56 protein-coding genes (2 of these 56 cut by a window edge) are annotated in these 56,821 nt (G+C 66.0%); 28 read left to right on the top strand and 28 right to left on the bottom strand.

Annotated features, from left to right (window positions below):
- Nucleotides 1-266 carry the 5' portion of an RNA polymerase subunit sigma-70 gene (locus NJ1_RS09660; RefSeq protein WP_067690569.1) on the bottom strand. 706 nt of this gene lie to the left of the window's left edge, so the window shows 266 of its 972 coding nt (coding positions 1-266); it begins with the start codon at nt 264-266; its stop codon lies beyond the left edge, outside the window.
- 99 nt (nt 267-365) lie between these two features.
- On the opposite strand from NJ1_RS09660, the gene NJ1_RS09655 reads away from it, so the two are divergent.
- From NJ1_RS09655 to NJ1_RS09635, 5 genes are all read left to right on the top strand, one after another.
- The gene (locus NJ1_RS09655; RefSeq protein WP_067690565.1) at nt 366-737 is read left to right on the top strand and encodes a nuclear transport factor 2 family protein; all 372 of its coding nucleotides are present in this window, start codon (nt 366-368) and stop codon (nt 735-737) included.
- Nucleotides 738-842: 105 nt separating this feature from the next.
- The gene (locus tag NJ1_RS09650; RefSeq protein WP_067690562.1) at nt 843-1,415 is read left to right on the top strand and encodes a TetR/AcrR family transcriptional regulator; all 573 of its coding nucleotides are present in this window, start codon (nt 843-845) and stop codon (nt 1,413-1,415) included.
- 85 nt (nt 1,416-1,500) lie between these two features.
- Nucleotides 1,501-2,709: a Cmx/CmrA family chloramphenicol efflux MFS transporter gene (locus NJ1_RS09645; protein ID WP_067690559.1), complete on the top strand. Its 1,209-nt coding sequence runs from the start codon at nt 1,501-1,503 to the stop codon at nt 2,707-2,709.
- A gap of 106 nt (nt 2,710-2,815) precedes the next feature.
- Complete coding sequence (locus NJ1_RS09640) at nt 2,816-3,937, top strand: Rv3169 family protein (RefSeq protein ID WP_067690556.1); 1,122 nt, start codon at nt 2,816-2,818, stop codon at nt 3,935-3,937.
- Nucleotides 3,934-4,959: a phosphotransferase family protein gene (locus NJ1_RS09635; protein ID WP_067690553.1), complete on the top strand. Its 1,026-nt coding sequence runs from the start codon at nt 3,934-3,936 to the stop codon at nt 4,957-4,959. Before NJ1_RS09640 ends, NJ1_RS09635 begins: the two co-directional genes overlap by 4 nt.
- A gap of 150 nt (nt 4,960-5,109) precedes the next feature.
- On the opposite strand, the gene NJ1_RS09630 is transcribed toward NJ1_RS09635, so the two are convergent.
- Together NJ1_RS09630 and NJ1_RS09625 are read right to left on the bottom strand one after the other, a co-directional pair.
- Nucleotides 5,110-7,494: a glycoside hydrolase family 3 C-terminal domain-containing protein gene (locus NJ1_RS09630; RefSeq protein ID WP_067690550.1), complete on the bottom strand. Its 2,385-nt coding sequence runs from the start codon at nt 7,492-7,494 to the stop codon at nt 5,110-5,112.
- 11 nt (nt 7,495-7,505) lie between these two features.
- Nucleotides 7,506-8,399, bottom strand: a complete 894-nt coding sequence (locus NJ1_RS09625; protein ID WP_157573865.1) for an alpha/beta hydrolase family protein — start codon at nt 8,397-8,399, stop codon at nt 7,506-7,508.
- A 236-nt stretch (nt 8,400-8,635) separates the two neighbouring features.
- Here NJ1_RS09625 and NJ1_RS09620 point away from each other — a divergent pair, with 236 nt between their 5' ends.
- A complete protein-coding gene (locus tag NJ1_RS09620) occupies nt 8,636-9,901 on the top strand; it encodes a helix-turn-helix domain-containing protein (protein WP_067690544.1) in 1,266 nt (421 codons plus the stop codon).
- A 95-nt stretch (nt 9,902-9,996) separates the two neighbouring features.
- On the opposite strand, the gene NJ1_RS09615 is transcribed toward NJ1_RS09620, so the two are convergent.
- Nucleotides 9,997-10,695, bottom strand: a complete 699-nt coding sequence (locus NJ1_RS09615) for a DUF305 domain-containing protein (RefSeq protein WP_067690542.1) — start codon at nt 10,693-10,695, stop codon at nt 9,997-9,999.
- A 113-nt stretch (nt 10,696-10,808) separates the two neighbouring features.
- Between NJ1_RS09615 and NJ1_RS09610 the strand changes: the two genes are divergently transcribed.
- Nucleotides 10,809-11,423, top strand: a complete 615-nt coding sequence (locus NJ1_RS09610) for a TetR/AcrR family transcriptional regulator (protein ID WP_245717301.1) — start codon at nt 10,809-10,811, stop codon at nt 11,421-11,423.
- 38 nt (nt 11,424-11,461) lie between these two features.
- Here the strand turns inward: NJ1_RS09610 and NJ1_RS09605 are convergent, their stop codons facing one another.
- Nucleotides 11,462-13,030, bottom strand: coding sequence for an LVIVD repeat-containing protein (locus NJ1_RS09605; protein WP_067690537.1), 1,569 nt, complete (start codon nt 13,028-13,030; stop codon nt 11,462-11,464).
- Nucleotides 13,031-13,247: 217 nt separating this feature from the next.
- Between NJ1_RS09605 and NJ1_RS09600 the strand changes: the two genes are divergently transcribed.
- Genes NJ1_RS09600 through NJ1_RS09590 form a run of 3 tightly spaced genes read left to right on the top strand, consistent with a single transcriptional unit; the run spans nt 13,248 to nt 16,095 of the window.
- Nucleotides 13,248-14,261: a TIGR03617 family F420-dependent LLM class oxidoreductase gene (locus NJ1_RS09600; RefSeq protein ID WP_067690534.1), complete on the top strand. Its 1,014-nt coding sequence runs from the start codon at nt 13,248-13,250 to the stop codon at nt 14,259-14,261.
- A gap of 5 nt (nt 14,262-14,266) precedes the next feature.
- Nucleotides 14,267-15,070 (top strand): enoyl-CoA hydratase/isomerase family protein, encoded by an 804-nt coding sequence (locus tag NJ1_RS09595; protein WP_422615746.1) that lies wholly within the window; start codon nt 14,267-14,269, stop codon nt 15,068-15,070.
- A complete protein-coding gene (locus tag NJ1_RS09590; RefSeq protein WP_084477926.1) occupies nt 15,067-16,095 on the top strand; it encodes an SDR family NAD(P)-dependent oxidoreductase in 1,029 nt (342 codons plus the stop codon). Before NJ1_RS09595 ends, NJ1_RS09590 begins: the two co-directional genes overlap by 4 nt.
- 64 nt (nt 16,096-16,159) lie before the next feature.
- Here the strand turns inward: NJ1_RS09590 and NJ1_RS09585 are convergent, their stop codons facing one another.
- The 5 genes from NJ1_RS09585 to NJ1_RS09565 form a co-directional block, all read right to left on the bottom strand.
- On the bottom strand, nt 16,160-17,878 hold the full coding sequence (locus NJ1_RS09585; protein WP_067690528.1) for an MFS transporter: 1,719 nt from the start codon (nt 17,876-17,878) through the stop codon (nt 16,160-16,162).
- Between the two features lie 408 nt (nt 17,879-18,286).
- Complete coding sequence (locus NJ1_RS09580; RefSeq protein WP_067690524.1) at nt 18,287-20,101, bottom strand: alkyl/aryl-sulfatase; 1,815 nt, start codon at nt 20,099-20,101, stop codon at nt 18,287-18,289.
- Nucleotides 20,102-20,328: 227 nt separating this feature from the next.
- Nucleotides 20,329-20,772, bottom strand: coding sequence for a DoxX family protein (locus NJ1_RS09575; RefSeq protein ID WP_067690521.1), 444 nt, complete (start codon nt 20,770-20,772; stop codon nt 20,329-20,331).
- A 183-nt stretch (nt 20,773-20,955) separates the two neighbouring features.
- On the bottom strand, nt 20,956-21,303 hold the full coding sequence (locus NJ1_RS09570; RefSeq protein WP_067690909.1) for a DoxX family protein: 348 nt from the start codon (nt 21,301-21,303) through the stop codon (nt 20,956-20,958).
- 131 nt (nt 21,304-21,434) lie between these two features.
- Entirely contained in the window at nt 21,435-21,956 is a 522-nt protein-coding gene (locus tag NJ1_RS09565) for a hypothetical protein (RefSeq protein ID WP_067690518.1), read from the bottom strand.
- 121 nt (nt 21,957-22,077) lie between these two features.
- Between NJ1_RS09565 and NJ1_RS09560 the strand changes: the two genes are divergently transcribed.
- Complete coding sequence (locus tag NJ1_RS09560; protein WP_067690515.1) at nt 22,078-22,626, top strand: TetR/AcrR family transcriptional regulator; 549 nt, start codon at nt 22,078-22,080, stop codon at nt 22,624-22,626.
- 38 nt (nt 22,627-22,664) lie between these two features.
- On the opposite strand, the gene NJ1_RS09555 is transcribed toward NJ1_RS09560, so the two are convergent.
- The 3 genes from NJ1_RS09555 to NJ1_RS09545 all read right to left on the bottom strand — a co-directional run bounded on the left by NJ1_RS09555 (nt 22,665) and on the right by NJ1_RS09545 (nt 25,961).
- Entirely contained in the window at nt 22,665-24,803 is a 2,139-nt protein-coding gene (locus NJ1_RS09555; protein WP_218025159.1) for a CHAT domain-containing protein, read from the bottom strand.
- The gene (locus tag NJ1_RS09550) at nt 24,800-25,201 is read right to left on the bottom strand and encodes a hypothetical protein (RefSeq protein ID WP_157573864.1); all 402 of its coding nucleotides are present in this window, start codon (nt 25,199-25,201) and stop codon (nt 24,800-24,802) included. Before NJ1_RS09550 ends, NJ1_RS09555 begins: the two co-directional genes overlap by 4 nt.
- 190 nt (nt 25,202-25,391) lie before the next feature.
- Nucleotides 25,392-25,961 carry a CGNR zinc finger domain-containing protein gene (locus NJ1_RS09545; protein WP_067690507.1) on the bottom strand — a complete coding sequence of 190 codons (570 nt, stop codon included), beginning with the start codon at nt 25,959-25,961 and terminating at the stop codon, nt 25,392-25,394.
- A 103-nt stretch (nt 25,962-26,064) separates the two neighbouring features.
- On the opposite strand from NJ1_RS09545, the gene NJ1_RS09540 reads away from it, so the two are divergent.
- Together NJ1_RS09540 and NJ1_RS09535 are read left to right on the top strand one after the other, a co-directional pair.
- Nucleotides 26,065-27,282 (top strand): epoxide hydrolase family protein, encoded by a 1,218-nt coding sequence (locus NJ1_RS09540; protein WP_067690504.1) that lies wholly within the window; start codon nt 26,065-26,067, stop codon nt 27,280-27,282.
- 225 nt (nt 27,283-27,507) lie between these two features.
- Nucleotides 27,508-28,269 (top strand): dienelactone hydrolase family protein, encoded by a 762-nt coding sequence (locus NJ1_RS09535; RefSeq protein ID WP_067690906.1) that lies wholly within the window; start codon nt 27,508-27,510, stop codon nt 28,267-28,269.
- A 72-nt stretch (nt 28,270-28,341) separates the two neighbouring features.
- Here the strand turns inward: NJ1_RS09535 and NJ1_RS09530 are convergent, their stop codons facing one another.
- The gene (locus NJ1_RS09530) at nt 28,342-28,602 is read right to left on the bottom strand and encodes a hypothetical protein (protein WP_067690500.1); all 261 of its coding nucleotides are present in this window, start codon (nt 28,600-28,602) and stop codon (nt 28,342-28,344) included.
- A 176-nt stretch (nt 28,603-28,778) separates the two neighbouring features.
- Between NJ1_RS09530 and NJ1_RS09525 the strand changes: the two genes are divergently transcribed.
- Nucleotides 28,779-29,366, top strand: coding sequence for a hypothetical protein (locus NJ1_RS09525; RefSeq protein WP_067690901.1), 588 nt, complete (start codon nt 28,779-28,781; stop codon nt 29,364-29,366).
- Between the two features lie 40 nt (nt 29,367-29,406).
- Here NJ1_RS09525 and NJ1_RS09520 read toward each other — a convergent pair whose 3' ends face one another.
- From NJ1_RS09520 to NJ1_RS38880, 6 genes are all read right to left on the bottom strand, one after another.
- The gene (locus NJ1_RS09520; RefSeq protein ID WP_157573863.1) at nt 29,407-29,646 is read right to left on the bottom strand and encodes a hypothetical protein; all 240 of its coding nucleotides are present in this window, start codon (nt 29,644-29,646) and stop codon (nt 29,407-29,409) included.
- Nucleotides 29,647-29,877: 231 nt separating this feature from the next.
- Complete coding sequence (locus tag NJ1_RS09515; protein WP_067690495.1) at nt 29,878-30,453, bottom strand: GNAT family N-acetyltransferase; 576 nt, start codon at nt 30,451-30,453, stop codon at nt 29,878-29,880.
- A gap of 61 nt (nt 30,454-30,514) precedes the next feature.
- On the bottom strand, nt 30,515-31,306 hold the full coding sequence (locus NJ1_RS09510) for a DUF4333 domain-containing protein (protein ID WP_067690492.1): 792 nt from the start codon (nt 31,304-31,306) through the stop codon (nt 30,515-30,517).
- Nucleotides 31,307-31,596: 290 nt separating this feature from the next.
- Nucleotides 31,597-32,664 carry an acyl-CoA dehydrogenase family protein gene (locus NJ1_RS09505; protein WP_067690490.1) on the bottom strand — a complete coding sequence of 356 codons (1,068 nt, stop codon included), beginning with the start codon at nt 32,662-32,664 and terminating at the stop codon, nt 31,597-31,599.
- 359 nt (nt 32,665-33,023) lie between these two features.
- The gene (locus NJ1_RS09500; RefSeq protein ID WP_245717300.1) at nt 33,024-33,374 is read right to left on the bottom strand and encodes a recombinase family protein; all 351 of its coding nucleotides are present in this window, start codon (nt 33,372-33,374) and stop codon (nt 33,024-33,026) included.
- Entirely contained in the window at nt 33,371-33,538 is a 168-nt protein-coding gene (locus tag NJ1_RS38880; RefSeq protein WP_157573862.1) for a hypothetical protein, read from the bottom strand. The genes NJ1_RS09500 and NJ1_RS38880 overlap by 4 nt, the downstream gene beginning before the upstream one ends.
- A gap of 138 nt (nt 33,539-33,676) precedes the next feature.
- Here NJ1_RS38880 and NJ1_RS09495 point away from each other — a divergent pair, with 138 nt between their 5' ends.
- From NJ1_RS09495 to NJ1_RS09480, 4 genes are all read left to right on the top strand, one after another.
- Nucleotides 33,677-35,017: a helix-turn-helix domain-containing protein gene (locus NJ1_RS09495; RefSeq protein ID WP_067690487.1), complete on the top strand. Its 1,341-nt coding sequence runs from the start codon at nt 33,677-33,679 to the stop codon at nt 35,015-35,017.
- A complete protein-coding gene (locus NJ1_RS09490; protein WP_067690484.1) occupies nt 35,010-35,723 on the top strand; it encodes a 2'-5' RNA ligase family protein in 714 nt (237 codons plus the stop codon). Before NJ1_RS09495 ends, NJ1_RS09490 begins: the two co-directional genes overlap by 8 nt.
- Before the next feature lie 257 nt (nt 35,724-35,980).
- Nucleotides 35,981-37,882, top strand: coding sequence for an alkyl/aryl-sulfatase (locus NJ1_RS09485; protein WP_067690481.1), 1,902 nt, complete (start codon nt 35,981-35,983; stop codon nt 37,880-37,882).
- A gap of 60 nt (nt 37,883-37,942) precedes the next feature.
- Complete coding sequence (locus NJ1_RS09480) at nt 37,943-39,304, top strand: hypothetical protein (RefSeq protein ID WP_067690479.1); 1,362 nt, start codon at nt 37,943-37,945, stop codon at nt 39,302-39,304.
- Between the two features lies 1 nt (nt 39,305).
- Here NJ1_RS09480 and NJ1_RS09475 read toward each other — a convergent pair whose 3' ends face one another.
- A complete protein-coding gene (locus NJ1_RS09475; protein WP_245717299.1) occupies nt 39,306-40,178 on the bottom strand; it encodes a hypothetical protein in 873 nt (290 codons plus the stop codon).
- Nucleotides 40,179-40,515: 337 nt separating this feature from the next.
- Between NJ1_RS09475 and NJ1_RS09470 the strand changes: the two genes are divergently transcribed.
- On the top strand, nt 40,516-41,895 hold the full coding sequence (locus NJ1_RS09470; RefSeq protein ID WP_218025158.1) for a DUF1254 domain-containing protein: 1,380 nt from the start codon (nt 40,516-40,518) through the stop codon (nt 41,893-41,895).
- 137 nt (nt 41,896-42,032) lie between these two features.
- On the opposite strand, the gene NJ1_RS09465 is transcribed toward NJ1_RS09470, so the two are convergent.
- Genes NJ1_RS09465 through NJ1_RS09455 form a run of 3 tightly spaced genes read right to left on the bottom strand, consistent with a single transcriptional unit; the run spans nt 42,033 to nt 43,054 of the window.
- Complete coding sequence (locus NJ1_RS09465; RefSeq protein ID WP_067690475.1) at nt 42,033-42,245, bottom strand: hypothetical protein; 213 nt, start codon at nt 42,243-42,245, stop codon at nt 42,033-42,035.
- A gap of 56 nt (nt 42,246-42,301) precedes the next feature.
- Nucleotides 42,302-42,613, bottom strand: a complete 312-nt coding sequence (locus NJ1_RS09460; RefSeq protein WP_067690895.1) for an SHOCT domain-containing protein — start codon at nt 42,611-42,613, stop codon at nt 42,302-42,304.
- 15 nt (nt 42,614-42,628) lie between these two features.
- On the bottom strand, nt 42,629-43,054 hold the full coding sequence (locus tag NJ1_RS09455; RefSeq protein WP_067690470.1) for a DUF6325 family protein: 426 nt from the start codon (nt 43,052-43,054) through the stop codon (nt 42,629-42,631).
- A gap of 125 nt (nt 43,055-43,179) precedes the next feature.
- Here NJ1_RS09455 and NJ1_RS09450 point away from each other — a divergent pair, with 125 nt between their 5' ends.
- Nucleotides 43,180-43,584 (top strand): DUF7144 family membrane protein, encoded by a 405-nt coding sequence (locus tag NJ1_RS09450; RefSeq protein ID WP_067690467.1) that lies wholly within the window; start codon nt 43,180-43,182, stop codon nt 43,582-43,584.
- Nucleotides 43,585-43,588: 4 nt separating this feature from the next.
- Nucleotides 43,589-45,262, top strand: coding sequence for a SulP family inorganic anion transporter (locus tag NJ1_RS09445; RefSeq protein ID WP_067690464.1), 1,674 nt, complete (start codon nt 43,589-43,591; stop codon nt 45,260-45,262).
- A gap of 82 nt (nt 45,263-45,344) precedes the next feature.
- On the opposite strand, the gene NJ1_RS09440 is transcribed toward NJ1_RS09445, so the two are convergent.
- Nucleotides 45,345-46,070, bottom strand: coding sequence for a hypothetical protein (locus tag NJ1_RS09440; RefSeq protein WP_067690893.1), 726 nt, complete (start codon nt 46,068-46,070; stop codon nt 45,345-45,347).
- Nucleotides 46,071-46,122: 52 nt separating this feature from the next.
- Nucleotides 46,123-46,329 carry a hypothetical protein gene (locus NJ1_RS09435; RefSeq protein ID WP_067690461.1) on the bottom strand — a complete coding sequence of 69 codons (207 nt, stop codon included), beginning with the start codon at nt 46,327-46,329 and terminating at the stop codon, nt 46,123-46,125.
- A gap of 277 nt (nt 46,330-46,606) precedes the next feature.
- On the opposite strand from NJ1_RS09435, the gene NJ1_RS09430 reads away from it, so the two are divergent.
- The 6 genes from NJ1_RS09430 (at nt 46,607) to NJ1_RS09405 (ending at nt 52,903) form a co-directional block, all read left to right on the top strand.
- Complete coding sequence (locus NJ1_RS09430; RefSeq protein ID WP_157573861.1) at nt 46,607-46,975, top strand: helix-turn-helix domain-containing protein; 369 nt, start codon at nt 46,607-46,609, stop codon at nt 46,973-46,975.
- Between the two features lies 1 nt (nt 46,976).
- On the top strand, nt 46,977-47,705 hold the full coding sequence (locus tag NJ1_RS09425; RefSeq protein ID WP_157573860.1) for a hypothetical protein: 729 nt from the start codon (nt 46,977-46,979) through the stop codon (nt 47,703-47,705).
- A gap of 110 nt (nt 47,706-47,815) precedes the next feature.
- Nucleotides 47,816-48,475, top strand: a complete 660-nt coding sequence (locus NJ1_RS09420; RefSeq protein ID WP_067690453.1) for a GAP family protein — start codon at nt 47,816-47,818, stop codon at nt 48,473-48,475.
- A 31-nt stretch (nt 48,476-48,506) separates the two neighbouring features.
- Nucleotides 48,507-50,231, top strand: coding sequence for a SulP family inorganic anion transporter (locus tag NJ1_RS09415; protein WP_422615745.1), 1,725 nt, complete (start codon nt 48,507-48,509; stop codon nt 50,229-50,231).
- 21 nt (nt 50,232-50,252) lie between these two features.
- Nucleotides 50,253-50,909 carry a GAP family protein gene (locus NJ1_RS09410; protein WP_067690451.1) on the top strand — a complete coding sequence of 219 codons (657 nt, stop codon included), beginning with the start codon at nt 50,253-50,255 and terminating at the stop codon, nt 50,907-50,909.
- Nucleotides 50,910-51,007: 98 nt separating this feature from the next.
- Nucleotides 51,008-52,903, top strand: a complete 1,896-nt coding sequence (locus NJ1_RS09405) for an alkyl/aryl-sulfatase (protein WP_067690448.1) — start codon at nt 51,008-51,010, stop codon at nt 52,901-52,903.
- Nucleotides 52,904-52,966: 63 nt separating this feature from the next.
- Here NJ1_RS09405 and NJ1_RS09400 read toward each other — a convergent pair whose 3' ends face one another.
- The gene (locus tag NJ1_RS09400) at nt 52,967-53,341 is read right to left on the bottom strand and encodes an SHOCT domain-containing protein (RefSeq protein WP_067690445.1); all 375 of its coding nucleotides are present in this window, start codon (nt 53,339-53,341) and stop codon (nt 52,967-52,969) included.
- 67 nt (nt 53,342-53,408) lie between these two features.
- Entirely contained in the window at nt 53,409-54,542 is a 1,134-nt protein-coding gene (locus NJ1_RS09395; protein ID WP_067690891.1) for an AI-2E family transporter, read from the bottom strand.
- Nucleotides 54,543-54,755: 213 nt separating this feature from the next.
- Here NJ1_RS09395 and NJ1_RS09390 point away from each other — a divergent pair, with 213 nt between their 5' ends.
- Nucleotides 54,756-56,821 carry the 5' portion of a winged helix-turn-helix domain-containing protein gene (locus tag NJ1_RS09390; RefSeq protein WP_157573859.1) on the top strand. It continues 631 nt past the right edge of the window, so the window shows 2,066 of its 2,697 coding nt (coding positions 1-2,066); its start codon is at nt 54,756-54,758; the stop codon falls past the right edge of the window.

Genomic DNA, 56,821 nt, shown 5'->3' with positions numbered 1-56,821 from the left:
ACCGGTCGGCGTCGCGCGTCGCGCTGAGCGTTGAGGCACCGGTTGGTGGCGATTCGGTACAGCCAGGTGCGGACCGAGGATCGCTGCTCGAAGTCGGCCAGCCCGCGCCACGCGGCGACCAGCGTCTCCTGCAGCACGTCCTCGGCGTCGTGCACCGAGCCGAGCAGGCGATAGCAGTGCAGTTGCAGCTCACGGCGATACGGGTCGACGAGCTCACCGAACGCCCGCTCGTCGCCCGCCCGGGCCGCCGCCAATGCCTCGGTCATGGTGCCATCGTGGCATCCGGGACCGGCTTTTCGGTCCGTTCGTGCGGGTGTCGGTGTCTATATCAGTGACCCTTCCGCACCGACCGAATCGAGACCGAGATGATCAGCAACGACAGCACCGCCGTCCGCGTGGCCCTGGCCTACTTCCGCGCCTGGACAGGCAAGGACATGGACAAGGCCATGACCTATGTGGCCGATGACATCGTCTGTGACGCACCCGCGGGGCGGATCGAGGGCGCCGCCGCCTACCGCGCCTTCCTGGAACCGTTCAGCCGGATCCTCACCAGCGCAACGATGCTGGCGGCGTTCGGGGACGAGCACACCGCCCTCGTCATGTACGACACGTCGTCCCTGCCGGTCGCCGACGCTCCCGGCGCGGAACTGCTCACGATCCTCGACGGCCGAATCGCCCGGAGCCGCTTCATCTTCGACCGGGCGCCGTTCGACGCCGCACGGGCGTCCGCCGACTGAACCGCGTCGCGCGACCAGGCGTCGAGCACCACGAATCGGGTCGGCGCGCGCCCGCGGCAGACACAGTATTGAAACGATCAGTCCAAAAATGCTACGGTGCTTTCCGTGGCGCGACCGAGGAACTTCGATGAGGACCGGGCGGTCGAGGCGGCGATGCGGACGTTCTGGGCGTCCGGCTACGAAGCCACCTCGACCGCGGACCTGTGCGCGGCGACCGGGTTGGGGCGCAGCAGTATCTACAACACCTTCAAATCCAAGAACGCGCTGTTCGAGAAGGCGCTGCGCCGCTACATGGATCAGAAGAACGCGCCGGTGCTGGAGCTCATGGACGGTGACGCTCCGGTGCGGGACAAGATGCGGGCGCTGCTGTGGCGGGTGATCGATCAGGAGATCGAGGAACCGCCCGGCTGTCTGGTGGTGAACTCGATGGTGGAACTCGCCCCGCACGACCCGCGGGTCGCGCGCTCGCTGCGGCGTGATCTGGATGTGCGAGTGGAAACCCTGCGGTCGGCGTTCGAGGCCGGTCGTCGCCGGAAAGAGATTGCCGCCGAATGTGATTCGCTCGGATTGGCGCACTTCGTGATAGCCACCATCAGCGGTATGCAGGTGGCCGCGCGGGGCGGCGCCGACCGGGTGACCCTGGAGGCCATCGCGACCACCGCTCTCGGCGCGTTCTGAGCCGAACCGACTCGATTCCGACGCGTGCGTCGTCGTGCGTAAATTATGGACTGATCGATCTAAAACTGATGAGGAGGGTACCGCCATGCCGGTGGCCATCTACGTGCTGGGACTCGCGATATTCGCGCAGGGCACATCGGAGTTCATGCTGTCCGGGCTGTTGCCCGCGATGGCGCACGATCTGGGTGTCTCCGTCCCGGATGCGGGACTGCTGATCTCCGCCTATGCGATCGGCATGGTGATCGGCGCGCCCCTGCTGGCCATGGCGACGCTGCGCTGGCCCAAACGCCGTGCCCTGCTGACGTTTCTGGCCGTCTTCATCGCCGCCCATGTGGTGGGTGCGGTGGCCACCGGATACCCGCTGCTGTTCGCCACGCGAGTGATCGGAGCGATCGCGTGCGCCGGCTTCTTCGGCGTCGCCGCGGTGACCGCCGTCGACCTGGTCGGCGCGCACCGGGCCGGGCGCGCGTTGTCGATCGTGATCGGCGGGATCACGGTGGCGACGGTGCTCGGCGTCCCGCTCGGCACCGTGATCGGTCAGCATCTCGGCTGGCGCGCCGCATTCTGGACCGTGGCCGTGCTGGCCGCCCTCGCCGCCATCGGAGTGGCCTGGAGCCTGCGCCCCGCGTCGGACAGCTCGGGCAACGAAACTCGCAGGGCTGTCACCGAATTCGCCGACGAGCTGCGCAGCCTCGCCGATCCCGGACTGTGGATCGTCTACGGCACCAGCGCACTGATCTTCAGTTCGATGATGGCCTCGTTCAGCTACCTCGGCGCCATGCTGACCACCGATACCGGCCTGGGGGAGAGCTGGGTTCCGGTGGTGCTGGCGCTCTTCGGCGTCGGCTCGCTGATCGGAATCACCCTCGGCGGCCGGGTCGCCGACGCCCGCCCGTTCCCGACCCTGTACCTCGGGGCGGCCGGGGTCCTGCTCTGCTCGATCGGCATCGCGGTGCTGGCGAGCCATCCGATCCCGGTGATCGTGCTGGTGTTCCTGATGGGGATGTTCGGACTGGCCACCAATCCGGCGATCAACGTCCGGGTATACGCACACCTGGGAGAGGTGCGAACGCTCGGCGGCGCCCTGGTGACCTCGGCGTTCAATGTGGGAAACACGATCGCACCGTGGCTGGCCGGGCTGGCTGTCGCCGCCGGGCTCGGCTACCCGTCCACGGCCTGGGTGGGCGCGGGCATGGCCACGCTCGGATTGCTCACCGTGGTCGCCGGAGACCTGCGCGGCCGCCGCGTCGGTTCGGATCGGCCGGTATCGCCCGAACCGGTCCTTGCCGGCTGATCACCCTTGTCGATTCCGCGATTGAGAGGACGTCCGGCGTGGTTTCAAATACGCTGCACCTCGTATTCTAATGTGTGGTTCCGGCCACAGGAAGAGGTTCTCGCCGATGTTGACGCCCCAGGACGAACTGCTCTGTCATCAGCTGCCCACCACGTTCGATCACGTCCAGCAGAGCGATCTGCGCTGGACCGAGCGTGTGGTCATGTACGGCTTCGACAAGACCCGCCGGGTGAGCGTCATGACCGGAATGGCGCGCTACCCCAACCGCAACCTCATCGACGCCTACGCCATGATCACCATCGGCGACAAGGCGCACACGATCCGCATGTCCCGCCAGATCGACACCCGCTACGACGGTCTGAGCTCCTGGCGGGTCGGGCCGTTCACCTACGAGATCGTGGATCCGCTGCGGAAGGTGCGCGCGACCCTCGCGGACAACGAGCACGGCATCGAGCTCGAACTCGAATTCGACGCCCAGTTCCCGGCTTACGAGCAGGAGCCCGCGTTCTTCCGCACCCGCGGCAGGGTGCGTGAGGACGCGCGCCGGTACTACCAGAACGGGCGGGTCTCGGGCCGGCTGAAGTTCGAGGGCGAGCGCATCGAGATCGACCCGGAGAACTGGTGGTTCGGACGCGATCACTCCTGGGGCACCCGGCACGGCGGTGGCGGCGGCGCGATCGACGAGGGCGGTGGCATCCTGCAGCCGAACGAGATCCCCGACGGCGTCCTCTACTACATGGGCATCTTCCAATTCGATGACGAGCTGGTGCATTTCGCGCAGCGCGAGACCCCCGAAGGCCACCGCTGGCACTTCGAGGGCACCGTCCTGTCTCCGCTGGGTTCCGACGCGCCGGCGCAGCCGGTCCGCGACGCCGGGCACGATCTGACCTTCCGCGACGATTTCCGCATCGTCAGCGGCGGCGCCTTCACCATCGTGGACGCCGCGGGCAAGACGCGGGAGTTCGCCATCACCCCGGTCGGCGACTTCTGGCCGGGCCTGGCCGGATACGACACCTATCGCGGCTACGCCTCGGGCATCTGGAAGGGCGAGGACTGGAGCGACAGCTTCGTCGCCGATCTCACCGACACCCGAGACCTGGCCCAGGTCAGCATGCTGAGCGAGACGTTCTGCCGCGTCGAGACCGAGGGCAAGGTCGGCTACGGCCTGGTCGAGATGGTCTTCATGGGCCGCAACGAGCGTTACGGGTACGAAGGGTACCGAGCGTGAACACCTCTCGACTGCCGGCCGAGCAGCTGGCAACGGCCCTGGAACGCGCGGTGCGCCGGAACTTTCCGGTGACCGAAAGCGCCCGGGTCCGCGATTTCGTGCGCACCGATCGCGGATTCGCCACCGAGACGTTCCTTTTCGACGTCGAGGACGAATCCGGTTGCCTGCCGATGGTCTTTCGGCGTCCGCCGGAGATGTCGCTGTTCCCCGATTACGACCTGCTGCGGCAGGTGCTGGTCATGCGCCGGCTGGCCGGCACCGGCATCCCGGTCGCCGAGCCGCTGTGGCTGGATCGGGAGGGGGAGGAGCTCGGCAGCCCGTATTTCGTGATGAACCGGCTCACGGGTGAGGCCCCCAGCGACTATCCCTCGTATCACTCGGCGGGCAACTACTTCGAGGCCGCACCGGAGCAGCGCGAGCGCATGTGGTGGGGGTGCGTCGACACCATCGCCGACATTCACCGATTGGACTGGCGGGCACTGGGACTCGACTTCCTGGGCATGCCGAAATATGGTTCCGCCCCGGTCGAGCAGATCGTCAACTATCTGGACGAGGCGCTGACCTGGGCCACCGAGGGCGAGCAGCCCGAGATCTATCGCCGGGCCATCACCTATCTGCGGGACAACCTCTATCAGCCCGAGCACGTCACGCTCTGCTGGGGAGACGCCCGCATGTCGAACATCCTGTACGACAGCGACTTCCGGGTCAGCGGCGTACTGGACTGGGAGATCGCCTACCTCGGAGACCATGAGGCGGATCTGGGCTGGCTGCTGTTCCTGGACTGGGCCAGCAGCGAATTCGAGGGTCATCCGCCACTGCCGGGCACCCCGACCCGTGCGGAGACCATCGCCCACTACGAGAACCGCACCGGAATGCCGGTCCGCAACCTCCGGTACAACGAGATCCTCGCCGCGGTCCTGCTCTCGGTTCCCCTGCTGCGCATGGCGAATCGCGTGCAGCTGCCGCCGGAGATGAACATCACCGGCTTCTGCACCACCCGACTCGAGCAGCTGCTGCCCTGATCGGCACACGACCGAAGGAACTCCACCACCGCAAACTCGATGCCGGGGTGGAGTTCCTTCGCGCGTATGGACGATGGGCGCTGGGTCGCGATTCCCGTTGTGCCCGAGTGGGCCGCTCGTCCCGGATAGGAACGAACGGCTGGGTCTCGATCAGTACATGTGTGTCGTGTGGAGCAGGTCGGTGACCGAGGTCCCGACGTGGACGGTGAACGCGCCCGGTTCGATCGCCCAGCCCTGCCCGGTCCAGTGCTCGAAAGCCCGTCGTGGCATCTCGATCTCGATGGTGCGTGTCATACCGGGTTCCAGCGTGACGGCGGTGAACCCGGCGAGCCAGCGCACCGGCCGATCGAGGGTGCTGTCCGGTCGCGAGAGGTAGACCTGGTAGACCTGCTTGCCAACGCGCGCACCGGTATTGGTGACGGTGAGACTCACCGTACGGCCGGAGACCCGCAGATCGTTCGAGGACCAGGTGGTGTAGCCGAGGCCGTGCCCGAAGGGATAGGCGGGTTCGGTCCCCGCACGCAGCCAGGCGCGATAACCGATGTGAATATCCTCGGTGTACTCCAGGATGCCGTCCTTCGGCGTCGTATCGAGAACGGGCACATCGGAAATGGTCGCGGGCCAGGTGGTGGGCAATCGGCCGCCGGGTTCGACCACGCCGGTCAGCACGTTCGCCAGCGCATCGCCGAACTCCTGACCGGGGAACCAGCTCAACAGCACCGCCGCGACGTCCTCGCGCCACGGCATTTCTACCGGCGCACCGGAATTGACCACAACGACGGTTCTCGGGTTCACCGCCGCGACCGCGGCGACCAACTCGTCCTGACGGTCGGGCAGGCGCAGCGAGGTGCGATCGGTGCCCTCGCTCTCGATCTTCTCGCTGGTACCCACGAGGACCACCGCCACCTCGGCCCGGCGTGCCAAGTCGACCGCGGCCGCGAATTCCTCGTCCTGGGTGCTCTGCGGACGATCGATGCCGAGCAGGACTGCCAGGAGAACTCCGAGTCCCGGGATGGCCTCGGGGATCGCGATGGTCAGGCGCAGATCGACTTCCTGGCCCTCGGTCAGGGTTCTGGTCACCGACAGCTGCGGTGGTTCCAGCAGCGCCGCGACCGGATCGCCCGCCGCGTCGACGACGTCCTCGTCGATCGCCGGGGTTCCGTCGATATCGAGGATCACCTGGCCGATGCCGCCGAACCCCAGCTGCCAATCACCCGCCGTATCGGCCCGCAGCCGCGCCCGCAGTTCCATATGTGTGGCGCGCGTAGCCAATTCGTCACCGAGCAGCACCAAGTGGGCAGTGCTGCGGTGCCGGGAGCCGATCTCGGTCTTGCCGTCGAAGTACCGCACCCGCATTCCCGGCGTTCCGAGTTCCGGATTGGTGATCAGCTCCGGTGGGGCGGGGATCAGTCCCTCGATGAGGCGCAAGCCCGGTGTATGCGTCACGGGCAGCACTGCCCGCAGCCCGGCCAGGGGAGTGCTGACGTGTGTGGGAGTCACCGTGGCACTGCCGCCGCCCATGATGCGCGGTTCGGCGGCGGACGGGCCGAGCACCGCGACCGTCGTGCCCGCGCGCAGCGGGAGCGTTCCGTCGTTGCGCACCAGCACCATCGATTCCGTCGTGAAGCGGCGGACCAGGTTCCGGGCCTGGTTGTCGGTGTAATGCGTGGTGGGCCACGGCGCACCGTCGAGCGCGCCGACGCGTGTCGCGAATCGCAGGATGCGCCGCACCTTCTCGTCGATCGCGGCCTCGGGGATCTGTCCGGAGCGGACGGCCTCCAGCAACGGCTCGCCCCACAGCATCGGCGGGCCGGGCATGCACAGATCGGTGCCGCCGCTCGCCGCCTCGGTGGAGCGGACACCGCCCCAGTCCGATACCACCACACCGTCGAATCCCCATGTGCCCTTGAGGGGTTCGTCCAGGAGCGGGTTGTCGGACATGGCGGCGCCGTTCACCCCGTTGTAGGAGTCCATGATCATCCAGGCACCGGCCTCGACGGCCCGCTCGAACGGGTACAGGTAGAGCTCACGCAGCGCCCGGTCCGAGACGCGCACGTCGACGCTGAAGCGTTCGGTCTCGGAGTCGTTGGCCACGAAGTGTTTCGGGCACGCGCTGACTCCGTGGTCCTGCACCGAGTGCACGTAAGCGGCGGCCATCTCCGCGGTCAGCAGAGGATCCTCGGAGAAGCATTCGAAATGTCGTCCGCCGAGCGGGGAACGGTGCAGATTCATGGTCGGTCCCAGCACCGCGTACACGTTCTTGCGGCGTGCTTCGGCGGCGAGCAGCGCGCCGATCTCGGTGAGCAACTGCGGATCCCACGTCGCGGCCACCGCGGTGCCGGACGGCAGGCTCACCGACGGATCGGGTTCGTCCATGCTCTCGCCGCGCACGCCCGAGGGGCCGTCCGACACCGGCATCTCGGCGAGCCCGAGCGAGGGATCACCGGCCAGCCGGAACAGTCCCGCTCCGGAGACGAGCCGTATCTTTCCGGGCAGGTCGAGCTTCGCCAGCAGTTCCTCTATGCGGTCGTCCACAGAAAAAGTCCCTATCGTTCGGTGATGTTGCCGGCCTGATCGGCCCAGTTCGTGTTGTGCAGGAATTCGCCTGTGCCCGAGACGAATACGCCGCGCGCCGTCGAATCGCCGCGCAGTTCACCCAGGAGCCAGGCGGTCAGGTACCCGAGGTAGCCCTCGACACCGTCGTTGCACCCGTAGTTCACGCATCCGGGCTGACCCTGAATGTCGTTGTGGCTGGCGTTGACCAGTGCAGCTCGGGCCTTGGGTATCGATGCGGGCAAGCTGTCGTAGACGCCGCGCATGCCGGTGCCGGTGGTGGAGACCGGGTCCTCGGTGCCGCTGACGAGCAGGACCGAACCCGAGATCAGCCCGGTGGGAATGTCGCAGACGTTGTAGCCCGGGATCAGCGGCGGCAGGCTCGCACAGACGGTCTGCGACGGCATCTCCAGCGTGACCGCCGTCTTGATCGAGCCGTTCGACTTCGCGGACGCGGCGAGCGCACCGAGTCCGCCCTGGGAGTGGCCCATCGCCCCGATCGCGTCGGTATCGAGTTTTCCGTAGAACTCGCTCGCGGAATCACCGTTCTGCTGAGTCAAGTAGTGCACCGCGTCGAGCATCTGCGCGCCCGTGCCGGTGTTGGTCAGGTCGGGGGCGATCACCACGAACCCCCACGACGCCAGGTGCCGGAGCAGATAGTCGTATTCGCGGGGGTGCGCCAGGGTCCCGTCACCCCAGGTGATGATCGGGTGGCGGGTACGGCTCGCGCCGAGATCGGCCGGGTACCAGATGTCGTAGGCCTCGCCGGTGGAGCTGCAGCAGTCGGCGCCCGCGCGCGTGGTCACCGGATGTGGACCCGCCGCGAAGTACATCGCTTCGACCGCGCCCCCAGGTTGGTAGACGGGCGCCGCGTGGACGGGTGCCACGGCCGAGATCGCAGCGCAGGAGAGCGCGATCGCCGCTGCGACGGTATGGACACGGCCGCGCTGCCGTGTGGAGTTTCGACTGCTGTTCTTCACGTTCGCAGACGTTATGGTCGTCGAATCCGATCCGGATCCGTCCGTATCGTCTTGCAGACAGTTGCAGACGGTGCCCGCCGTGCGACGTATGGTGACGAAATGTTCGATCCGGCCCGAGAGCCGGCGCGTGGAGAGGCGGGCGCATGACGGAGATCGGGCGTGCGCTGCGCACGGCACGGCTGGCCGCCGGGCTGAGTCTGCAGGGCCTGGCCGCGCGGACGAACTATTCGAAACCGTATCTCGGACAGCTGGAGACCGGGGCCAGGGTCGTGCGGCCCGAGCACGTGACCGCCTACGAGTCGGCGCTGGGCGTGGCGCTCAGTCCCCTGTACGCACAGGTGCCGGTCGCCGCGCCGTACGAGAGCGAAGTGTCGATGGAGCTGTCCTCGCTGTTGCTGCCGAGCACGGCGGTCGTCGGCGGCGAAGCGGGGTTCACGCTCGCGGAGGTGGCGACGGCGGAACGACTGGCCAGATGGGCGCGCGGGCTGCAGTGGTCCGAGGCGACGCCGCCGCGCCGTGCGGTGATCGACTGGCTGGAGGCGAATCTGCCTCGGCTGCAACGGCTCTCACCCGGACCCGGACGTGCCGAACAAGCCCTGCGGGTCGGAGCCGAACTAGCCGATGTCGCCGGTTCGATGTGCTGGGACATCGAGGAGACCGACACCGCCCGCCGGTTCTATCTCGCCGCGGCCCGGTTGGCGCACTCGGCCGGTGATTCCTGCCTGGCCGCCGCTGCGCTGTCCGGACTGACCTGGCAGTACCTCGATCAGGGCCGGCCCGAGGACGGGTTGGAGGTCGCGCAGCTGGCGCAGTACATCGCCCGGCGGTCGGCGACCCCGCGCCTGCGGGCGGCGCTGGCGCATCTGCAAGCGTGCGCGTACGGGATGCTGGGGCACACCACGGCCTTCGAACGGGAGACCGCATACGCCACGGAATGCCATCTCGAAGCGGCCGCGACCGCGCTCGCCGATACCGCAGTCGACCGGAGCCTGACCGCCTTGAACCTGAGTTTCCTGCTGGGTCCCCGGCGGACCTGGCCGGGCCGTGGCAGGCAATCGGAACTGCTGGGCCCGAGCTACCGGCACCTGGCCGCGAACCGCCCCCAACTGGTCGGCGCGGCCTTCGGCATGGATCGAGCCTCCGTGCCCGCCACCGTCATCGACCCCGCCATCACGCTGACCTCGTTCGCTCGCCTGCACCTGATGCTGGGCGAACCGAACCGGGCGGCCGAACTCGCCGAAGCGGCTCTCCCGCTGGCGGGCTCGCGTCCCGCCGGCCGAACCGCCGCGCGACTGCGCGACTTCCACCACGAATCCCTGGAGTTCGCCGGGGTCGCCGATATTGCCGCGGCGCGCACCGCGATCGAGGACGTCACGGGTTGCGCGGCAGCACCATCGATTCCGTCATGACGCGGCGGACAGGTCTCGGACTCGACTGTCGGTGAAATGCGTTGTGGTTCTGCACAGTCGCGCTGTCGCGGGGCACGGAAGCGGTGGAGCCGGGCTTATCCCAGCCCACCACGCTGGGTCAGCAGGAGGCCGATGACACCGATCTCCTGGCCCTGCGTGCCGACCATGTCCCGTGCCGCGGTCTTGACCGGGCCGCCGGTGAGCAGTGCGTCCGCGGCCCGGGCCATCGCTACTCCGCCGTAATGGTGGCGCTGCATCAGTTGCAGGAAGAGCGTTTCCGCGTCGCGGCCCGACGCGGCAGACAGGGCGTCGAGTTCGGCCAGGCCGGCCATTCCGGGCATGGTGGTCGCCGGACTCACGGCGGTGGTCGCGGCCTGATGCTCGTGCCCGGTCATCGTGGAGTCGCTCGGATCGTGCATCCACGCCATCGGGTGCGGGTTGGTGGGGGCGGTGGCGGCCAGCCGCAGCCAGCCCATCAGCATGCCGATCTCGGTGCGCTGGCTGTCGGCGATCTGCTGCGCGAGCCTGCGCACGGTCGGATCGGCGTCGGGACTCAGGCGCTGCACCAGGATCAGCGCCTGCTGATGGTGCGCGAGCATGTCCTGCGTGAAACCGATCTCGGTGGCATCGAGAACCGGTGTGGGGGCGGGGTTCTCGCCGATGACCAGCGGGCGGCCCGCGGCACCGAGCACCAGTAGGAGCAGGGCGAGCGAGCTGAGAGCCGCGCCCGGGATCCAGCGTCGTCGAGCTGTGGCGGCTGCTCGCCGGTCGCGGAGAGCCGGGGATGTCGTCATGTTCTGCCCACCTGCGGGGCGCCTTCCTGAGGGGTCTGACCTGGGGTGATCCGGTCTACCGGCCGGTGCCGCCCGCGCCGCCGGAAAATAACGTAACAGGTTACTATGTAATGGTGACTTCGGATAAGCAGGCGCGCCCCGGGCGGCCGCGTGACGCGGACAAGGACCTCGCGGTGCTCATCGCGGCCCGTCATCTGCTCGCCGAGGTCGGGTATCCACAGACGACCGTGGTGGCGATCGCCAAGCGCGCCGGAGTGAACACCCCGGCGATCTATCGGCGCTGGCCCACGCGTCAGGCGCTGCTCGAGGAGGCCATTCACGGTCCGGGAGCCCATTCGCTGCCCGAGCCGACCGGCGATCTGCGCGCCGACCTGGCCACCTGGGTGCGGATCTTCCTGGCGCGCGCGGAGAGTCCCGCCGCCCGGGCGGGCGTGCCCGGACTGCTGGCCGATTGTCAGACCGAGGAGGCGCGCCGCCGATTGCTCGCCATCGGCGCTCCGATTCGCAAGGCGTTCGCCGAACTCCTCGACGGCGCGGTGGACTCCGGCCGGATACCGGCGGGCGTGAATTCCGATCTGCTGTTCGAAATGCTTTCCGGTACAACGACATTCCATGCTCTCGTGCGTGGCGGTGCCGACAACGACCAATTCGTGGCGAGTCTGGCGGATGCGCTGCACACCATGGCGTCGCACGGCGCAAAACCGTCGCGGAGTCCGCGGCGGCGCTGAGGCCGGTCGGAAGTCTGCGCGGTTCACCGGAGCCTTTCCTACGAGCCGGTCGTCGAATGTTGATCGGCCGGAGGGGTATAGACCTCCGGGGGCAGTGCCAGGGTCAGAAACCCGTTGTCCGCGCACGAAGCCCACAGCGTGGAGCCGTGCCATTCGGGGGCCGACATGCACCAGTCGCTGGACAGATCGCCGAGCACGGCCTGACTGCCGCGTGGGGCCAGGGCCTGTGCCGGATCGAACGCGCCCTGATTCATCGCCTGGGTCACCGATGGCAGGCTCAGCAGTGGAATCCCGATGATCGAGGCGAGTGCGTGCGGAGAGTTCCACAGTTCGGTGCTGTGCCCGGTGCGCGCGGGCGGGTTGTAGTAGGCGATCTCGCGGACGCGCAGGGGATCGCGCACATCGAAGATCCGGATGCCCGAGGAGATCCAGCCGCATGCCAGTGCCGTCGGGTTCACCGGGCGATCGGCGGCGCAATAATGTGCGTCGTAGGAGAAGATCGAGCCGCCCATGCCCGAAGCCATTGCGCTGGTGCGGTTGTCGAGCTTGTTGATCTCCAACTTGATCGTGTTCGCCACCCGGGGGCGGCTCTCGTCGGAGATGTCGATGATCTTCACGCCGCCGGATCCGGCCTCGTCGACGGTGAAGACGTACGGCGTACTGCCGTAGCGGACCGGCAGTGCGTGCTGGGTGGCCATGCCGTCGGTCCAGGTGAGCTGGGTCAGCACCGGCACCCGCGGGTCCGGGTCGCGGCGCTGCACGGCGCTGATGTCCAGCACGCTCATCCCGCCCGCGTTGTTCGCCAGATACATGCGGTCGCCATCGTCGCTGAGCCCCATGCCGTGCATGGAGTTGCCCGGCATGCCCTGCCAGATGACGTGTGGCCGAGACGGATCGGTGAGATCGATCGCGCTGACGATGCCCGGGATCACGCCCGAGGACCAGTAGGTCTTGCCGTCCGGTGAGAACCCGCCCTCGTGGCCGGTCAGGGGCACGGGCAGCGACAGATCGGTGCCCGGGCCGGGATTGAGCAGAATCGGGTGTGCGCAGTCGGAGACGTCGTAGATCGAGATCAGCCCGTACCCCGTCATCGCCGGAACCCCCACGCCCACCAGCAGTTTGCGGGCCTGGTTGACCTTGAGGCTCTCCCAGGTTCCGGCGAGCATCGCCGGTTCGGTGAGGTTCGCGGTGGGCACCGGATTCGCCGGATCCGACACGTCCAGAACCTGCACGCCGTTCGAGGGTCCGAGCAGATCGCCGGGGAAGAAGCTGCCCAGGTACACGCAGTGGTCGAAGCTGGTGGAGGTGATGCCGCCGCCCCGTCCGCTGTAGCCGCCGATGGGAACGATGTTGCAGCTGTAGCCCTGGGTACTGCGCCCGTCGGCGCGATCGGCGGCCGGAACATCGCCTTGCAGGCCGGTTTCGGTGAGCGAAGCATCCCGGCAGTCCGCGCGCGGGACGGCAGTATCGGCGATGTCGTGCAACTCCTGCACGACCCCGGGCGTGCTCAAAGGCGGCTGCGCGGCGCCGATTCCGGAGGGCAGCAGGGCTGCGGCCGCCGTGATGGCCAGATAGTTCCTGGTGCGGCGAGCTGGGAGAGAGTTCATGGTGTTGCCCTCATCGGTGAGGGCGCCTTCCTGTCGATTCCGGCGGAGACAATGGCTGGGGCGGACGCCGCCTTTCCCCGCCGGGGCGCACGTTCGATTCGGGCGGCGCGGGTGATCGAACGCAGTGGTGAACCGCGACACACCACAATAACGTTACATCGTACTATGTAATATTGAGAGTCAGTTCGTCCATCCCGACACCACGCACCGAGGCAGAATGAAAGTCGATTTGCAGCTGGACGCGCCGCTCGGCGAAACAGCGGCACGAGCAAGAGAATTGGTCGCCTGTGGCGCGGACGGCCTGTTCACGTTCGAAGGCGCAAAGGATGCGTTCCTGCCGCTGGCCCTGGCCGCGGGCGCGGCACCGGCGGATCTGATGACCAATGTCGCCGTCGCGCTCCCGCGCAGCCCCCTGCACCTGGCCCACGCCGCCTACGATCTGCACCTGCTCAGCGGCGGCCGATTCCGGCTCGGGCTCGGATCGCAGACCCGCCCGCACATCGAAAGGCGTTACGGCGGTGAGTGGTCGAGGCCGGCCGCGCGCATGCGGGAAACAGTACTGGCGGTCAAGGCTATCCTCGGCGCCTGGCAGCACCGCACTCCGTTGCGCTTCGAAGGCGAGTTCACCCGGCACACGCTGATGCCGCCGACCTTCGATCCCGGCCCCAATCCTTACGGCCTGCCGCAGATCTGCCTCGGCGCGCTCGGCCCGATCATGACGCGGGTGGCGGCCGAGGTCGCGGACGGACTGCTGGTCATGCCGTTCAACAGCGCCAGGCACTTTCGCGAGCGCACCCGCCCCGCCCTCGAGGAGGGGCTCGAACGCGCAGGTCGTGATACCGCGGAATTTTCGATCTATCCGCAGGTGGTGGTCGCCACCGGCCGGACGGCGAGCGAACTGGACGCCGCCGCGCGCGGGGCTCGCCGATTGCTCGCCTTCTACGGGTCCACCCCGGCCTACCGCTCGGTTCTGGACGTGGAGGGGTGGGGCGATGTGCAGCCAGAATTGAACGCGCTGTCCAAACGCGGTGCGGTGGAAGCGATGACCGAACTCGTCGATGAGCAGATGCTGGGAACGCTGGCCGTGTACGGCACGCCGGAAGAGTGCGCCGCCGCCATAGCGGAACGCTTCGGGGGCTACGCCGACCGGATCTGTTGTTATTTCCCGGGATACGAGGTCGCCCCGGCCCACGTCGCGGATCTGATCGCCGCGTTGCGGGCGATCCCGTGAGCGGCGTGCGCATCGACACCGACGGCGGTGTCGCGATCGTAACGCTGGACCGCCCGAGGCGACGCAACGCCTTCACCGCCGCTATGGGACGCGCGCTCGGGCAGGCCTACCGTGACCTGGATGCCGACGATTCGGTGCGAGTGCTGGTGCTGACCGGCGCCCCGCCGGCCTTCTGCGCCGGGGCCGATCTGACCGGTGGTGCGGACACCTTCCGAACTCCCAGCGAAGCAACGTTTTCCGCGTCGCCGGTCGATCCGCCCGCCTTCGCGCTGCGCAAGCCGGTGATCGCCGCGATGAACGGGCACGCCATCGGAATCGGCATGACCCTGGCCATGCAGACCGACATTCGCATCGTCGCCGCCGACGCCCGCTATGCCATCCCGCAGGTGCGGTTCGGAGTGCTTCCCGATGCCATGGCGCACTGGACCGTGGCCCGGGTCGCCGGGATGGCGGTGGCGGCCGAGATTCTGTTGTCCGGCAGAACCTTCGACGGCCACGAAGCCTGCCGACTCGGACTGGCCGGCCGCGCCCTGCCCGCCGCGGAGGTGCTCCCGGCCGCCCTCGAACTGGCCCGCGACATGGCGGTCAATACCGCGCCCATGTCCGCGGCGCTGTGCAAAAGACTGTTGTGGGACACCGCGATTCGCGGCCATGACCCCGCCCGTATCGCGGCGCTCGAGACCGAGTTGCATCTGCGGGTCATGGGCCGTCCCGATGCCGCCGAAGGCGTGCGCGCCTTCCTCGAACATCGTGCTCCCGACTGGTCCGCCCGGTTGTCGTCCGAATGGAAGGATCTACCCGAGTCATGAATACCGCTTCCGGTTCCGGCGGAGCCGCCCGGAACTCTGGCAGGACCGCCCGAATTCCCGGCGGCGCGGCACGAGTATTCGGCGGAGTCGCGCGAACGCTGGACGGGGCGGTGCTGACCACCGACGACGTGCTCGACGGGGTCGATCTCACCGGCCGCACCGCGCTGGTGACCGGGGCGACCAGCGGGCTGGGGGCCGAGACGGCGCGCGCCCTGGCCGCCGCCGGCGCCACGGTCGTACTCGCCGCGCGTGATTTCGACGCGGCGGTCATCCGAGCCTGCCGGATCCGAGAACTGCATCCTCGCGCCGATCTGGACGTCATCGGTCTGGACCTGACCGATCAGAGCAGTGTGCGCGCCGCCGCGGGCATGCTGGCGTTGCGGCGCTCGGGCATCGATCTGCTGATCAACAACGCCGGAGTGATGTATCCGCCGCTGACCAGAGTCGCAGGTGGACTCGAATTGCAGTTCGCCACAAACCATCTCGGGCATTTCCTGCTCACGGCCGAACTGCTCCCGGTGCTCGCCGCCACCGCCGCGCGCACCGGGATCCCGGCGCGGGTGATCACCGTGTCCTCCGACGCGCACCGCGCCTATCCGATCGACCTGGACGACCTGCAATTCGTCGAGCGTCCGTACGACAAGTTCGCCGCCTACGCGCAATCGAAGGCCGCGAACGTGCTGATGACCGTCGAAGTGCAGCGGCGCATGGCGGGTGCGCCGGTCGCCGCCTACGCGGTGCATCCGGGGATCTGCGTAACCGGGCTGGCGCGCTTCATGTCTCGCGACGACTTCGACCGGATGCGCCGGCTCACCGTGCGTACTCCCGGGATCCTGACCAATCCGAAATCGACGGAGCAGGCCGCCGCGACCTCGGTATGGGCTGCCACCGCAGCGGAATTGGACCGGCACCCGGGCGCGTACCTCACCGATTGCGCCGTCGGACGCGCCGCCGAACACGCCACCGATCCGGACGCGGCAGGTGAGCTGTGGGACCTGTCCACTCGGCTGACGACCCGGCGGTGAACTACTCAGGCCCGGTGGCAATTCGCCTCCGGGCCTGAGTCATTCGTTGGACCGCATCCGGACCTCAGAACGCGGTGCCACCGGTGGCCGGTGTGCGACCGGACTTCATGATCACCGCGCCGATCAGCGCGATCACCGAGGTCGCCGCCACGAAGTAGAAGCTGAGTTCGTATCCCCGGTCGGCGAACAGCAGCGGTACGTCCTGAGTGACGCTGGGCTGTCCCGTCACCGTGACCTCCGCCCGCACCGGGTTGGCGTTCAAAAACGCTGTGGCGACGGCGATTCCGATACCGGCGCCCATGGCCTGCATGACACCGAGCATGCCCGCGCTGATGCCCTGCTGCTCGGCGGGCACCGCCTCGACGATCAGGTTGGGCGTGGAGGCGTAGTACATCGCGAACCCGATGCCGGTCACCGCCCCGATCAGCGTGAGCGTCACCCAGCCGTGGTCGAGCATCGCGTAGGCGGCGGCGGTGCCGACGAAGACCACCAGTGCCGTGACCAATGGCAGGCGTCCGCCGATCCGCCGAATCCACAGCCCGCCCAGGAAGCCGAACAGCATGGCGATCAACGACTGCGCCAGGGTGACATGGGTGGCGAACTTCATCAGGCTGAAGCCCTCGCCGTAGGTGTAGCCGGGATCGAGCCGCACCTGCACCATGTCCGGTGACAACTGCGCGAGCACCGCCTCCTCGGGCACATGGACCGATCCTGGTGGCAACGTGACCCCGGGCGGCAATGCGGCTCGAGCCTGAGCCTCGGCCTGCGCTTGTGCCTGCGCGAGCGCTTGCGTCTTCACCTGGTCGTACGCCGCGGCTTTAGCCTGCGCCACCACCTCGGACGCCGCCGGCGACTGGATCATGTAGCTGGGCCCGTAGGACTGGACGCCGATCATCAGCGAACCCAGTAGTGCGATGAACAGCACCACGCTCACCCGCGGAGTGAACAGCAGCTTCATATCCATGATCGGCTGGCGCGCACGCATTTCCACGAGCGGGAACAGCGCGAGTAACGCCAGCCCGCCGATCAGCCACGCCAGGGTGGTGGGTTTCAGCCAACCCCAGTCCTGGCCCTTGTCGAGATAGATGAGCGTGAGCGTGGCTCCCGCGCCAAGCAGCAGCACACCCAGCAGATCCAGGCGCTGCGGAGTGCGGAGCTTGGTTTCGGGCACCACGAGGATCAGCAGCGGAATCATGATCAGGGTGAAGATGAACAGGAACCAGAACAGTCCGCGCCAGCTGTAGTGGTCGGTGATGTAGCCGCCGATCAGCGGGCCGATCAGCGCCGAGACGCCGAGGCCGGTGGATGCGATGCCGAGCCCGACCGGAACGAGCCTGCGCGGCATCAGGTCTCGGATCAGGCCGTAGGACACCACGGTGGTCGCGATGGCGGTGGCCTCGAGCCCGCGGCCCAGCAGGAACAGTCCCCAATTGCTGGTGACGGCGCACAGCGCGGTGCCGATCAGGAACAGCACACCGCACACCAGGAACATCTTCTTCTTGCCCCAGATGTCGCTTAGTTTGCCGATCAGCGGCGACACCGCGGCGCCGATCACGCCGAAAACGATGATGGCCCAATTGATATTGGCGCCCTGGCTGGGAAAGGTCGGCGCGATCTGCCGCAGGGCGGCCGCGACCATCACGTACTGCATCGGGGAGATCTCGGTGAACAGCACGATGACGGCGAGAACCGAATAGATCCGCCATTTCGAGGCGCCGTCGAGTCGTGCGGAATCGTCGAAGTCGGGGGCCGAAGGCGCCGCGTTGTCGACAGAGGTGGACATAAACGTCCTCCAGAAAGGGGTGGGTAACACGTCGCGTGAAACGTGTCATGCCCCTGACCAGTACGGCTCCGGTCGATTCCACTCAGCGGGACTCGGGAATGCGGAATTGTTCGAAATATGACTATCAGGAATAGAACTTGCGCGAAATACCGCAGCGCGAAGACCGAAAATAGCACAGCGCGAAGGCAATCGGCGCGCGGTAGTGATGAGCTGCGCTGATCGGCCGGCGGCGCACGAGCCCGCCGCCTGCTGCGAGACGGGCGGTGAACCTCACGGGCGGAATCCCGCCGGGTCGGTAGCCGAATCCAGCTCCGACACGCTCACCCGTGCGGATCGAATCCGCTTATGCGGCAGTAGGACTGCCGATCCGCACGAATGGGCGATGGTCGACCGAACGGGTGTTGCCCGCTACGGGGTGACGATGGCGAAATCCACGTCCGCGGTGTCGAGCAGACCCGCGAGGGTGGCGAGCACCTTCGGGTCGCCCTCGACACCCACACCGTCGAGGCCCTGGCCCGCCAGCACGCCCAGCAACTGAGCCTTGGTGAGGGTCAGGGTGAGTTCGGCGGGACCGTGGTGCGGAGCGGCCGTCGTCGCGGTGCGGTGTGTGAGAGCGCCGTTGGAGAGGGTGAGGCGCACCGTCTCCCCGCCGTCCACCTTCCAGTCCATGATGAAACCGGTCTGTGCGGCCTTGGGCCCGTTCACCCGCACCGCCATCGAATCGATGAGCATCTCCACGGTCAGGGCCATCGCCATTTCCGGGTTGTTCGTGTCGATCTCGGTGTGGATCACGCCTTTACGCAATTCGAGCGCACCGGAGAGGTAGAAGTTGCGCCACGGGCCGTTCTCCGCGCCGCGGCCCAGTTGGTCGTAGACCGCCGCGAGGGTTTCCTTCGCCGCGGAATTTCCCGGTTCGGCGAAAATCGCGTGGTTGAGAAGTGTTGCGGCGAAACGCAAGTCGCCCTCGTCGAGGTAGCTCTTCGCCTTGGCGACGACGGCGTCGACGCCGCCGTAGTCCACGACGTAGCGCTTGGCCTGCTCGACCGGCGGATGCTCCCACAGGTGCGCGGGGTTGCCGTCGAACCAGCCCATGTAGCGCTGGTAGATCGCCTTCACATTGTGGCTGACCGACCCGTAGTAGCCGCGATTGGCCCACATGCTGTCCAGGGCGTCGGGCAGCTGCAAGGTCTCGGCGATCTCGGGGCCGGTAGCGCCGCTGTTGAGCATGCGCAGGGTCTGATCGTGCAGGTAGGCGTACATATCGCGCTGGCCGGACAGCAGACTCACGAAGCGATCCGCGCCCCACACCGGCCAGTGGTGCGAGGCGAACGAGACGTCGATCTTGTCGGCGAACATGGCGATCGCCTCGTCGAGATAGCGCGCCCAGATGCGCGAGTCGCGCACCACCGCACCGCGCAGGGTGAGGATGTTGTGCATGTTGTGAGTCACGTTCTCGGCCATACACATCGCGCGCCGGTCCGGGAACAGGAAGTTCATCTCCGAGGGCGCTTCGGTGCCCGGAGTCAGCTGGAAGACGATGCGCACACCGTCGACAGTCTCCTCCTGGCCTGTGCGCGTGATGTCCACGGTCGGCGGGATCAGGGTGATGGTGCCGGTCGAGGTGGTCATGCCCAGGCCGCAACCGATCTGGCCGTCCGGTCCCTTGGGCAGGTTCGCGCCGTACATGTAGGCGGCGCGCCGCGTCATGGCCGTTCCGGCGTAGACGTTCTCGCTCACCGCGTGCTCGAGGAAGCCCGAGGGCGCGATGATCGGAATCTCGGCGTGCCCGTGCGGGACGACGCCGCGCGCGCCACCGAAATGATCGCCGTGCGAGTGGGTGTAGATCAGGCCGGTCACAGGACGGTCCCCGCGATGCTCGCGGTACAGCGCCAGCGCCGCGGCGGCGGTCTCGGCCGAGATCAGCGGATCGATGACGATGACGCCGGTGTCGCCCTCGATGATCGTCATGTTGGACAGATCGAGGTTGCGGACCTGATAGATGCCCTCGGTCACCTCGAACAAGCCCTGCTTGTTGGCCAGCTGGCCGATCCGCCACAGGCTCGGGTTCGCGGTGGGCGGGCATTCGCCGTCCAGGAAGCCGTAGGCGTCGCCGTCCCAGATCACTTTCCCGTCCGCCGTCGAGATCACGGCCGGCGACATCGCGGCGATGAATCCCCGGTCGGCGTCGTCGAAGTCGGTCCGGTCCTCGTAATCCAGCGACATTGTCCGCTCCTTCTCGGTGACATCCTGATCCGATGTGCCGAGCGTTCCCGCAGCGGGCGGCCGCCGCCTCACCCGACACGGGTGAATTTCATTCCGGATTCATCACTCGTCGCCCGCGACGCCTCAGTCGCGATGTCCCGCCTCGACTCGAGGCGGGCCCTCTGTACCTGCCGGAGCCAGGAGACGCATCTGGACGGCGGCCGCACCTACTGCCCGACCGTGCCGCACTAGGAGTTCGTCAGTGCCCGTCGGTCGCGCCACACGCCGACCGCGTCGGTCGCCAGCAGTGCCCACGCGACGAGCGCCGGCTGGAACACGAGCCGAACAGCGCGTTTGGCATCGGAATCGAGTCCGAACGCATCGCGATGCTCGACCAGTTGCGCGATGTTGCCGGGGAAAATGACAACGAAGAACGCCGCGACGATGGCACCGACCAGCGCCCGCCGAGGCTGCTTCCATGTCAGCAGAAGCGCGCTGCCGAGCGTGATTTCCACGACTCCCGAGGCCAGAACGACGAAGTCGGTGTCGAGCGGGAACCACGAGGGCACCTGGGCGCGGAAGTCCTCGCGAGCGAAGGTCAGGTGGCTCGTACCCGCGGACACGAGCATCACACCGAGGAAGGCCTGTGCCGCCAGCCGCACCCTGGACGTGCTTTTACCGTTGATCACCATGGGGAAAGCATCGCACACGATGTATCGGGTGAGGCGAGAGTGCGGACGATGGAGGTGATCGTGTCGACCTCATTTCCGCGAAATGCTTTGTAGGTCAGCAATTTCGGGTATGAGGCGGAGGCTGGATCCCGCTGGGGGTGATGCCGGGTCGCGGGTCTCGGTCCCTCCGGTCGGAAGCTCTGCCTACGCGGCCACGCCCAATCCCAGCGCGACCGCGACCGGAATCAGATACAGCATCGGAAACGCCACAGTGGCGTACGAGCGGGCGCGCAGAACGGTGATCACGGCTCCGGCGAAGTACACGATCAGTCCGATTGCGGCCACGACCCCGATGGCCGGGACGAACAAGCCGGCGATCAGCCCGAGCGCGCCCGCGGCCTTGGCCAACCCCAAAGGCGTCCACCAGGATTGCGGCACTCCGTATTCCACCAAGGGATCCGCTACGAACGCGGCCTCGCGCAGGAGCGAGAACGCCGAGAATCCGACCCAGGCGGCGGTGATGACGGTGATGATGACGTAGGCGGTGCTCATGGCAGTCTTCTCGGCTTTCATGGTGGAGGGGTGGCGGCACCAGTGCGCCGCCGGATTTGGTACCGGGGATGTGAATCGCGTTGCGATCTAGGGAAGTTGCGTGTCCCGGGGGGAGGTTCTTCCGGCTGCGACTAGTGATTCGCGGCCGAGGTGTCGGCGAGCCGGTCGGCACTCGCCGCCAGCAGCGTCCGGACGAATCCGAGGTGCGCCGGCAGCGCCCGGTCCCACACCGCGCGCGCGGCCGGATCGTGGAACCGGACGAAAGTTGCCAGCAGAACGCTGTTCTCATTGCGGCGGAACAGCAGTTGCCCCTCGAAGCCGAAGTCGGACGCGGTGTGTAGCAGGACGTATTCGGGGTCGACGTGCGCGATCGGCCAGCCCGCGACGGTGTGTGCGGTGCCGACCGCCCGCAAGCGCAGAGCGATGATCTGCCATGCCCGCTCGAGGGCGATCCGCGTCTCGCCCGGCACGTTCTCGAGGATGATCCGGGCCCATTGTTCGGCCGAATAGTCGCCCGAGTAGTCGGTGAACAGCAGATGTGCGTCGCCGTGGTGGATGTCCTCCAATGTGCTGAAGGCCAGCAGCTCGGCGTCGACCTCGACCGCTTCGACGGCGGTTTCGGCGCGTTCTTCGCTCGCGTCGGGGTGTGTCATTCGTGAGTCCTGTCGATCTGTTCCAGGGGTGACCGGCAACCCGGCCAATAGATACAGAACAGTACTGTATCTATCTGGAATGGTGTAATCAAGAGCCCCACGACTGATTGGTTGACTGCCGATGGCCCCTCCGGTGCGAACTCCGCGTCAGGCGTGGATCGATGCCGCCTTGACGATCCTGGCGACTTCGGGGCCGGACGCCATCCGGGTGGAAACCCTTGCCGCCGAACTGGGTGTGACCAGAGGTGGGTTCTACCGGCAGTTCGCCGATCGCCAAGAGTTGCTCGATGTTGTGCTCGATACCTGGGAGCGCCGCAGCATCGACGAGGTCCTGCGGCGTCTGGAAGGGGAAGGCGGTGACGCCCGAACCAAAGTCCGGAAGGCGGGCACGCTGACCCTCTCGAGGGAATTGATGCCCATCGATCTGGCCGTGCGCGAATGGGCCCGCCGCGAGCCTGCCGTCGCCGTGCGCCTCGCACGCGTCGACAACAGCCGGATGGACTATCTACGCGAACTCATCGGCACCCTGCACAGCGACCCGCGCGAGGTCGAGGCCCGCAGCATGCTCGCCTTCTCCCTGATGATCGCCGACTACCTGATCGCCGCCGATCACCGCACCGGCACGCGCACGGACATCATCCGAAGCGCTTCGGAGTTGATACTGGGCTGAGTCTCGACAGCCTGCAGGTCTCGGAGCTCGGGAGCGTCTCACCACCGTCCGAAAAGGCACAGAGCTCCGGTCGTCGGAGCTGATGCGGTGTCCAGTTGTCTGGCAGCGGCCAACACAGCCTGAGCAAACGAGTGGTTGTCGGCGTAGAGGCGGTAGGCGTGTGACATCAGCGTCCCGCTGCTCTCATCGTCGATCTCCCAGATCCCTCCCAGCACCAGGGAGGCTCCACCGGATATGGCCGCGAGAGATGCCGCGATGGAATTGTTGGCCAGGGAGGTACGCCCGGACCAACAGCAGCCGAGATTGACGACTGAGGGCAACGGCAATTCGAGCAGATCGAGCAACGGGACGCGTTCGGAACCGAAATCCATCTCGAATTCCGCACCGGCGGAGAACGATCCATGCGCGCCGATGCACAGCAGATCGACTTCGGCCCCGGTGAGCAGTGTCGCCAGCCCGGCGAGATCGGTTGCGGGTCGGTACTCGATCCGGTGCTCGCGATGCAATTCCAGCAGTGTGGCGTGTTCCGCGCCGGCACCCTTCATATCGGGATTGAAAAACGACACCACGCGTCGCCGATCGGCGGGCCCCGGCGGGCGCAGACGCATCGCCGAAGCCGCTGAAGGGACGACCGCGAATTGGTCGACGAACTCCGGGACGATGCGCATCCACGGGAATTCCCACGATGTCGAGTCCGGGATCACGCATATGCCCCGAGCGTCGTCGGTGGGGCGGAGATTCCCGAACACCGTGCCGCCGAGCCAGGCGATATCGCCCGGATCCGCCGTTTCCGATGCCTCGTTGAGCGTGCCGCGTACGACATCGGCCTGCTCATGCGTGAGTGAGATATCGCGAACCACGCAGGATTCGCTGCCTGCTGTCACCGTGATCACCCGGAGGTGATCTCCGGACAGGGCCGGATCGGACGGATCATCGTTGTCGTGCAGGATCTCGACCCAGACGAAGGACGCACCGGGCATGGCGGTCTTCAAGTCCGCCATGCTGATCAGCTGCGGATCACGTTGCAGCGCATCGACAATGGAGATGTCGGTGAGTGACCTCGCCACCGTGCCGAGATCGGCCGAATGGTGGTCGAGTGCCACTCCCATGCGCACATCGCCGATGAAATCCACCACTTGGGCAGCGATGCTCGACCCCGGATGGTCGCGCTCGGTGTGTGCGGCGGCCGTGCTGTAGTCGGCGAAGATATTGTCCAGCGGCAGCAGGGGTTTCGCCTTGGCGACGTGATCACTGGAAAGTCTGAGCATGCTCGAGCGAAAGTCGTCGGGTGTCTGGAGCTGCCCCGAGCGAAGCTTGAAAATTTCCGAGAAGAGCCGGTACGCCCCCGCATGTCCGGGAGTCTCCGCATCACCTGTCGCCAATCCGTACCAGTGTGCGGCGTCGACGTAATTCCCCGCCTCGGCGGCAGTGGCCGCCCGACTCGTCGCCGACTTTCTGCGGCCCGCCTCGTGCTCGTCCATCCACCGCAGGATTCGGCGCGCACGGGCGTTGGCCGGGTCGGACGTCCGGACTGCGAGCAATTGTGTTCGGCATTGGGTGCGCAGGCGGGTGAACTCCGCGGGCTTCATGCGCACCGAGGGAAGTTGCGCACGATAGAAGAGGAACAGCGCGGAGTATCCCGGCGAGTGCTCAGCGCGATCGGCTGCTCGCAGAACACGCTCGAGCAGTGCCGAGCGTCCGGCGTCGTGCGCGGCAGCTGCTGCGACACAGAGCGATTCGGAATGATCCCGGTTCTCGGTCGAACGCGCGATCAGCAACAGCATCGCCTCCACCACCGCGGACACCGCTGAGGAGTCGACCTGGTACGCGTTGTGATCATCGGCGCATGCGGTGAGAACATCGAGCATCTGTTCCACCGGCATGGCGCCGACGATCTCCAGCACACCGCTGGTCTCTATGCCCGACATCCTCGCCGTTTCGCACTTGCGAGCCAGCTCGCGCGCGGCGACCCCGGCGACGATGTTCACCACGGAGGCGAGCGTGGCAGATCGCGTCGCATCGAGGTTGCTCGACACGAATTCGGCATCGCTTCGGAAGAAGGCCTTCCGCCGCAGCAGTTCGAACAGACGGTCGGCGACTTTGAGCCGAGCGAGGTCCTCATCGCTCAGCGTGCTGAGCACCACGGGTGAGGGCCTGCGTATTCGTCCCAGCTTCAACTGGTTTCATCTTCCGGGCACAGTGTCTCGGTAAGCAGGCGGGTGATGGCTTCGATGTCGACGTCTCCGGTGACTGTCAATGTCAGTTCGCCCCCGGGTCCCTTTGCCGAGATCGTCGCGGAATCGTCGGTCGACGACCCGGATTTCGGTAGCAGCTTGTGGATTCGATCCGACACATCGGCCACGGTGGAGGGGACCTGAAGGATTGTCAGCACCGTCGTCGCGCCGGTCCACACCGACATCACGATCTCCCAGGTACTTCGGCGCGGCGACGCGGGCGATACTCCGGCGACGCCCTGCAGGGCTTCGGCGACTTCGATCGGAACGGTGACACGGATCGCGCTCATATAGCTCCTGGAGCTGTTTCGATAGCGGAAATCAGGACCCGACAGGTCCATCGATCACACGGAAATATCGGCAACCCGGTCGCGTGGCCGACGACACGACCATACGCGCAGCGCCGCGCTTCGGAGTGTGAAAAGTGTTATCGGGCAACATGTTAGGGACGTTCACTATCGATCTCGGGATCGTCCGGAGCAAGGCGGGCCGGCTCGCGCACGCGGGCAGTTGGCTGGCGCAGGGAATTGTTCAGCCTTCGGCGTTCTTGCGCCGGCCGGCGTTGAAGCGCGCCTTCTTCTGCCGATTTCCGCACGTGTTCATGTCGCACCATCTGCGGGTGCGGCTCTGGCTCGTGTCGAAGAACGCGGCCTGGCAGGTCGGCGAGGCGCACAGGGCCATTCTGCCGTCTCGTTCGCCCGCGATGATGCTGATCGCGTCGGCGGCGATCACCCCCAGGGCGTCCGCTACCTCGGTTGCCGAATTCAGATGCCATCGTCGAGTGCCCTCGGGTGTGAGAACGGCCGCCGCGCGCCCCTGCAGGCTGCGGTCGTTGATGACTCGGACGGCGGGCGTGGGGAGGGCTTCGTGGAGTGCGGTCGCCGTCGCCGCAGCGTGAATCGACTCCCGCAGTTCCCGGGCGAGGGCTAGTTGAGCGGTGGTGCAGGAGTTCACTGCCAGGCCGCTCACCGTCAGCCAGTCGACCAGTCGCTGCGGTGTGGGGATGCGCTCGATCGCGTCGCCGCGACGCTCGGTCAGCGTTGCCGTGAAGCTGGTAGCCAGCACGGTGCCGAGGCGAAATTCGGGGAACTCAGCAGGCATGGAACCACCTTAGCCGGTTGCAGGACGGGTGAAGCTCATGTTAGAACCGTCTTAGCCGGTTCGCATTCATCGGCGGCCGGCTCCGCGACGACCAGGAGGTCTCATGTCCGCACTCGACCACCTCGATCCGGTTCCCACCCCCGGCGACACGGGCGTATACGCCTTCGAAACCCATACACCCGAGGCCGAACTCGACGATCTGCGCGCGCGATTGGCCGCGGCCCGGCTACCGGAGCCGGAGACGGTCCACCGTGCCGCGCCGGACCCGCGCCGGTGGGATCAGGGTGTTCCGCTCGCCGACCTCGTCGAGGTCGTGAATTACTGGCGCACCGGGTACGACTGGCGCGCCTTCGAAGAGCGCCTCGACCGGATCGGCCAATTCCGCACGAGCATCGACGATCTGCGAATTCACTTCCTGCACAAGCGATCAGCGCGTGCGGACGCTACTCCGTTGATCCTGACGCACGGCTGGCCGGGCAGCATCGCCGAATTCATCGATGTCGTAGACGAACTCGCCGATCCGAACGATGCGGGGAAGCCTGCCTTCCACGTCGTGGTGCCGTCGCTACCGGGATTCGGTTACAGCGACAGGCCCGCCACCACCGGATGGGGAACCGAAAAGATCGCGGCCGCATGGGTGGAACTGATGAGCAGGCTCGGCTACGGCAGGTTCCTGGCCCACGGTGGTGACTGGGGAGGGAACATCATCACGGTGCTCGCGGGCAGGTTCCCGGAGCATGTGCTCGGCATCCACACGACGTTCGCGGAGTCGCCGCCCGGAATGACCGTGGACGGGTTGACGCCGGCCGAGCGGAAATGGACCGAGGACACTCGGGATTTCTGGCACCATCGCGCTGCCTACGCGAAGCAGCAGGCGACCCGGCCGCAGACCATCGGCTATTCGCTCGTCGACTCACCGATCGGGCTTCTCGCCTGGATCCTGGACAAGTTCGCCGAGTGGAGCGATACCGACGACAGCCCGTTCGAGACGATCTCCATGGACCGCGTTCTGGACGACGTCACGCTGTATTGGCTGACGCGGACCGGCGCGTCGGCGGCTCGCATCTACTACGAAAGCCACAACTCACTCGACCCCGACCTTCGGGTCGACGTCCCATCGGCGATCACCATCTATCCCCGCGACATCGAGAAGTATCCGCGCGCGTGGGCGCAGGAGCGGTACCGGCGCATCGTCCGGTGGAATTCGCCGGAAACCGGTGGACACTTCCCGTCTCTGGAGGTGCCCGGGTATTTCGTCGAGGACCTGCGGGAGGGTCTCGCGGCGGTGTTGGCCGCCGGTACGGTCGGTCCTCGGCCGTGATGCCCGGATCGCTTGCGAGGACGAGGGTTCCGAGAAACCTGTTGACGGGATACCGGGCGCTGCTGCTAGTCTCTTGCGGTCCGTGACACACGCAAGGAGGTGAGACCCATGAACGCAGTAGTTGACGGGTGCTCCCCTTTCCGTTCACGGACGGTCGGTTGACAGTGGTGTCGCCGGGAGCGCCGAGAGGCACTTCCGAAAGGCAATACCATGAACCACAACACCATTCACTTCAACGCTGAGACGTCCTTCGATGGCGTTCTGGAGCGTTCCTTCACACTCGGCGACATCACCGGTGTGCTCTTCTCACCCGAATCCGGCCCTGTGCTCGGCGCGCCACTGCTGCTGAGCGGACACAGCGGCGGCATGCACAAGCGAGCGCCCGGACTCGTCGCCAGTGCTCAGCATCTGGTGACGACCAGGGGATACACGGTCGCTGCCATCGACGCGCCCGGGCACGGCGATCGTCCGCGAAACGCCCGGGACCGGGAGTGGGTGGAGGCACTGCATGCCGCCCGCGCGGCGGGGGAGTCGATGGATCAGATCATCACCGACTACAACACCTCGCTCGCCGAGCGGGCGGTACCGGAGTGGCAGGCGACCATCGATGCTCTGCAGGCGCTGCCGGACATCGGTGCTGACGTGCCGATCGGCTACGGCGGCACCACCCTGGGCGTCGTGATCGGGTTGATGCTCGCGACGGCCGAACCCCGAATCGCCGCAGCGGCTTTCGGGCCAGTTCTCGCATTCGACGCCGTGATCGAGGCTGCCCGGCAGCTCACGATCCCGGTCGAGTTCACGATCTCCTGGGACGATTCGGAGATCGGCCGCCAGCCCGGCCTGAGATTGTTCGATGCCTGTGCCTCCGTGGACAAGGCATTGCACGTCTATCCGGGCAGGCATCAGCAGATGTCCGCGTTCATGGCCGACAATCACGCCCGGTTCTTCGACAACCATCTCGGTTGGGCAGGCGTACCGGCGATCTGATCCGACGGCAGTCGGCGTCCGGCATCGAGCTGGACGCCGACTCCGCCGAAACTCGCTGCCGTCAAAGAAGAGTCAGCAGAAGGGAACGCCCACCGATCCATCCAGGCTGGTGTGGAACAGCACGCAGACCAGATGATTCAACGTCTGATAGGCAGACCCGGTGCGCGGCCCGAGAACCCCCGACGCCGAATCAGCAGACCCCATCGGAATGCCCTCGTCAACAGCCTGGATCCCGCTGACCGGCGTCGCCTGCGCGGTCCCGGCCAGCACCGCCATCGGCGCGCACAACGCCGCCGTGACGGCTATCGCTCCGACTATGCTCTTCGAATTCATGATGACCCCAATGCTTCTCGAATCTGGTGCGCGCCAGTATTCAACCCCCGCCCCACCCCCGACAGCCCCGACACTCGATGCCCCCATCTCCGGGGGCCCGGCGTGAACCGGGTGCAACGTCTACGTCTTCGGAGGCCGAAGCCGGACCTCGCGCGGAGATGCGCTTCACTGTCGATATGACCGAACTAAACAATGCCGCAGCACATCCCACCACACCGTGGTTGCAATCGTGCGTCGGAGCGGCAGCGCTGTGGCGCCCGACCGAATTGCCCGAGAGGCTCGAGCACGCGGCGAGCCGGACGTTTCTCGAGACGGTCGGCTATCCGGCGATAGCGTTGTCCGCCATCCGATTCGATGCCTCCGAGCTGCCGGTCAAGGGGCTGTGGGAGGAAGATCCGGACGAGCTGTTCGGACGCCGCGTACCCGATGACGACTCCGCTCCGGCGAAGTACTGCTATGGATTCGGTGTCTACGGCAACGATTACACGCTGATGCTCGACGGTGAACTCGGCGTCGTGGACATCTATGACCCGAGCGGCTGGGACCACGGCGAGGGCTACCAGGGTCGTGCCTTCGACTCCCTCGCCGAACTGGCCGGCTCGGTCGGCCTCATGGCTCGTCACCTCACCCGACTGGACGCGGGAGAGGACCCCGAAGCGGTTCTGTCCGCGCTACGAGCGTCACTGATCACGCTGGGCTGGGCCGGTTCCGGGTTCTGGATCAGTGCGTTCGAACATCTCGAGGAGGAGTACGGAGAGTTCTGAAGGCCGGTGCCGGAACACGGCACCGGCCGATCGATCCGACTCAGCCGACCCAGTTGCAGAACGCCGACTTCTGGCCGAGCAGGCACGGCAGCCACGCCGACCCGGATGCCAGCGAATTCGCCGACCCGGACGGCAAGGTGTCCTCTACCTGCTGCGCGTCGGCGCCGACAGTCGATACCTCCAGCGGAAGGCCCGGCGCCGCCATCGCGGGTGCGGCAGCGAACACCGCGCCGGCAAATGCCGCGCCTGCGATCAGTGTGGTAATTCCAAACTGCTTCATCGACAGTCCCTTTCGCTGATGCACAAGTTGTGCGGGCACAACGGTAGCGAGCGGACCCCCGTTCGTCTGCCGACAGTTGTTGTGCCCCGAGCAATGGGGGCACCACCCGCTACCGCGATTGGGAAGAGGCGTCTTCGCTGAACTTCTCCGAATGCGCCTGCGCATCAGTGATTCCGGTGTCGGCGTGGAACTCACTGCTGGGCAGCAGAATTCGAGTGTGTGCCTACCTGCTCATTCGAGGCTGCGAACCAAAACGTCGAAAGTCGGTGCATCCGCCCAGTCCGGTCGCATCGTTCCGACCTGCCGCCAGCCCCATCGTGAGTATCTGGCGTATGCGCGGGAATTATTCGGGTCGACCAACAGTGTGGCGCGTTGTTCGCCGCGGCCGTCGAGTAGTTCGTCGTGAAGCGCGCGTGCGATCCCTCGTCCGGAGTACTTGTCGCACACCATGATCTCGCTCAATGCGAAGGTGCGATCGCCTGTCTCGTGTGTGAAGGCGGCCAGGTCGATGCCTGTGGCATCGAGGTGAGACAGCCGCCACCAGACGGTATCCGGCATCAACGGCCAACCCCATGTTTGACCGACGGCTGTGCCGTCGAGGTAGGCGAAGACGAGTTCGAAGTCGCCCGCGCGTGCGGGGCTGGTGTACGCGTCGAAGCGGTGCATGAATTCCGCCGGTGCTTCGAAAGGGTCACCGGCGTCGATCGCCTCCACGTACGAGCGGCGAAAGACGTCCTCGACGGTCTCGCGCCGTTCGCGGGCTTGCGCGGCTGTCAGGTGCTCGAAACTGAGGTCGGCGGGTGTCATGCAGTGATCACTTTCGCGAGTTCCCCGACCGCACGGGTGTACGCGATCGAGCCAATGGTGTTCAGCTGGGGTCGGCTGACCTCCAGCCGCTCATGCTGAGGTCGGGGTCGTTGTTGGGGAAGAGTTCGAAGTAGATTTTGCCGTCTTCGGACTTGGTGGTGCGGACGGTGACATCGGTGCTGCTCTTGTCCGCGAGGACGGCTTTGCACTGGATGGAGTCGCCGGGGTTGCCGCGCAGCATGTTCGCGCAGCTGCCGCTGCTGGCGAGGAGGCTGCTCAGGTTGTTCATCGAGGAGAGGCCGAAGTGCTGGGACAGGTTGCGCGCCAGACCCGAAACGACAGACTCGACTGATTTCGCGTACAGCAGAGTGTCTTTCAGCGTGACGGACGACGCACCGTCGAGATTCGTGAGGTGGTGCTCGACTTCCCAGCGGGCACCGTTGGATTCGACGGCGGTACAGGTGCGAAAGGCATTGACCGCGAGCTTCTGGATACCGGTGCACTCCACCGCCTGGACAACGCCGCCGGTCTTGTTCTGAAGCGCCCGTGCGATGGACTTCTGCACCTGCGCGTTGTCCGCGAGCTTGTCGTCGAAGGTGGTGTCGTACGTGATCCGATCGCCGTCAACGGTTTTCACCACGGCGGTCATCAACCATTTCTCGTCGTTGCGGTCGATAGCGGTGCAGGCGGTCTTGGCCCCGGACTCGGCTTCGACGGCATCGCATTTCAGACTCTTCGCATCGGACCCGGCAGCGGTACGAAAGAATCCGCCGATCTCCTTCGCCACATCGCTGCCGCTGATCTCATCCGGCCCGAACAAGCTGCAACCCGATGCGGCGAGCACCGAGAGCACAACAATCCACCTACGCATTTCGGACATGTTACGAGAGGCTTGGCAAACCTGGAGCGCCGCGGGCGCTCCATGGGTGGCAACCCAACGATCGAATTCGTCTGTCTAACAACGGGTGCTGGCTCCACGATGGCGCGACAGGTGCTGAGGTCTATGAATCGGATGCCATACGCGGCGGTCGGATAGTCCAGTAGCCGACGTGTCTGTTCGCTCTCTGAGAATCGCCGCGTCAGGTTGTCGGGCGAAGTGGTGCGACCGGCATGATTCTGGTCGGCGCCGCGGCCAGCAGGGCGTCAGATGTGCTCGAATCGCGCCGTGCGCACCCGCGGCGAGAGTCCGCGTACCTGCAGGAACAGCGCCGCGCGGGCGCGCACCTGGGCGATATCGTCCGCCAGCAGGGCCTGCCCGCCACCGGCGATCAGGCCGGCCGTGGTCGCGCGCACCGCGAGCGCGTCGAGCCGGGCGCGCCACTGCGGTTCGGGCAGGGGAGTGACGGCGGCGTGCTCGACCTCGGCGGACAGCCGCGTCAGCGACGGTTCATCCGGGTGGGCGGCGAGGGCGTCGGCCAGTGCGGCGCGCGCGAGCCCGATCGGGCCCGGTGCGGGAGGTTTCGGCGGCTCGGCGGCGAATGGTGTTGCCGTGCGGCGCCGTTCGTTCGGATGCACGGTCCCGTCGAGGGCGTTCCACGCCTCGATGTCCACCACCTCGGTGATGTACTCGCGCGGTATGAAGTAGTCGCGCAGAATCAGCGAGACGGTGCGCGAGCCCGCCACGGCGGCCAGGTGCAGGCGTGCGGCCGTGATCCCCGGACTGGTCAGGTCGCCGATTCCGAAGACGTAGGTGGAGTTCTGTTCGTCCACCGCGCCCAGCCACGCGGTGTCCACCAGACCCCATCCCGAGAGCCAGCGCACGACGCCGTTGAAGTGATACCCACCGCTGACCTTGGTGGCGGTCGTGCTCGGCTTGTGCGGCCAGGATCGGATCTGCGCGAATCCCGCACCGCCGATTCGTTTTCCGGCGGCGAGCTCGGGAAGCAGTGCCAGCGCTTCGGGATTGCCGGACCCGAGTATCTGCCCGACCGGCCCCGAATGCTGGGTCACCGCGAGCGCGGTCGAGGGATCCGCGCCGAACAGCAGATCGTCGGCCGCGTTGCGTACCGCCGGCGGTATGGCCCTGCCGCTGAATTCCCTCGGAACGGACCAGGAGAAGTAGCCCACCTCGCGCAGCGCGTCGAGATGCGACCGCGGCACCTCGGTGGTGTCGACCTTCGCGGCGCGCGGTGCGATGACCTCGCGAACCAGCTGCGCGAACTCACGATAGGCGGGGTGTGCGGTGGGTGCCGTCACATGCTCGACGGTCATGGTGACTCCTCGGGACGCCGGGTCCGCTTCTGCACGCCGGACCCGGTCTGACTTGGGCCGGAACAGTTTTCGCGGTGGCGCCTCAGCCCGGGGGTACCGCTACGGCACAGGCCGTGGCCCGTCGCGTCCGCCCAAGGTAAGTCCGAACCGGCCCCGCGAACACGACTTACGGTCGCGGAAATTAAAAGCCGCGCCGAACGGCGCGGCCGTACCGTCTCGGGCACGGCTGCCCGAGCTCGGTCAGAGTGAGCGCGATCGCGACCGGCGTGACCTCGGCACACCACGAGGAAGCGCAAGATTGGAGCGTCGTCCTCCGAGCGCTCCCACGGCGAGTGGGAGGTGTGGCGCCGACGACGCATTCATCGTGATCCCATGTCCGCGGGCGCATCGGGCGGGATGATCCAGCGCGCATAGGTTTGTTCAGGCGACACAGTGATCACGTCCGCAACCGCTACCAATTCGGTTGGCACCTCCCCATCGAAGTGATCGGCGGATGGAACGATCACTGCTTCGGCCTCGCGTGTCTGCACGGTGTCGATCAGTCGCTGCACCGGATTTTCGGTGTAAGGACCTGACACGATGGTTTTCGCCAGTGTGTAACCAAGGCGCCGAGCCACACTGCGGATCTGGATCTCGTCCCACTGCTGACGCAGACCTGAGATGTCGCTGCGCACATAGCCGATGGCCGCAGGAATTGTCAGCATGATCATCCGGCCGGGACGAACGTGGCGTTCGAAAGCTCGGCCGCGCGCCGGGCTTCGATGTCGGTCACCCACGGTCCGCGGCGGTGACGCGGGAGCTCGCGGTCAATGCGATTCGAGATGAACACTGCCGCGTACATCACGGCGGTCAAGATGACGAGCATGGTGTCCACGGCGATGCCTCCGGGCGGTTGCGAGTGGCGAAAACATCTGTGCTGCTTAGAGGAAACGCCAGCCGGTTGGTTGCGAGAAGGTGGCAAGTCTGTGGGAATACGACTTGCCACCCGGTGCTCATCGGCAACAATGAGCGAATGGGCAGGGGCACCGATGATCCGGCTACCGAGGCCGACCGGCAGCCGTCGACCATCGCTCATGAGCTGGCGCGCGAAATCAAGCGGCGCAGGATCGCGGCCGGCCTCAGTCAGAGAGTGTTGGCGACCAGAGTGGGGTACTCGCGCCAGTACGTCTCGATGGCTGAGTGGGAGGATGCCAACCTTCCCTCTCCGGAACTTGTGTCGGCCATCGACACCGCGCTCGGTGCTGAGGGTGCGCTGATCGGACTGCGTGGCCAGATACGAACGGAGAAGAAACACCGACGTGGCAGCGCGGCACTCGCTCCAACAGATGAGCGGATATGCGAGCCGTTCGGCGGCGAGTCCGTCGACGCCACCGATGTGCTCAGGCGAATTCACCGGTTGAACAGGTCCGTCGATCCTGAAGTCGTGCATCACCTGGCGACAAGCACCCTGGCTATCATCGAAAATTACGAGGATGCCGACCACGCCGAGCTTGTTCCAGCCCTGAACAGACAGCGAGCGTGGCTTAACGAGTTGGTCGAGGACTGTGCGCATCCACGACAACGCGCGAGTTTGTTCGAGGTGGCCGGACAGACCTCAGGACTGCTCGGGTATCTGGCCGTCGGACGTGGTGAATTCTTACTTGCCCGTGCGTACTGCCTGGAGGCCTTCACTCTCGGCGACTTCTCCCAGAACATGGTGCTGCGAGCATGGGCACGTGGTCTGCAGAGCTTCTGCGAGTACTACGCCGGCCAGTACCTGGACGCGCTCCGCTACGCGGAAGACGGGTTTGCGTCGGGTCAGCCGAATTCGCAGACCGTTCGCCTCATGATCAACGGCGCGGCCCGGGCAATGGGCAAGCTCAATGACGCCGAGGGTGTCGAACGAATTGTGGATGCCGCGTTCGATGTGCTCGCGCGCAGCGACGCACCCGACGGCATGCCCTCGAGCGTGTCCCTGGGCTGCTACAGCCCTGCCCAGACTGCGGGCAACGCGGCAACCGCATACGTGTCGCTGGGCAGGCCGGACAAGGTGGCGGAGTACGCGAGATTGGCCATGCCCGAGATCAGCAGATCAGGGTCGCCGTGGAGTCGATCGCTGGTAGCGATCGACATGGCCCATTCACATATCGGGGCCGAGCAGGGCGATCCGGGCTACGCGGCAGACTTGGTATTGGGCGCGCTCGATACGTCTGCGGGCAAGCCGGTCGTGTCGGTGCGCAAGCGGGCCGCGGAGTTCGTTCGTGACGCCCGACGCCAGTGGGGAGCGCTGGAGAAGATAGCTGCGGTGCGTGATGCGGTCATGGCACTGAACAGCGGTGCGGTGCTGAGCAATACGGAAGGGCAGGATGGGTGATTCGACTGGCGGCCGCTTCGAGGACGTGCAATGGCTCAGAAATCATTGGTCGCGTGCGACGAGCCGACGCGGGTACTACTGGTTCCTGACGTTCGAGGACGCACCGGAGCTTCACTCGCTGGCCAAACACTGTCAGGAGGCGATCGACTTCTCGTACTACGACCCGGTTTCTTCCGAGGGTCTCCATATGACTCTGGACCGGATCGCGTACGAAGGGGACCTCGATGTTGATCAGGTCAACGCAATCGAGATTGCCGCGAAGCAGTCGTGCGAAGCCATCGAGCCGTTCGCCCTCACGATCGGCGAACTGGGCGGCACTCAGGGTGCGGTCGGTTTCGACGCAGGCCCAGCTGAGCAGATTCGGCATCTTCGCAATGCCGTGCGGTCCGCGACTCGAACCGCCCATCCGGATGCGCCGGTCAAGCCGGGCGAGTTATATCCCCACGTCACCATCGCATATGCCAATTCTGACGGGGTTCACGCGGGAGATGTAGCCGCGTCTGTAGCTGGACTCAATGCCGAAATTCAGACAGTGGAAGTATCGGTCCAGCAGGTGGCGCTTGTTCTCTTGGAGCGCCGTCGATGCTCGTACAGTTGGCAGGTTCTCAGTCGAATCCCGTTGCCCCACATCGACCGAGCCATCCGAAATCCTGCGCCGGTCGTTTCTGATGAGGCCACGCTAGATGAGGAACGCCGCCAGTCCTGAGGCGTTGCTGGGTTCGTGCTGAAGCAGGTCGTGCTGCTGGTTGCCCAGACGGGGTTATGGGGCTCGCGTAGAAGTGCTCTCCAAGAAGCTCGATACGAACGAGCAGTGGATGGATCTCGCTGTCTCGAACGATCGCAAGGTCGAAATGCCCGGGTCCGAGAGTTTCCACGACGTATCGATTTCGGCAGGGAGGACAATCATCAGTTTCACCCGTTTCGGGTGAACCGTCCCGCCGGTCGTCGTCGCAGACTCTCGATATGGCTGCGACCCCGAAACCGGCATCCGAGTCCATCGTCCGTCAGAACAAGGCGCTCCTGGATCGGTTGCCCTTCTCCGACACGCAGGACTTCGAGGACGCCACGCGAGGCTTGGTCGGCCGGCGTCAACCCAATGCGGTCACCGCACCGGACGGAACCGTGTTGTGGGACAACGACACCTACGCCTTCCTCGACGGCGATGCCCCCGACACGGTCAATCCCAGCCTGTGGCGGCAATCCACACTTGCCGCGATCGAGGGATTGTTCGAGGTCGTGCCCGGGGTCTATCAGGTGCGTGGCTTGGACCTGTCGAATACCTCGTTCATCGAGGGCGATGAGGGCGTCGTCGTGGTGGACACCCTGCTATCGGCGGAAACCGGGGCCGCGGCACTCGAGCTGTACCGCACGCACCGCGGTGACCGGCCGGTCAAGGCGATCGTCTACACCCATTCGCACGCTGATCACTTCGGTGGTGTGAAGGGTTTCGTCTCCCAGCAGCAGGTCGATGACGGTGCCGTGAAAATCTTCGCACCCGAGGGTTTCATCGAGCACTCGGTGTCGGAGAACGTGTACGCCGGAACCGCGATGAATCGGCGCGCGGCATACATGTACGGCGCGGCGCTCGCACGGGGTCCGCAGGGTCAGGTCGGCGCCGGATTGGGGCAGACGATCTCCACCGGTACCGTCTCGCTGATCGCGCCCACCGATTTCATCACCACCACCGGCCACGAAGAAACGGTCGACGGGGTGCGGATGATCTTCCAGATGGCGCCCGATACCGAAGCGCCCTCGGAGATGCTCGTCTACTTCCCGGACTTCAAAGCGCTGTGCGCGGCCGAGGACGCCACCCACACCTTCCACAATCTGCTGACCCTGCGCGGCGCGGTGGTGCGCGACCCGCACGGCTGGGCGGGCTACATCACCGAGACGATTGATCTGTTCGGCGGGGAAGCGGAAGTCGTGTTCGCCTCGCACCACTGGCCGGTGTGGGGCAACGAACGAGTGCGGGAATTCCTCTCCACCCAGCGTGACCTGTACGCCTACGTGCACGATCAGACGCTGCGGTTGATGAACAAGGGTCTGACCGGCCCCGAGATCGCGGAACAGATCCAGTTGCCGCCGTCGTTGGAGAAGGCCTGGTCCGCACACGGTTACTACGGTTCGCTCAGCCACAATGTCAAGGCGATCTACCAGCGTTATCTGGGCTGGTTCGACGGCAACCCGGCAAGTCTGTGGGAGCACACACCGGTCGAACAATCCAAGCGGTATGTGGACTTCATGGGTGGGTCGGACGCGGTGGTCGGCAAGGCCCGTGAATCGTTCGAGAGTGGTGACTTCCGTTGGGTCGCACAGGTTCTCAACCATGTCGTGTTCGCCGAGCCCACCCATGCCCAAGCTCGCGAGCTACTGGCCGATACCTATGAGCAGCTCGGGTACGGGTCCGAGAACGGCACCTGGCGCAACTTCTACCTCTCGGGTGCGACCGAATTGCGCGAAGGTCAGTTCGGGACTCCGACCGAGACCAACGCGCCGGACGTTCTCGCTCAGCTGTCACCCGCGATGTTGTTCGACGCCATCGCGATTCAGGTCGACGGCCCGAACGCGTGGGGCGAAACGCTCTCGATCGATGTCGTGCTGTCCGATACCGATCAGCGCTATCGGCTGAACCTGGCCAACGGCGTGCTCACCTACAGCGACCGTCCGCAACCGGGCTCGGCCGACGCGACGCTGACCACCTCGGGCAAGACCCTACCGGCGCTGGTATTGGGCGGGTTGTCCGCCGACAGTGTCGCGAAATCCGGGAGCAGCCTGTCCGGCGACAGTTCTGTGCTGGCTCGGCTTCTGGCCGTGCTGGATCCCGGTGACAAGAACTTCGCGATCGTCACCCCGGAAACGCCCTAGCGGGCAGAACATCGCACCGACCTCGAGTGATGGGCACCCCCGACGAAGAGGCAGATTGTCATGGAGGCCGAGGACCCGGACCGTCCACTGGAGGAGACCGAACGCGAGGAGCTCACGCGCCTGCGCGGTGAACTCGAGATCCTGCGCGCCGAGCGGACTCCCGATACCGCAGGCGCCGTCGGTGTTCCCCAGCTCGGACGGCGGTCCGGACTTCGCTGGACGGGCGTGGCACTGCTGTTGATTGTTGTTGCCGTGCTGGGACTTTCGTCGGTCCTGGCACGGTTCGCTCGTGGTGAACTGCTCGATACGGACCGCTACGTGCAGACCGTGACACCGCTGGGATCCGATCAGGAGGTGCGCGACGGGCTCGCGGACCGGATCACCGACGCGATCATGGATCGCCTGGATGTGGAAAACGTCACCGCCACGGCGCTGACCGCGATCACCGAGAGCGCCCCGCGCGTCCCGCCGGCCGTTGTCGGCCTGGCGCCGGTGGTCCAGGAGCAGGCCGAGCAGTTCGTGCACGAGACGGCGGAGTCGGTTCTTGCCTCGGATGATTTCGAGGCGCTGTGGATCCAGGTGAACCGGCAGGCGCATCGTGGGGTCGTCGCGGTGCTGAACGGGGACACGCGCGCCGCAGTGGGTATGGACGAGGACGGCACGGTGAGCGTGTCGCTGGGGCCGATCATCGACAAGGTGCGCATCGCGCTGACCGAGCGCGGATTCACCTTCGCCGAGCGGGTGCCCGCGATCGACAGATCGTTCGTGTTGTTCCGGGCGCCGGAACTGGTCACCGCGCAGCGGTGGGTGTCGGTCCTGGATCGTGCCGCCGGCGTGCTGCCGTGGGCGACCTTGCTCGTGGCGGCGGGGGCGGTGTGGGCGGCGCCCAAAGGTGCACGCCGACGAGCATTCTCGGGGGTGGGCGTCGCGTTGGCGGTGGCCATGGCGCTGCTGGCGGTCGCGCTGGGTATCGGGCGGTCGGAGTACCTGCGAGCGATTCCGGCGGACGTGCTCTCGGCGCCGGTGGCCGCGACGCTGATCGACGCGGTGCTCGTGCCGCTGCGGACCACGATGCGTGCGGTGTTCGTTCTGGCCGTGGTGATCGCGGCTGCCGGGTTCCTCACCGGGTCTTCCCGGAGCGCGGTCGCGATTCGCGGCGCGTACACCCGCACGGTCGCCAGGGCACGATCGCATCGCGAGGACCGGGAGCCCAGTGCGATCGAAGCCGCTATCGGGCGTTTCCGGGGCCCGTTACGGGCGGGCATCGTCGCCTTGGCCGCGATCACCCTTGTCTTCTGGCGTTATCCGACCGGACTGGTGGTGATCGTGACGGTGGTCGTTGCCATCGCGGCACTGCTGGTGGTGGAGCTGCTCGGCGGGCGGCCGGGAGACGCCGCGGACGCCACAGTCGAAGAGGGTTGATTCACAGCTGATCTCGTGGACCGGCGTCCGGGCCCCGCAGGAAGCGGCCGACGAACGTTTCGTCGGCCGCGAAGGAATTGACCACCGAGGCCGCGCCGACGATCGCCATCGACATGATGAAAAGCCAACTGACCGAGGTGAACGCCAAGCCCAGCGGCCCGAAGTGCTGCTGGGCATTCGCGGTCATCCGCGGCAGTGCGATGCGCCCGGCGACATGCACGGCGGTCAAGCCCACGGCGGTCACCAGGCCGGTGGCCCACAGGAAGCGACCGGTCAGCGCACCCTTGGTGAGCAGGAACGGCGCGAACGCCCACACCAGCGTCCACACGATGATTTCCCCGATCAATGCCAGGGGGCGCCCGGCATACTGCACGTGCGACAGGTCTCGGGTCTGCCCGACGAGTCCGACCGACAGTGCCACGGCCAACAGCGCCGCGAGCCATCGCCAGGCATCGCGCGGCCCCATCGACGGCACCTGCCACACCGCCCCGTACACCCGCCCCAGCGCGCGGGCGAACGAGGTGCCACTGAGCACGACCATCAGCAGGCCGACCACCCCGAAGGCGGCGAACGAGGGATCGGTGGTGTCCGCCTCACCGACGGACAATGATTGGGTGTCGAAACCGAACTGGTCGCTAATGGTGTCCGCGGCGGTATGCCAGCCGCTGAACACCGACGCGGCGATGATCACCGGCAGCACCGAGGTGAAGATCTGTGCCGCGAGCGCCAATGCCCGATCCACGATCTGGATCTCCACCAACCCGTCCACGATCCGCCACAGGGTGCGCCCCACAGGCGTCGCGCGCAGCCACCCCGTAGCCCCCTCGGCGCGCGCCATCGACGCCTGACGGGAGTGCGCCACAAGAGATTTCACCGAGCGCACGGGAGACCGCCGGGTGGCAGGGACTCCGACACGATCATCTGCTGCTCCTCGGTTCGACGTTCGGCCGATCACGGTGGTCGAAGAACTCGGTGCGGTGTCACCGGTGCGCCTCACCAGAGTTGTCGGTCCACGGCGGTGGCCGCCTCGCCTGTCCCGGGTGAATTCGGCGCCCCGACGCCGATCAGCTCTCCTTCGCCGGTGATCTGTCTCGTATGGCTGGGAGTGTGGCCGTTCGGCCGGACGCTCGGCTTCACCCGTTGTGGGTGAGGTGGAGGTCAGGATGCGCCTCATAGCGTTGTGTCGACGATCCGGCGGACGGGAGCGAGCGATGGCGCACGAGGGATACGAGTTCGACGGCGGCTATCCGGGACCGGAGACGGTTGCGCGGGTATACGACGAGATCGACCTCGCCCGGGCGGTGTCGGCTTACCGGCTGTTCTATCCCACCGTCTCCGGACTCGCGATCTTCAAGGGCAACAACGCGATCGGAGTGCTCGAGAATCGTGTGTTCGGCACCCTGCAGACGGAGCCGAAACATGTCGGGTTCACGCTCAACTCCGATACGCCGTACGCGCCGCTGCTGCTGGATCTGCGCGACGGGCCGCTGGTCATCGAACTACCACCGGGGCCCCTGATCTGCATCGCGATGGATCTCAACCAGCGCTGGGTACTGGATATGGGCCTGCCCGGCCCCGATGCCGGACAGGGCGGCAGGCATCTGCTGCTGCCGCCCGGCTACGACGGGGACATCCCGCAGGGCTACTACGTCGGCCGCTCGACCACCTACCGGGTGCTGGGCGGAATCCGATCGCTGCCGGTGGGCGGTGACGTGCCGGGGGCGCTCGAAAGGCTCACCACCGTCACGGTGCGACCGCTGGATCCGGCACGGGAGTTCCCTACCCCGACCTGGCTGGACCTGACGCCGGGCCCACAGGATTCGACACCCCTGGCGTGGGAGAACAACCTGGGCTACTGGCGGGCTCTGCACGAAGCGATCGACAGCGAACCCGCCCTGCCGGAGTTCCACGTCGCCTACGGGGATCTCGCCGCGCTCGGTATCGCCGCGGGCCGCCCGTTCGAGCCCGACGCCCGCATGACCGAAATCCTCGAGCGCGCCGCGCTGATCGGCAATGCCCAGCTGCGCGTGCAGTCATTCGCCGACCGCAGGCCCGACCGAGTGGTGTGGCCCGATCGCCAATGGGAATGGGCCGCACTGAGATTCGAGAACGGTGACTTCGAGCAGCCGGACCGGCTCGACGTCGAAGCCCGGGAAAAGTGGTTCTACCAAGCCATCGGCGCCTCACCCGCCATGTTCCGCCGCGATACCAAGGCCGGATCGCTGTACTGGCTCGGCCAGCGCGATGCCGCCGGCGCCTATCTCGAGGGCGGCCGCACCTATCGGCTGACCGTCCCGCAACCGGTCCCGGGCTCCCTGTTCTGGTCCGTCACCGTCTACGACGCCCGCACTCGAAGTCAGATCCGCACCGATCAGGACAAGGCCGTCCTCAGTTCGCTGTTCGACTTCCATGATTCCACCGGCAGTGATCCTATCGACCTGTACTTCGGTCCCACCGCCCCGGCGGATGCCGGAAACCGCTGGATCCAAACGCTGCCCGGCACTGGCTGGTTCGTCTACTTCCGCATCTACGGCCCCCAGGCGCCCGCATTCGACGGTAGTTGGAAGCCTGGCGATTTCGAGCAGACCTAGCCTGGCCGCCGATCGACGCACCGACAGGGCATCCCGGTCGATGTGCCGACGGGAAGCAAAACCGTCGGCCCGCGACGACGACGCTCGACATGGCTGACGCCGCCGGGAGACCTTCCGGCGGCGTCAGCAAGGGAAAGCTACGGCCAGCACCAATCCAAGGTGGCCGATCCGGGCGTCGGGATGTGGACACAGATGTTCACCCAGATGTAGGGCGCGTCGACATTCGTCCTCAGTGGTTGATCCACGTTCGACGTCACCGGCTGCTCCGCCGATGCGGACGGCGCGGCGAGGAGAACGACGGGGACGGCCAGTGCGGCGACTGTCGCCGCGCGCGCGATTCCTGCGAGCATTTCTTGTACTCCTTCACATAGAGGGTCGACCGCGAAGCGTGCGCGAGCGACTCGGCTCAGCCGAGCAGTTGTGCTTTGGCAGCGGCGAATTCCGCGTCCGAGAGAGCGCCCGACGTGTGCAGGCTGCCGAGCTTCTCCAAACGCGACACCAGATCGTCACCGCCCCCGGGCGGCGCCGCGGCCGGAACCGGAGCGGCCGGGTAGGGCTGAGCCTGCTGCGCGGCATACGCCTGCTGTTCGGCGCCGCGCTGCTGCGAATGCCGGTTGACCGCGTTCGCGGTGGCGTTCGCGGTGCCGGCGATCACCGCGGTGCGGGCCACGGTGCCGAGCAACCCGGGGCGTCCGATCCGGCCTCTGCGCATGATCATGTGCTGCAACCTTTCTCAGGAGGCGGCCAGGGCGGCTTCGACGCTCTCGCGCGGCACCTGGATGTGGAGGGTGAGTTCACCGTCGGCGCTCCGGACGGTATCGGCGAGTGCGCGCGCCCAGGTCTGCTCGTACACCACCACGATCGCCGAGGTGCCCGCGCGCATGGTGCCGCGCACCACGTCCAGGTCCTCGTCGCTGATCAGTTCACGCGAGTCCACGCTCAACCCGCTCAACCCGATGTCGTCGAGGGGCTCGTCGATCTCGACCTCGGTCAGGTAGCCGTTGGTGTCCTTGGACAGATAGATCAGATCCAGCACCGTGGCATACCCGCGATCGACCACTTCGCTGAGCGCGGCCCGCACTGTCGTGTCGACGCGGGTGCCGGGGAAGGTGAGCACGACCAGTTCGACCGGTCCCAGGTTCGATGATGATTCGGTCATCGGCTGATGGTGCCGCCCACCCCCACTCACGCACCTCACCCGAAACGGATGAAGCACACGAGAGTGGGACTCGCCCATGATCGCGGTACGAGAAGCGGCGAGCATTGCGCGAAAGGAGTGCCGTCATGGCGAGCCATTCGACCGATCACTCTGCACGGCAGGTGTTCTCAGCGGGGACCTCGGTCGTGGCGGCGATCTTGCTGCTCACCGCCGGTGCGGTGTCGCTGTTCCAGGGGATCTCCGCGGTTCGCAACGACGACCTGCTGGTCGTCGGCATGGACTATCTCTACGAACTCGACACCACCACCTGGGGGTGGATCCACGTGGTGGTGGGCGTGATCCTGATGATCAGCGCCGGCGGCCTCGTCACCGGCACCCGGTGGGGGAGATCGGCGGCGATCACGATCGCGGGGATCTCGATCGTCGCGAATTTCCTGTGGTTGCCGCACTACCCGTGGTGGTCGATGTCGATCATCGTGCTCGATGTCGTCGTCATCTGGGCGATCGCGATGTGGCGTCCCCAATTCTGATGCTATGAGGTCACTTTCGAGTCGTGTGCGTGCGTTGCTGCCTCGCGAGCGATTGACCAAACGCGATCTGGTGGCCGGGTTGCCGGGCGCGATCGGCAGTGTTCCCGATGGGATGGCCGCGGGTGTACTGGCCGGTGTCAGCCCCGTGTACGGGCTGTACGCATCCATGGCCGGGCCATTGTTCGGCGGAATCGGAACCAGCACCCGGTTGATGATCATCACCACCACCAGCGCGTCGGCGCTGGCGGCCGGATCGGCGCTGACCGACGTGGACGAGAAGGACCGCCCCGCCGCACTGGTGCTGCTCACCCTTATCTCAGGTGTGGTGATGGTGCTGGCCGGAGTGCTGAGACTCGGTCGCTACACCCGCTTCGTCTCGCATTCGGTGATGACCGGGTTCCTGCTCGGCATCGCGGTCAATATCGTCCTCGGACAGTTGCCCACGCTCCTGGGAGCCCCGGCCGAGGGGAGTGTCGCGGCGCAGAAGGCCGCGTATGTACTGATCCACCCCTCGGGCACCGATGTGCCCTCGCTGATCGTGGGTCTGCTGGCGCTGACGCTGATGGTCGTGATCGGGCGCACCCGCGCGCGGTTGCTCGCGTCCCTGGGCGCGCTGCTGGTACCGAGTCTGCTGATGTGGGCGCTGCGCTGGGATTCGGTCAGCACGGTGTCCGACGTGGGTGCCATCCCCACCGGAATCCCGCTGCCGGCGATACCGCACCTGGGCCTGCTGACACCGTCATTGGCGGGGGCCGCCGGGGCGGTGGCGGTGATCGTGCTGGTACAGGGCGCCGGAGTGGCCGAAGCCGCACCGAACTCCGATGGCTCACGCTCCCGACCCGATCGCGACTTCGCCGCGCAGGGCATCGGCAACGTCGCCTCGGCGCTGTTTCGCGGGATGCCGGTGGGTGGGTCGGTGGGGCAGACCGCGTTGAACGTGGCCGCGGGAGCACGCACCCGGTGGGCGTCGATCTGGACCGGGCTGTGGATGCTGGCGATCCTCGCGGTGTTCGCCGGGATTGTCGGGAAAGTACCGATGCCCACGCTGGCGGCAGTGCTGATCATCGCTGCGGTCGGATCGCTGGATCCGCGCCGTTATCAGGGCATCTGGGGGAGCGGCGCGATCTCGCGCATCGCGTTGATCGTCACGTTCGTCGCGACGTTGCTGTTGCCGGTGACCATCGCGGTCGGGGTGGGTGTGGCGTTGTCACTGTTGATGCAGCTCAATCAGGAAGCCCTCGACCTCGACGTGGTCCGCCTGCGCGTGGAAGGCAACGACCTGGTGGAGACCGTCACACCGAAACGCTTGTCCGACAACGAGATCGTAATCCTGGATGTGTACGGCAGCCTGTTCTACGCGGGCGCGCGCACCCTGCAGGCCCGCCTGCCCGATCCGGTCGGCGCGCGCTCACCGGTGGTGATCGTGCGATTGCGCGGGCGAACGACCGCGAGCGCCACATTCCTGGCCGTGATCGCGGACTACGCGCGTCGCTTGGAGGAGGTGGACGGGCAGCTGTACCTCAGCGGCGTCGATCCGAGCATTCGTCAGTTGTGGACCGATGACCTGCTTTCCGTACAGGGAGTGCGATTGGAGTTCTTCACCGCCACTCCCATTCTGGGAGAATCGACCTTGTCCGCGTTCGCTCAGGCCCGCGTGCATTTGCGGCAGCGGAACTGACAATTCAGGTCAAGCTCTGCGCCCTGCGGCCCAGGAAGTCGACCGAAGCGATCTACAGGCTGCGGACGGACGGCGACGGGGCTCATCGGATCAGCGGCTGTGCGGCGGGAGCGCGGCGGCCGATGCTGCATATCATCGCGCTGCGGTCGAAGACCTTGCGCGCGTACAGCTCTGGAGGGAGTAACACGTCCAGAGAAGGCACGCTGCTGATGTGATGCAGCGCAGCCTCGGCGGAGGTGGTGGGATCGCCCGCGTCGATCTTGTGCGCGACGGTGTGGATGGCGAGCTGGCGCTCTTGTGGCTGATACAGCAACCAGGCCGCGCCGAGTCCACGTTCGCGAGCCGCGGAACGTACTGTGGGCCAGATTTTTTCGAGCTGGGCACCAGGGTCGCCGTCGGGAAAGACGAAGCGTTCGAAGCGATCTACGGCGTGTTCGCTCCGCGGAGTGAAATTGTGCGCGCCCGCCACCCGCCAGAGGCGACGATCCACGTCGATCAGGGAACGGCGGCTCCAGAATTTGATGCCGGGCTCGAATTCCAGTTCTTCGGCCAGGAAACGTCGATATCGCTGGGCATTCTCTCCGGTGTCGAAGAGATAGCGGCAGCCGGTCAGCACGGTTCCGGTGGCTCCGTCATAGCGCACGGGCATATATTTCGTGAGGATGCCGGGCCGGTCGTTCATGATGCGACGTTCGACGTCTTGCTTGTTCGCGAACTCGCTCATGGGTACTTCGGTCCCGACCGCGAAATCGGAGGTGAAGGCTGCCTCAGCGGCGATGGGACCGACGTCGTGTGCTCGGATTGCCATGATCACCCCTTGATCGATTCACGGCTGGAACTCCCATCGGGCGCTCTCGTGGTCAGGAGAAGATCACGACCCGTTCGGGTTCGGCGGTCTGCATGAACTGCGCCAGCGCTCCCATGAGTCGAACACTCGGCTTGCCGTTGCGTGCCCGCCGAATGCATTGCTCGGACACTCCGAGCACCCGTGCCAGTTCTCTGTCGGACTTCACGCCGTGCGCCAACTTCAGCGCATCGAGTAGGCCGGGCTTCAGCTGTACTGTCATTCGGGATGCGTCTCCTGCGAGGGGCATTGAACTGCCGCTTTAATGTGGTCACATGACCAACTATGTGCGGAACCAGCGTGTGGGTCAACATGGCCGGAGCAGAAATGCGCCAATATTGGCGCATAATTCACTTCGACGGGCGGGATCGCGCAGGCGGGAACCCGATATTGTTCTTGCTTTTTGTCGCAATATGGCGCTGGTCACAGTTGTGTGCGTCGCTGAGCAAAGGGCTCACATGTCTTTGACTTGACACACAGTGGCACTCCACACTTGGAGCATGAGCATCTGGAGCGAGTGGAGGGACGCGGTAACGCAGCGCGATTCGATCCGCTCGGTGGCGGGCCGGATGGGTATGGCCCCGAACACCGTCGATCGACACTTGTTCGGTGACAACAAGCCGCCGGCCGAGACCGTGATCCTGTTCTGTCGCACCTATGGTGTGAGCCCGACGACGGGTCTCGTCGCGGCGGGACACCTCACACGCGACGAGGCCGACGGCCCTGGAGTGCGCAAAGCTCTCGCGGACCACGGAAGTAATGAGATGCTTGCGGAGCTGGCCAGAAGGCTCGAAGCCGCGGAGGCCAAAGCGCACCGGGCGCAGAAGGGACGGGAGCGGACCGGAAGACTCGCAGAAGGGTTCATGTGAGATGCAGGCATGGGCAATCGCCACTGTCGCGGTGATCACGGCAGCGACAGTCGGCGCGCGGTCCACGTTATGGCGGGTTCAGCCCGAGTCTCGCCCCCTCACTTTGATCGTCTTTTTCTGGGGTTTCTCTCTGTGCCTCCGCTGGTGGAGTCGCCCGCAGGGATTTCGTGGACGCATTGCGCCCGAGTACTTCACCGGTGTGCTGGCAGACGTGACGAATGTCGCCGCCGCCTGCATGGTATTCGCCATCGTCGCGAACGCCTGGGGCAAACAGCAGCTCGTTCGCTGGGTGTACGGCATCGCAGCCCTGGTCGGGATGGTCTTTTTCCTCGGCCTGTACCTCTTTTCCTCGGATGATTCGGCCGACGTGGATTTCAGCACCTTGGATGGCTGGGGTACCGCTCGCGCACTGCTGGTCTCAGGGTTCAATCTGATTGCCTGCTGTGCGATGGTCGCCGTCGGGGTGCACGTTTTCCGGGCCGCGCCACACGCGCCCAAGGCCTCGATCGTCTGCATCACGCTCGCAGGGGTCACCGGAACCGTATTCACGGTGATTCGGACCGCTGCCATTGTCGATTCGGATTGGGAGAATGCTTATCTGGCAAGCCATTACGCCTTGCTGCTGACGTTCCTGCTCTTTCTCGATCTGGCCGGAGTCGTCGGCCTCATGACCCGGCTGCGGCGCCGGCGGCAGTCCCGTCACCGCGAGCGAGAACAAGTCAACGCATAGAACCCGATCCCGAGGTTCACTGGATCTGCGCTTCATCCGGAACGGGCCGATCGCCGATTTCACCCGAAACGTGTGAGCAGAGCATTCGATAACGGACATACGGTGCCCCGATGGGCAGTGTTCTCGGTGATCTACTCCCGCTGGCGGTGGGTGTGGCGATCTCCCCGATACCGATCGTGGCCGCCATTCTGATGATTCTCTCGCGCAATGCCTCCGGTGCCGGAACCGGATTCGCGACGGGCTGGGTGGTCGGTATCGCGGCCGTGACGGCGGCGGTCGTGGCGTTGTCCGGGCTGCTGGGCGATTCGGGTGAACGTGAGACCTCGACCGCCGGGGCCTGGATCAAGGTCGTGCTGGGAGTCGCGTTGCTCGGGCTGGCCGCCGCGCAGTGGCGACAGCGCGCGGACACCGAACCGCCGGGCTGGATGCGCGCCATCGACGACCTCAGCACGGTCAAAGCCCTGGGGCTGGGCGTGTTGCTGTCGGCGGTGAACCCCAAGAATCTGCTGCTGTGCGTATCGGCGGGAGTCACGATCGGATCCAGCGGACTCGGCGCCGGTGCGAAGGTGATCGCCGGGCTCGTGTTCACGGTTCTGGCCGCCGCGAGCGTGCTGGTGGTCGTGGTCGGCTACGCGGTGGCCGCGGACCGGCTGCGCCCCACCCTGGACTCCACTCGAAAGTGGTTGCAGGCCAACAACCATGCTGTCATGGCGATCGTGCTGCTGGTGATGGGCGCGGCCGTGATCGGCAAAGGGATAGGTGGCCTGTGACGGCTCCGCGCGCCCGGCGAGAAGGCAGGAGATGACCATGGCGACCTGGCCGGTGTTCCAGTCCCTGCAGGGGTACCGATCCCGGTGGTTGCGCCCGGACGTCATCGCGGGCCTGACCGTGTGGGCGGTGATGGTGCCCGAGGCGCTGGCCTACGCGTCCATCGCCGGAGTGCCACCGGTCGTGGGTCTGTACGCGGCGCTACCGGCGCTGGTGTTGTACGCGCTGGCGGGCAGTTCCCGGCATCTGATCGTCGGGCCGATGTCCGCGACGGCCGCACTGTCGGCGGCGATCATCACACCGCTCGCGGGAGCCGACGGCGGCCGCTACATCGCCCTCACCACCGCGCTGGCCATCGCGACGGGACTGGTCGGATTGCTGGCCGGGCTGATTCGCCTCGGTTTCGTGGCGGCGTTCATCTCCGAACCGGTACTCAAAGGGTTCATCGTCGGATTGGCCCTGACGATCATCATCGGCCAGGTCCCGAAGCTGCTCGGCATCGAGAAACACGAGGGAAACTTCTTCCAGCAGACATGGGGTGTGCTGAGCGATCTGGGTGACACCAATTGGCGTGCACTGCTTGTCGGCTCTCTCGCGTTGGCGGTGGTGCTGGGACTGCGCCGGTGGCTGCCCTTGGTTCCCGGCTCGCTGCTGGCGGTCCTGCTGGGCATCCTCGCCGTCGCCACTCTGCACATGGACGAGCACGGCCTCGACATCGTGGGGCACATCGACTCGGGGTTACCGTCCGTCGGGTTGCCCGGTGGGCTGAACCTGCACGACTATCTCGATCTGCTCGGACCTGCGGTCGGTGTGCTTCTGATCGGATTCGCCGAGGGGCTGGGCGCGGCGAAAACCTATGCGGCCAAAGCGGGTTACACCGTGGATGCCAACCGGGAACTACTCGGGCTCGGCGCGGCCAACCTCGGCTCGGGTCTGGCCTCGGGCATGGTCGTCAACGGCAGCCTCTCCAAGACCGCTGTCAACGGTTCCGCCGGCGCCAAAACGCAAGTGAGTGGTCTGGTGGTGGCCGCGCTGACCGTGGTGACGCTGCTGTTCCTGACCGGACTTTTCGAAAAACTGCCCGAGGCCACCCTGGCCGGTGTGGTCATCGCGGCGGTGATCGAACTGGTCGACGTCGCCGCGCTGCGCAAGCTGTATCGGGTCTGGACCGAACGCCTCGGCAGCATCTACGGCCGGGCCGCGCGCGCGGACTTCATCGCCGCCATCGCCGCGATGGTCGGTGTGCTGCTGTTCGACACGTTGCCGGGATTGCTGATCGGCATCGGCATCTCCATGCTGCTGCTGGTCTACCGGGCCTCCCAACCCCATGTGGCGCAGCTGGCCGAACAGGGCTCGCTGTGGCTGGACTCCGAACGTCACCCGGATCTGCCACTGCGACCGGAACTGCTGGTGGTGCGCGTGGAATCGGGACTGTTCTTCGCCAACGCCGACTATGTGCGCGAGCGCATCGAGCAGTTGTGCACCGACCTCACCCGGCTCGTGGTACTGGACGCGGAGACCTCACCGTCCATCGACGTCACCGCCGCGGCGATGCTGACGGCTCTGCGCGACAGTCTTTCCCTGCGCCGCATCGATTTCCGGATCGCCCGCTCGATCGGCCAGTTCGGCGACGAACTGGACTCCGCCGACGGCAGCGATCTGGCGTCGGTCGTGTACCCGACGATCAGGGCGGCGATCGCCGATCTTTCCCCGGGCGCCGAATCCGTTGGCGATGAAGGCAATTCGAGATCGAAGTGATGCCGGAACGAGGAGACGAGCATGGGTGAGCTGCTGCTGCAACTACTTCCCGAGATGGTGGGGTTGGTGATCACGCCGGGTGCGGTGATCGGATGCATCCTGCTGCTGCATTCCCGAGCGCCGATCCCCAATGCCGTGGCGTTCGGCGGCGGGTTCCTCGTCGTCTACACGATGATCGCGATCTCGGCGCTGCTCGGTGGCGCCTCGGACCCGGACGCGACCTCCAAGGACGTCTCCCACGGCGCCGGGTTGGTGGTCGGGCTGCTGTTCCTTGCGATCGGGTCCTGGATGGCGCTGCGCAAACCGCCCGCGGTCGCCAAGCGTCCGCGACTGCTGCAGGAGCTCGACACCGCGGGTCCGCCAAAGGCTTTCGTTATCGGGATCGCGCTCGGGGTGATCAACCCGAATCTGTTCATCATGATGGCGGCGATGAGTTCGGTGTCCAGCTCCGGTGTCGGTCCAGGGGCGGCGTTGCTGGCCACCGTGCTTCTGCTCGTCGCCGCCTCACTGGACTTTCTGATCCCTGTCGGAGTCTTCGTCTTGCTCGGCGAACGTGCCCGCCTCGGACTCGATCGCGCCGAATCATGGATGCTGAGCCACAGCCGCGCGTTGTCGCTGGCAGTGCTGTTCGGGTTCGGGGCACTGTTCACCGTGCGTGGTGCGGCCAGCTTGGCCTGAGCAGTGTGTTTCACCCTTTTCGGGTGAGCTCGGCACACCCGCGGCGAATTAGCGTGAGGACATCGAGAACCGCGTCATCCCCCGCGAATGGAGTCCGCATGTGCTACCAGCCCAAACCGGCGACGCCCCATACCGCGCAGATCAACCGTGAGGCAGCCGCGAAGTACGACCTGCAGAACACCCAGGACTTCGTGGATTCGCGTCAGGGGTTGATCGCGGAGCTTCCGGGCAACGTGATCAAGGACGGCGCGGTGGTGTTCGATCCGAGCGATTTCGACTGGATCCGCGATGAGGACGCCGCGCCTGATTCGGTCAATCCGAGCCTGTGGCGCCAGAGTCAGATCATTCACCAGGGTGGTTTGTACAAGGTCGCCGACAACCTGTACCAGGTGCGCAACAACGACATCGCCAATCTCACCGTGGTCGAGGGCCAGGACGGGTTGATCGTGATCGACTGCATGGCCGGAGTGGAATCCGCGCGCCAAGGCATGGATCTGATCCGAGAACACGTGAGCGACAAACCCGTCGCCGCCGTGATCTACACCCACACCCACATCGATCACTACGGGGGAGTGAAGGGCGTGGTGGACCCGGCGGATGTCGCCTCCGGGAAGGTGCCGATCATCGCCCCCGGCCATCAATTCGACAAATACGCCCTGGGCGAGAACGTCATTGCCGGTAATGCGATGGCCCGGCGCAGTTTCTACGCCTTCGGCGGGCTGCTGGACCTGAACGCCCACGGGCACATCACCTGCGGCATCGGCATCGTCAGCACCGCCGGGCCGACCATCTCCTATATCTCACCGACCGATCTGATCACCGAGACCGGTGTCAAACGTGAGATCGCGGGTATCGAATTCGAGTTTCTCTACGCCCCTGACACCGAGGCGCCGGAGGAAATGCACATCTGGATTCCGCAGCTGGGTGCACTGACCTGTGCGGAGAACGCCAATCACTCGCTGCACAACATCCAGACGCTGCGCGGCGCGCGCACCCGTGACGCCCGCAACTTCGCCCGCTATCTCGATGAAACCCTCGAACGCTGGGGTGATGCGGCGCAGGTTCACTACGGCCCACACACCTGGCCGGTCTGGGGCAACGAGCAGGTGACCGGGTTCCTCGAATCACAGCGCGACGCTTACAAATACATTCACGATCAGTCACTGCGATTGGCGAACAAGGGGCTGACCCCACTGGAGGCGGCCGAGGTCATCGAACTGCCCGAGGAGTTGCGCCGAAACTGGGCCAACCGCGGCTACCACGGCACGCTGCATCACGATGTCCGCGCGGTGTACACCAAGGAACTGGGCATGTGGGACGGAGATCCGGTCTCACTGCACCCGCATCCTCCCGTCGAGTCCGCGCAGCGGTTCGTCGAATTCGCCGGCGCCGATGCCATTCTCGCCGAGGGCAAACGGGCTTTCGAGGCCGGTGACTACCGGTGGGCGACGGAGATTCTGCACAAACTCGTCTTCGCCGATCCCGACAACACCGCTGCGCGAGAATTGCAGGCCGATGCCTACGAGCAGATGGGCTACCAGGCGGAGGGCCCGCAGTGGCGCGGCATATTCCTCAGCGCGGCAAAGGAATTGCGTCTGGGCGTGCAGCCGCCGCCCTACGTGACCGCCAGCGGGGACACCATTCTCGCCATGCCCGTGGACATTCTGCTCGACTTCCTCGCGGTCCAGATCATCGGTGACCGGGCCGCCGATGCCGATATCACGATCGATCTGGACTTCACCGATATCGGCGAACAGTGGACGCTGTGGATCAGGCGAGGGGTTCTCAACGCCCGGCGCGGGCGGGCGGGTGATGCGCGGCTCACCATCACCGGCCCCAAGCCGGCCATGATCGGTGCGCTGCTGAAACCCGCCGCGGCAGAGAAACTCTCGTCCGAGAAGGCGATCAGCCTGGATGGCGACGCGGCAGCGCTGCGGGAACTGGCTGCGATTCTCGACGATTTCGAACCGACGTTCCCGATCGTCACTCCCTGACCGGCACTGCGAAAGGGCCCGCCTGGATGGCGGGCCCTTTCGCAGTGGTTCACACGATGGTGTTCACGCCAGTGCTTTTGCCTTCAGGTGATCGAATTCCTGCTGGGTGATCGTGCCCTCGGCCAGTAGTCGCTTGGCGTCGGAGATCTGGGCCGCCGGGCTGGTTCCCGCGGTGTCGCGAATGTATTCGGCCTGGGCGGCCTGCACCTGTTTCACCTCTTTCGCCGAGCGCTCCTGCATGCCGGCGCCGCGCGTGATCAGGTACACCAGGGACGTGAGTACCGGCAGGAAGATCAGGAAGACGACCCACACCGCCTTCACCCAGCCGGAGGTGCCGCGGTCACGGAACAGGTCACCGATGATGTAGAACAGCATCATCAGGTAGGCGATGAACGCGAAGCTCACCACGATGAGCCAGATTGCTTCCCAGAATGACATGGTGCACCTCGATTTACGTCGACGGAATCGCCCGATGCGGCGACTTGACCGACGGTAGGTCTCGATGTCAGGTCGAAGGATCACCTGATTCGGGTGAAGGACGCGGCACCGGCGCATCATGCACGCGAATCGGGTCCGGTGTGCTGCTGATCAACGCACTCACCCAGCGTGTGGACGGGTCGATATCGAGCAGCAGAGCCCGAACCAGCAGTGTCAGCGGAATCGCCAGGAGCGCCCCGAGCGCCCCGAGCACCCACGTCCAGAAGATCAGCGACAGGAACGTGACGGTGATGCTGAGCCCGACCGCGTCTCCGACGTATTTGGGTTGAATCACCGACTGGATGACGAAGTTGATCACGCAGTACACCAGGATCACCCAGATCATCAGCCGCGGACCGCCTTCGAGCAATGCCAGCAGCGCCGGCGGCACCACGCCCACGACGAAACCGATGTTCGGAATGAAGTTGGTGATGAACGACAGCACCGCCCACAGCAGGGGTAGCGGCACGCCCAGCCACCACAGCGCCAGCCCGTCCAGCACCGCGACGATCAATCCGAACACCGTGGACACCAGCAGGTACCGGCGTGTGCCGGAGGCGAAAGAGCCCAGGGCATAGGCGATGTCCGGGCGCACCCGGTCGACGATGGTGATCCGCCGGCCGATCGACATGCCGTCGAACACCATGAACAGCAGCAGTGCCAGCACGAACGCCAGATTCGAGAGCACACCGGCCATGCTGCTCAATGCCGTCTCGAGCAGGCTGAGCAGCTGGTGGAAATCGACGCCGCTGAGCATGTCGTGGATCTGATCCTTACCCACTCCCCACCCCGAGAGCGTGGAGCGGAGTCCATCGAGAAGATCGTCGAAACGCGTGGAGTACTCGGGCAATTCGGTGGCCAGTTGGGCTGCGGACACCACCAGTACCGCCAGCAGTCCCACCACGATCGCGTACGCGGCGAGCAATGCCATTGCCATCCCGAGCCAGCTCGGCCAGCCGCGTCGGCGCGTCCAGGACTGGATCGGTTGCACCGCGACGGTGAGCATGAGTGCCAGGAACACCGGCCCGACTATCGCCGCGAACACTTTGATCCCGGCGATCGAGACCACCGCGCTCGCGGACGCCAGCAGGACTATCAGCCCCCGGGGGATCGACCAGGACACGCGCGGATCGAGGGGTCCGGCCTCGTGGGTGTCCGACACCGTGCACCACCTCCCGTCACTGAATTGCTGAGAATTCTCCATGGTCACGAATGTCTAATCGGGAATGATGAGGTGTCGGCGAGCGCGCAATTTCTGGACGGAACTTGGAAACCGCACTGCTCGACCATTCGAGACTAGAGCGGGGAATCGGAAAGGGCCTTCACCCGTTTCGGGTGAAGTTTTGGACACACTCCATCCTGCTGCCCGTTATGTGTGAATCATTCCGATAACGTCCCATGTCGGAGTGCTAGACAACGTCGGACCGTCGCAGGAGCCATCATGACAGTGTCGTACGGCCTCGGCCCAGCGGGACAGCGGGATCGACCCACCTCGGCTCGTGACGGAATCCCAACGCTGGCATTTTCACCCCTGCCGCGCGTGGGCCATTCGGCATCGCTCGATGACGCGGTATTCGAATCCTGTGAGAATGTGCTGCTGATTTGCTCACCTGTCGGAACTGGAAAGACGGTGCTACTGACCCAGTGGGCCGCGCGTCACCCCTCGAACGCGTTTCCCGGCGGCGTGGCCTGGCTGACTCTGACCGAAGGTCAGCAACCGGCCGGGACGTTGTGGCAACGCCTGCGCACGATATGGGGTTTATCCGATTCCGCTCGCGGGCCGCTGACCACACCGCTGGGCGAGGCCGCGGATCTCGCCGACCTACTGACCGAGCGCGCTCAGCCGACCCTTCTGATCATCGACGACGCGCACCTTGCCACCGACCCGGTAACCCTGGCGGGACTCGAACACTTCCTCCTGCACGCCCCCGCCTGTGTGACAACGATCATCGCTGCCAGATTCGAGCCACCGATCCGCTGGCATCTGCTCGAACTCAGCTCTCAACTGCGCCGCTGGAACGCCGGAGACCTGGCGTTCTCCCCGGCGGAAACCGAGCAGATCTGCCGCGAACACGGCTGCGCACTCGACGAATCCGACATCGCGCTGCTGATGGACCTGACCCGCGGCTGGACGGCGCTGGTACGGATCGCGGCGATGTACCTCGCGGCGCGCGAGGAGCAACCCGCCGCTGCGCTGGCCGCACTGGCGGCACTGCCGACCTCGATGTCGGACCTGCTGGCCGGCGAGCTCATCAACACCCTCTCCCCGGGGCTGCGACTGTTCCTCACCTACACCAGCGTCCCGGTCGAATTCACCGAAAACCTCGCCGACGACCTGATCGGCGGCGGCACCGCACAGTGGATGCACGAGCTCACGCGGCTGAACTATCCACTCACCACCGTGCTGCGCGACGGCAGAGTCTGGTACGCGTCCCACCCGATGCTGCGCGCCTATTTCCGCGCCGAACTCAACCGCTTGGGCGCGGACACGGCAGAAGAACTCCACCTGCGCACCGCGCTGTATCTTCGCTCGATCGACGAACCCGCGCGCGCCCTGCCGCACCTGTTGGCCGTGCCGCACCGCGCACCCCTGCGGGACTTCCTGCGCGAGCACGCCTTGGCCTTGACCGTCGACGGGCAGGGGGCCCTTGTGTTCGACGGATTGGCCGCGCTGGACTCGACACTGCTCACCGACCCGTTCGTGCAACTGCTCCACGTGGTGGACGCGTTGAACCGAACCGACCTGTCCGCGGCCCGTGCCTACCACGACACACTGAAAAAGGTTCGTGCACAATCAATTTCACTTGTCGATGCCCACACCGTCACCGCGCTGCGCCGTGCCGTCGACATCGAACTGGCCATCGCCACCGGCACGCTCACCGATGCCGATGGTGTCGAAGGACCGGCGGCCACAGGTCAGCCGGACCTGGACTGCTACCTCGCTGTCGAATCGGCCACCGTTCAGCTTGCGCGCGGTGACCTCCCGGAGGCCGACCGCCGACTGCGCGCGGCCATGGCCGCGGCCGATATGCGCGCACATCCTCGACTGAGACTGCGGGCCCTGACCCGCCTGGCTATGAGCGCCGGTCTGGCCGGCGCGCTCACCACCATGCGTCAACGTGCCGGTGCCGCGCTGGAATTCGCGCATGAGCACGATCTGAGCGAGACCTCCGAAGCCGCGCATGCCACGGCCATGGCCGGGCTGGGTGCTTATTTGCAGGCCGAGCACTACGACACCGGCCCAGTTGGTACTCGAGCCGCCACGAGACTGTTCGATGCATCGACAGGGCCGGCAGGGGGATGGCTCCCGTATCTGATCGCGATCCTCACCAGCTCGGACACCACCGAGGACCAGGGTGGCGATGCCGAACGACTGCGCCATGGCTACTCCCACATGCTCGACACACATCCGACCGCGATGAGCGGTGGATTGATCCCTTT

This window comes from Nocardia jejuensis NBRC 103114 (genome assembly GCF_001613145.1).
GTDB lineage: Bacteria > Actinomycetota > Actinomycetes > Mycobacteriales > Mycobacteriaceae > Nocardia > Nocardia jejuensis.
The sequence above is the reverse complement of the archived record's forward strand: the minus strand, read 5'-3'. Positions and strand labels throughout refer to the sequence as shown.

Coding starts and splice junctions, on each gene's coding strand:
- NJ1_RS09655 (WP_067690565.1), top strand. CDS start 366: ATGATCAGCAACGACAGCACCGCCGTCCGCGTGGCCCTGGCCTACTTC.
- NJ1_RS09645 (WP_067690559.1), top strand. CDS start 1,501: ATGCCGGTGGCCATCTACGTGCTGGGACTCGCGATATTCGCGCAGGGC.
- NJ1_RS09640 (WP_067690556.1), top strand. CDS start 2,816: ATGTTGACGCCCCAGGACGAACTGCTCTGTCATCAGCTGCCCACCACG.
- NJ1_RS09620 (WP_067690544.1), top strand. CDS start 8,636: ATGACGGAGATCGGGCGTGCGCTGCGCACGGCACGGCTGGCCGCCGGG.
- NJ1_RS09615 (WP_067690542.1), bottom strand. CDS start 10,695: ATGACGACATCCCCGGCTCTCCGCGACCGGCGAGCAGCCGCCACAGCT.
- NJ1_RS09605 (WP_067690537.1), bottom strand. CDS start 13,030: ATGAACTCTCTCCCAGCTCGCCGCACCAGGAACTATCTGGCCATCACG.
- NJ1_RS09600 (WP_067690534.1), top strand. CDS start 13,248: ATGAAAGTCGATTTGCAGCTGGACGCGCCGCTCGGCGAAACAGCGGCA.
- NJ1_RS09590 (WP_084477926.1), top strand. CDS start 15,067: ATGAATACCGCTTCCGGTTCCGGCGGAGCCGCCCGGAACTCTGGCAGG.
- NJ1_RS09585 (WP_067690528.1), bottom strand. CDS start 17,878: ATGTCCACCTCTGTCGACAACGCGGCGCCTTCGGCCCCCGACTTCGAC.
- NJ1_RS09580 (WP_067690524.1), bottom strand. CDS start 20,101: ATGTCGCTGGATTACGAGGACCGGACCGACTTCGACGACGCCGACCGG.
- NJ1_RS09575 (WP_067690521.1), bottom strand. CDS start 20,772: ATGGTGATCAACGGTAAAAGCACGTCCAGGGTGCGGCTGGCGGCACAG.
- NJ1_RS09570 (WP_067690909.1), bottom strand. CDS start 21,303: ATGAGCACCGCCTACGTCATCATCACCGTCATCACCGCCGCCTGGGTC.
- NJ1_RS09565 (WP_067690518.1), bottom strand. CDS start 21,956: ATGACACACCCCGACGCGAGCGAAGAACGCGCCGAAACCGCCGTCGAA.
- NJ1_RS09560 (WP_067690515.1), top strand. CDS start 22,078: ATGGCCCCTCCGGTGCGAACTCCGCGTCAGGCGTGGATCGATGCCGCC.
- NJ1_RS09550 (WP_157573864.1), bottom strand. CDS start 25,201: ATGGACCTGTCGGGTCCTGATTTCCGCTATCGAAACAGCTCCAGGAGC.
- NJ1_RS09545 (WP_067690507.1), bottom strand. CDS start 25,961: ATGCCTGCTGAGTTCCCCGAATTTCGCCTCGGCACCGTGCTGGCTACC.
- NJ1_RS09540 (WP_067690504.1), top strand. CDS start 26,065: ATGTCCGCACTCGACCACCTCGATCCGGTTCCCACCCCCGGCGACACG.
- NJ1_RS09530 (WP_067690500.1), bottom strand. CDS start 28,602: ATGAATTCGAAGAGCATAGTCGGAGCGATAGCCGTCACGGCGGCGTTG.
- NJ1_RS09525 (WP_067690901.1), top strand. CDS start 28,779: ATGACCGAACTAAACAATGCCGCAGCACATCCCACCACACCGTGGTTG.
- NJ1_RS09520 (WP_157573863.1), bottom strand. CDS start 29,646: ATGAAGCAGTTTGGAATTACCACACTGATCGCAGGCGCGGCATTTGCC.
- NJ1_RS09515 (WP_067690495.1), bottom strand. CDS start 30,453: ATGACACCCGCCGACCTCAGTTTCGAGCACCTGACAGCCGCGCAAGCC.
- NJ1_RS09505 (WP_067690490.1), bottom strand. CDS start 32,664: ATGACCGTCGAGCATGTGACGGCACCCACCGCACACCCCGCCTATCGT.
- NJ1_RS09500 (WP_245717300.1), bottom strand. CDS start 33,374: ATGATCATGCTGACAATTCCTGCGGCCATCGGCTATGTGCGCAGCGAC.
- NJ1_RS09495 (WP_067690487.1), top strand. CDS start 33,677: ATGGGCAGGGGCACCGATGATCCGGCTACCGAGGCCGACCGGCAGCCG.
- NJ1_RS09490 (WP_067690484.1), top strand. CDS start 35,010: ATGGGTGATTCGACTGGCGGCCGCTTCGAGGACGTGCAATGGCTCAGA.
- NJ1_RS09485 (WP_067690481.1), top strand. CDS start 35,981: ATGGCTGCGACCCCGAAACCGGCATCCGAGTCCATCGTCCGTCAGAAC.
- NJ1_RS09480 (WP_067690479.1), top strand. CDS start 37,943: ATGGAGGCCGAGGACCCGGACCGTCCACTGGAGGAGACCGAACGCGAG.
- NJ1_RS09470 (WP_218025158.1), top strand. CDS start 40,516: ATGGCGCACGAGGGATACGAGTTCGACGGCGGCTATCCGGGACCGGAG.
- NJ1_RS09465 (WP_067690475.1), bottom strand. CDS start 42,245: ATGCTCGCAGGAATCGCGCGCGCGGCGACAGTCGCCGCACTGGCCGTC.
- NJ1_RS09460 (WP_067690895.1), bottom strand. CDS start 42,613: ATGATCATGCGCAGAGGCCGGATCGGACGCCCCGGGTTGCTCGGCACC.
- NJ1_RS09455 (WP_067690470.1), bottom strand. CDS start 43,054: ATGACCGAATCATCATCGAACCTGGGACCGGTCGAACTGGTCGTGCTC.
- NJ1_RS09450 (WP_067690467.1), top strand. CDS start 43,180: ATGGCGAGCCATTCGACCGATCACTCTGCACGGCAGGTGTTCTCAGCG.
- NJ1_RS09445 (WP_067690464.1), top strand. CDS start 43,589: ATGAGGTCACTTTCGAGTCGTGTGCGTGCGTTGCTGCCTCGCGAGCGA.
- NJ1_RS09440 (WP_067690893.1), bottom strand. CDS start 46,070: ATGGCAATCCGAGCACACGACGTCGGTCCCATCGCCGCTGAGGCAGCC.
- NJ1_RS09435 (WP_067690461.1), bottom strand. CDS start 46,329: ATGACAGTACAGCTGAAGCCCGGCCTACTCGATGCGCTGAAGTTGGCG.
- NJ1_RS09430 (WP_157573861.1), top strand. CDS start 46,607: ATGAGCATCTGGAGCGAGTGGAGGGACGCGGTAACGCAGCGCGATTCG.
- NJ1_RS09425 (WP_157573860.1), top strand. CDS start 46,977: ATGCAGGCATGGGCAATCGCCACTGTCGCGGTGATCACGGCAGCGACA.
- NJ1_RS09420 (WP_067690453.1), top strand. CDS start 47,816: ATGGGCAGTGTTCTCGGTGATCTACTCCCGCTGGCGGTGGGTGTGGCG.
- NJ1_RS09415 (WP_422615745.1), top strand. CDS start 48,507: ATGACCATGGCGACCTGGCCGGTGTTCCAGTCCCTGCAGGGGTACCGA.
- NJ1_RS09410 (WP_067690451.1), top strand. CDS start 50,253: ATGGGTGAGCTGCTGCTGCAACTACTTCCCGAGATGGTGGGGTTGGTG.
- NJ1_RS09405 (WP_067690448.1), top strand. CDS start 51,008: ATGTGCTACCAGCCCAAACCGGCGACGCCCCATACCGCGCAGATCAAC.
- NJ1_RS09400 (WP_067690445.1), bottom strand. CDS start 53,341: ATGTCATTCTGGGAAGCAATCTGGCTCATCGTGGTGAGCTTCGCGTTC.